A 49,291-nucleotide genomic window follows, 5' to 3' on the forward strand; every position below is an offset into this window, starting at 1 on the left:
CATCGAGTACTACAACACAAAACGCATCAAGGTGAAACTAAAAGGCCTGACTCCGATGGAATATCGAAATCAGGCCTTACAAGCCGCTTAACAGAAATGTCCAACTTTAAGGGGTCACTTCAACTTCTGTAATAGGTTTTTTTGTTTTTAGCCAAGCCAGTGTCTGCGAAAACGATACATTACTTTTTGCGTTTATCCGGTTTTTTGCGCTTTGAAAGCTCAACAACACACAAAAAATCTTCATGGAAGAAAGGGTTACCCAATAGCGCCTGAGGCACTGCGAGGCGAATAGCACTGCCAGCCAACACCATCGCTTTGCCGGGCATTTGCGCAATTTCACCCTGCTTAAGGGTTACTTCATATTCTAATATTGGGTTCAGCTTTTTGTTGAGCCCTTTTACTACAGGAAACCCAAATAGCGTCAATGGCTCTCCCATTACAGTGACGGTTTCGGTAAACAAACAGGTTACCCAGTAGAGTTGGCTATTTAACTGTTCGCTAAGCGCATTGACTTTGTCTTCCACCGAGGCTGAAAACACCCACTCCCCCAACACGGGCTCCCACTTGCCACCTAACTGCAAAAACCGTTTTTGTGCACGAAGGTTATATTGACCCGATGCGCGCATAGTACAGATGTCGATCGATCCTTGCTGCGCAAAGGGTAATGTCAGACGAAAAATGCCTTCGCGAGAGTGGTGGGTATATCGGTCACTCACCTCTTCAACATGCAAACGATGTCGGCCAATCGGCATGCTTTGACTAAATTCGTCCACCACAATTTTGCAATGCATCCCTTTCTTTCGGGCAAGGAAATAGTCTGAGTGCTTTTCTATAACATCAAAATCTTGCATCGGCGTTATCGCATCTCAGTCAAAGTACGTTGGCTCATTTGCTTTGCGCTTTTCGAAGCTGCTCAATACGCTCCAAACGCTCGCCCAAGCTACCACTTGGTCGATAGCCTTGCTCAGCCAGAGAATCGATTTTTCTATCGAGATCGGTCGGTTCGATTTTTGCCACCACCGAGTGATTGTTTTGCTCTTGATGATCCAAAATAGTATCGAAGTCATGCAGTAAAACTTCTTCAAATGCTTCTAAGTAGAGCGTCTTAAACTCTTTGGCAATATGCATGTCAGACAAGGTGCGTAGCTTGGCCGATTTTCTATCAATAATGTATTTTTCAACCCGACTCTTTGGGTTTTTCAACGTCAAAATATTGGTTCTAGCTTCCAGTATCTCGCGATCGGTTGGCGTATCTTTTAGCGCTTCAAGTGCCGCCACCGTTGGAGGCCACTCTTGCCCTTTTTTTAATCGTTCGTCGAGATTGTCTTTGAGGCGCTGATAGCTTTGTTCATTAAGCGCTGCGGCAAACTTCATCACATGGCGATCGGGCTCATCCCCAAATTCATAACGGAACTTGCTGCCAAAACTGATGGTCATTTCATACCAAAACTTAAGGATTTTCTTTTGCTCGACACCACTAAATTGCTCTAACAACAACTGCGTTTTTGCTGAGAACAGCTTTTGCTCACTAACAGCAGCCGCGACCTCGTTGCCACTGTCTGATTTGCTTGGCAATTTTGATTGGTCGTAAACAGGCAAAGAGACGCTGCCTTGTTGGCTCTTTGGTGCCGAAGCTTTTACAGATTTGCTCGTTGGTGACGAATGGCGCGCCTTTTTAAGATAAGAATCAAATGTATCGCCCATTGGAGTCGGTTTGCTCATCTCAATCGGTCCCTTACTCGTCGTTAAACTTAAAATTGGAAATCTTTTCTTCTAACTCATCCACCGCAGAACGTCTTGGCGCTTTTTGGTATTGGCCTTTTTGATAGTTCGAGGATTTACGCGTGCTTTGATACGGCGTCTTCTCTGAATGAAGGTGAGAGTGTAATCGACTGGTCATTTCGTCCATGTTAAACAGTGCTTGAGGTGTCAGCCTTAGCTTTTCGATAAAACTGGCCCACACCGCAGTTTGACCAGCAAAGCCACTTTTGAACATGATCAGTTCAGCCCAATCTTCAATAACATTGGGTGACAGTTCTTTCGCATTGATCATTTTGTTATTGCCGCTTGGCTGGATTGGCGACACTTGCGAGCGGTGAAAACTCGACATCTTGCTGCGCTTTTGAAACGCTTGCTCAAACTGCGCTGGCTGTTCGTTGGCTTGTTGCTGTGAAGCCCCATGGTCGACATAGGTATCGACATTCAACTTACCTTTGATGTTACCGCCATCGCGATAAGAGTTGCCTCGTTTATTAAGACCAATAATGTGGTGGTTAAGGCTAAGTTTGGACAGTAAGTTCTCGAGCGCACTTTCTGAACCACTGGTCATTTGCGACAGCTCTTGCATACTAGTAATAAACGCACCATGACGATCCGCAAGCTCGGCAAGAGCGAGTAGAAGCAGTTTTTCTTCCATGGTAACCGTTTTATGGCTCCAAACTTTTTCGAGATATTTTGACGACATGGGTACGGCTTAGGTATGAACTTTAGTGAAAGGAAACTCTTTACACTATAGCTTATAGACGCAGTTTTTAGTATCGAATTATTGTTGGCAAAAGAGCACCTAAGTCAAAAAAAAGAGGCGCTAGCGCCTCTTTTACTTTGTTCATTTGCAGGTACTTAGTCGTGCAATTCAGCCCAAACTTGAGCGCATTTCACAGCACGCTGCCAACCAACGTAACGCTGTTCACGCTTACCGTCATCTTGGCTAGGTTCAAAACGCTTATCGACAATCTCTTTATCGGCAAGTTCATCAATAGACGACCAAAACCCGACCGCTAAACCAGCCAAGTACGCGGCACCAAGGGCCGTGACTTCGGTGACTTTAGGCCGGATTACATCCGCATTGAGAACATCGCACTGGAACTGCATAAGAAAGTTGTTCGCCACTGCGCCACCATCAACACTGAGTGACAAGATGTCATTGCCCGAGTCCACTTTCATTGCATCCATCACGTCACGGGATTGATAGGCAATCGACTCCAGTGTTGCACGAACAATATGATTTGAGTTTGAGCCACGAGTTAAGCCAACAATTGTGCCTCGTGCATAAGGATCCCAGTAAGGTGCGCCTAATCCCGTGAAGGCCGGAACCACATAAACCCCATTCGATGAGTCGACTTTGGTTGCGAAATACTCTGAATCGTTGGCGTCGGTGATCAGCTTCATTTCGTCACGCAGCCACTGAATGGACGCGCCGCCCATAAATACCGCACCTTCTAGTGCATAATTCGGCTCACCGTTCGGGCCGCATGCAATTGTCGTGAGCAACCCACTGTTTGAGGTGACCTTTTCGTTGCCCGTGTTCATCAACAAAAAGCACCCAGTACCATAGGTATTTTTTACTTGGCCTGGTTGGACGCAGCGGTGGCCAAACAGCGCGGCTTGCTGATCACCAGCGATACCTGCAATAGGAATTCGAACCCCACCTTTACCTCCAAGGTTTGCTTGGGCGTAAACTTCTGAAGAGCTTTTCACCTCTGGCATCATTGAACGAGGAATACCAAATTTCTCAAGCAAGGTGTCATCCCACTGCATGCTATTGATATTAAACAACATGGTTCGCGAGGCATTAGTGTAATCGGTCACATGGACACGGCCTTGAGTCATTTTCCAGACCAACCAAGTATCGACCGTTCCAAACAACAACTCCCCTGCTTCAGCTTGCTCTCTAGCCCCGTCCACATTGTCGAGTATCCACTTTACTTTCGTCCCTGAAAAATACGGGTCAAGCACCAACCCAGTGGCGTCTTTTACGTATTCCTCGAGTCCTTCGGCTTTAAGCTGGTCGCACATTTCGGCAGTACGGCGGCATTGCCATACAATGGCGTTATAAACAGGTTTACCGGTATTTTTATTCCAGACAATGGTTGTTTCGCGTTGGTTTGTGATACCAATAGCGGCAATTTGCGCCGACGCGATCCCGGCTTTGCTCAGTACTTCCACTAATGTGGCACTTTGCGTGGCAAAAATTTCCATTGGGTCGTGCTCTACCCAACCTGCCTGAGGATAAATCTGTTCAAACTCCCGTTGAGCAACGCTCACTATATTGGTGTCATGATCCAGTATCACAGCACGTGAACTGGTGGTCCCTTGGTCCAAGGCAACAATATAGGGGGCGTCTTGGTGTACATTGAGGGTCATATCCATCTCCCACGGATCATCTTATTTTATTTTGAACGCAATAGTGCTCGTAAATGTTCGTTCGAGCAACATCAATGCTACAATTGAAACAAGAATTGTTAACTTAATCAAGAAATCACTCTCATTCTCGTCAGCATTTCAAAAAAAAAGCTCGTCTAACCTTAACCATTGCCCCCTAGACTGATAAATTAGCCACTGCAACCTCGCTTATATATAGGGACTTACGTGAAATCTAGTTTGCGCCACAGCCAAATTGTTAAATGGGTAAACGACAAAGGGTTTGTAGAAACCGATGAGTTAGTTGACCATTTTGGTGTTAGTCCACAAACGATTCGTCGTGATCTTAATGAACTCGCAAAGCAAAATTTACTCAAACGAAACCATGGCGGAGCAACGGTATTTTCTAGCTCAGAGAATACCGCATACGATCAGCGTAAAGTACTCGCTCTGCAAGAAAAAGATCTCATCGCCCAAGCATTAGTTAAGCATATACCTAATGGCGCAACGCTGTTCATAGACATTGGTACAACGCCTGAGTCTATTGCGAGAGCGCTGCTCAACTCTCACCAGCAGCTCAATATCGTGACTAACAATATTCATGTAGCTACCTTGCTTATGACCAAGAGTGACTTTAAGGTCATTATTGCCGGTGGTGAGGTACGCAGCGTCGATGGTGGCGTTACCGGGGAAGCGACATTAGATCTTATTTCGCAGTTTCGCTTAGACTTTGGCATTCTGGGGATCAGCGGAATCGATGACGATGGCTCTCTTCTCGACTTTGACTATCACGAAGTTCGCGTCAAACGAGCCATCATTGAGAATAGCCGTCAAGTGTACCTAGGAGTAGACCATACAAAATTTGGCCGCAGTGCGATGGTTAAACTAGGCAACATTAGTGAAATCGACCGTATGATTACCGACCAGCTACCCTCGAAGACTATCCAAGAAATTGCCAAGCTCAATGACGTCGTCATCGAGATTGCGACGCCCTAAGAGTATATTTTGCTCTGTTTAACACAGAGCGCTACCGTTATCCCTCACAAACAAAGCCGTTTCAGCGACAGACAACCTCTTTCGCTGCAACGGCTTTTTTATAATGTTTACAAAATGTAAAGTTTAATGCACTAAACCCCTAGTTTTTTGCTCAAATTTTCGTACAATACACAAAACGAGCATAAACGCGCACAAACGAAAGGTTTAGTAATGAGCGAACAAGTAATGGATATTATCGTCGTCGGCGGCGGTATCAATGGTGCTGGAATAGCAGCAGACGCCTCAGGCCGAGGGCTTAGCGTCGGTTTATACGAAGCGAAAGACTTTGCAAGCGCGACCTCCTCTGCCAGTTCAAAGCTGATTCACGGCGGGCTACGTTATCTAGAACATTATGAGTTTCGTTTAGTGTCCGAAGCATTAAGCGAACGTGAAGTTATTCTAAAAAAAGCGCCTCATATTGCCAAACCCATGCGTTTTCGTTTGCCCCATCGTCCATTTTTGCGCCCAGCTTGGATGATTCGTGCTGGTCTGTTTCTTTACGATAACCTCGGAAAACGCTCCACGCTCAAAGGCAGCCACAATGTGGACCTGACCAAAGACGGTATCTTCAAATCAGAGATTAAACGCGGTTTTGAGTATTCAGATTGCTGGGTTGATGATGCGCGACTTGTCATTCTTAATGCCATACAAGCCAAAGAAAATGGCGCAGAAGTGAAAAACTACACTACGGTGACCAAAGCAACCCGCGTGAATGATTTATGGGAAGTGGAGTTGCGCAACCAAGTAACTGGTGAGTCGTTCACTCGTTATAGTCACGCTTTGGTCAACGCAACCGGACCTTGGGTAAAAAGCTTTTTGACGGAAAACCTCTCTCAACCCTCTCCTTACGGTATTCGACTGATTAAAGGCTCGCACTTTGTCGTGCCAAGATTGCACGACGGTGAGCACGCGTATATTTTGCAAAATGACGACCAACGAATCGTGTTTGTTATCCCCTACTTAGACAAGTTCTCGATTGTTGGGACCACCGACGTCGAGTACAAGGGTGACCCAAGAGAGGTCGCACTAGATAACACCGAACGCGATTACCTGCTCGAGGTGTTGAATAAGCACTTCACACAGCAACTCTCGGTGGACGACATTGTTTGGACATTCAGTGGCGTAAGACCTTTGTGTGATGATGAATCCGATTCACCGCAGGCCATCACTCGCGACTACACGCTTTCGTTAAACCAAGAAGAAGAACAAGCTCCATTGCTATCGGTATTTGGTGGCAAACTCACAACATACCGAAAGCTTGGTGAATCAGCGATGAAACAACTCAAACCCTTTCTTTCTAATATGGGCGAGAGTTGGACTAGCGAATCGCCCCTTCCTGGTGGCGAAAACTTCAATAGAACGGAAATCCACAACAGCCTGAAGACCCAGTGTGCGTGGCTAACTGACGCCACTATTTCGCGCCTAATTCAACAATATGGGTCGCGCTGTCTGACTCTTTTTAGCAACATCAACACAGAAGAAGAATGTGGTGAGCATTTTGGCGATCAGGTATACCAAGTTGAGATTGATTACCTTCGTGAGCATGAATTTGCACAAACATTTGAAGACATAGCGTGGCGCCGCACTAAGCTAGGGCTGTTATGCTCAAAACAGACACAGCAAAACATCAGCGACTTTATCTCGTCAAATCAGATAATTAACGAACCAGTTACTGCATAGTAATAAATACTATCTACCTCGACACTGAACAACATTCACGTTCAGTGTCGAGTTTCTTTACAGTTTCGTGACAACGACTATTCATCTTCAGTAACTACGATTAATCAACCAGTTATCCTCAACCCTTTCTTTTCCGCTACAAATTTCAGTCAACTCTAAGTCATGCTAGCGTCAAATTTGTTTACATAAAAGAAACATTTAGTGAATTAATAAGATTGCCGTCACTTTAACCTATTGATAAGAAAACTCTTTCATTTACTGGCATGCGTTATGCAAATTGTGAATAGTATGTGACCAGGGTGGTTGCTAACACTGGAAATGCAGTGTTCCGAAAGGGGTTTATTATGTTAAAGACAACTTTAATTACAGCTTTAGGATGTATGTTCATTGCAGGACAAGCACAGGCGATCACATTCCAGTTTGATTGGAACGGTGGAGCTTACGACTACGTCGTACCTGACGGTGGTCATGCGGCTAACGGCACAGATTACAGCGGCACAACTTTGAAGTATGGCTATGGTGCAGGACAGTTCTTAACTATTGGTAGTAGCACCGAGGATACCGTTCAAGATATCAGACCAGTTGATGCTGGTATAGGTGCTGACGGTGGTGTCAATGGCGATAATACCGGAATCGGCGAGTGGCTATCGTTAGCGTTTTCATCTGACGTCACTGTCACGGCTATCTCTTTTAATGGTGGTAATTTAAACAGTGATGGGCATGACGATTATTGGAACGGCGATAACAATATTCGGTTTGATTTGCTCAATGGCGCTATTCTTGAGGATACTTTGACACACAACTTTAAAGACAGTCCTGATGGTGCTCTCGATGGATTAACCGGTGATATTCTTTCTACTGATCTTGCAAAAATAACTTCAGTAGACACACGCTTTTACCTCGAATCCATTACATTTGAAGAAAGCGAAATTGAAATCACAACCTTCGGTATCCCAGTGCCAGAGCCTGAAACTCTTGTTCTATTCAGTCTTGGCTTAATTGGCTTGGGTGCTTCACTAAGACATCGTCGTAGAACCAGCTATTCGTAATTGCAAACAATGCATTAAGCAAAAAGGGAGCTATGAGCTCCCTTTTGTTATTCTAGTAAGTCTACTATTCCCACTCGATGGTAGCCGGTGGCTTACCAGAAATATCGTAAACCACGCGAGAGATACCGTCGATCTCATTGATAATGCGATTGGATACTTTTCCTAGGAAATCGTATGGAAGGTGTGCCCAGTGCGCAGTCATAAAGTCAATAGTTTCAACGGCGCGTAACGACACAACCCAATCGTATTTGCGGCCATCGCCCATTACTCCTACAGAGCGAACTGGTAAGAATACCGTAAAGGCTTGAGACACTTTATTGTACAGATCCGCTGCATGCAGTTCTTCAATGAAGATAGCATCAGCGCGGCGTAATAGATCGCAGTACTCTTTCTTAACTTCACCCAATACGCGAACACCAAGACCTGGTCCTGGGAACGGATGGCGGTAAAGCATGTTGTATGGAAGGCCAAGCTCAAGGCCAATTTTACGGACTTCATCTTTAAACAGTTCGCGCAGCGGTTCCACTAACCCCATTTCCATATCGTCAGGCAAACCACCAACGTTATGGTGAGACTTAATGACGTGAGCTTTGCCTGTTTTTGAGGCGGCAGATTCGATGACATCTGGGTAGATCGTACCTTGTGCTAACCAACGGGCATTGGCTAGTTTCTTCGACTCTTCGTCAAACACATCGATGAACACATGGCCAATGGTTTTGCGTTTTTGCTCTGGATCCGATTGACCTTCAAGAGCATTCAAAAAGCGCTCTTCTGCGTCAACGTGAACAATGTTTAATCCAAAGTGGTCGCCAAACATTTCTAGGACTTGGTCAGCTTCGTTTAATCGGAGTAGCCCATTGTCAACAAACACACAAGTGAGTCGGTCGCCGATCGCTCGGTGAACCAGCATGGCCACTACCGAAGAGTCTACGCCACCAGACAAACCAAGAATCACTTCATCATCACCCACTTGCTCTTTAATGCGAGCAATCGCGTCGTCGATAATGCTTTGCGAAGTCCACAGTTTTTCACAACCACAAATATTTAGAGCAAAGTTCTCTAGCATACGTTGCCCTTGGCGAGTATGCGTCACCTCGGGGTGGAACTGAACACCATAGAAATTCTTCTCTTCATTGGCCATTGCGGCAAACGGACAAGTATCAGTTTGAGCAATTTTAGTGAAGTTCGATGGGATTTCGACAACCTTATCACCATGGCTCATCCACACATCTAGGAGTGCATTGCCGTCCTCTGCAATTGCATCTTCGATGTTTTTGAACAGTTCACAGTTTTCCACAACTTCAACTTGAGCATAACCAAATTCACGCTCATTTGAGCCCGAAACCTTACCACCAAGTTGCTCAGACATTGTCTGCATGCCGTAACAAACACCAAGAACTGGAACACCCGCTTCAAATACATATTGAGGAGCTCGCGGAGAGTCATTCTCTGTAACACTCTCTGGACCACCAGATAAAATAATGCCGTTAGGAGCAAACTCTTTGATGTCTTGTTCATCAACATCCCAGCTCCAAAGTTCACAGTAAACACCAATTTCTCGGATGCGACGTGCGATAAGCTGCGTGTATTGTGAACCGAAGTCCAAAATAAGGATACGTTGATCGTGGATATTCTTTGTCATTAGAAATAGTCTCAAATATTAGGTGGTCGGCTCCATTCCTTAGAACCAAAACTTTAAATAATTAGGGTAGTCAAAGTGAGCATCACTTTAACCGGAAACAGTGCGAGCACCGCCAAGTGCTCGCAAGTTATTCATTAGCCCAAACGGTAGTTTGGAGCTTCTTTGGTGATTTGCACGTCATGAACATGCGACTCTTTCATACCAGCACCAGAAATACGAACAAACTCAGCGGTTGTGCGCATCACTTCAATGGTTGCAGAGCCTGTCAGCCCCATGCTTGAGCGCAGGCCGCCCATTTGCTGGTGAACGATCTCTTTCAATTTGCCTTTATAGGCGATTCGACCTTCGATGCCTTCTGGAACCAATTTGTCTGCAGCATTATCGGTTTGGAAGTAACGGTCAGATGAACCTTGAGACATTGCGCCTAAAGAGCCCATTCCACGGTAAGACTTGTAAGAACGACCTTGATACAAAATGATCTCACCAGGTGCTTCTTCTGTGCCTGCGAACATTGAACCCACCATGACACAAGAAGCGCCAGCTACGATAGCTTTACAAATATCACCAGAGAAACGAATACCACCATCGGCAATCACTGGAATACCGTGTTTATCGGCAACTTCTACTGCATCACCAATAGCCGTAACTTGTGGAACACCAACACCGGTAACGATACGCGTTGTACAAATTGAACCTGGGCCAATACCGACTTTTACCGCACTGACACCTGCGTCAATCAACGCTTGTGCACCAGCGCCTGTCGCCACGTTACCACCAATGATGTCGAGATCAGGATGCGCTGCGCGAGTTTCACGGATACGTTGCAATACACCTTCGGAGTGACCATGTGATGAGTCAATCAGCAGTACATCAACACCCGCTTCAACGAGAGCAGCAACACGTTCTTCGTTACCAGCACCAGCACCAACTGCTGCACCAACGCGCAAGCGGCCACGTTCGTCTTTACATGCGTTAGGTTTACGTTCCGCTTTATGGAAGTCTTTTGCGGTGATCATGCCGCGCAGTTCGAATTGATCATTGACGACCAATACTTTTTCAACGCGAGCACTGTGCATTTTCTCTTCTACTTCTTCACGAGATGCACCTTCGGTCACTGACGCAAGCTTATCTTTAGGCGTCATTACCGCTTCAACTTTCTTCGACAAGTCTGTTACAAAGCGAACGTCACGACCAGTAATAATACCCACCAACAGGTTATTGTCGGTCACTACAGGGAAGCCACCAAAGCCGTGGATGCGGGTCAATTCCAGCACCTCAGCAATAGATTGTTCTGGTTTAACGGTCACTGGGTGTGACACGATGCCAGCCTCAAAAATCTTAACCTGGCGAACCATCTCGGCTTGTTGCTCGATAGACATGTTTTTATGGATGAAGCCGATACCACCTTCTTGGGCCAAAGCAATCGCAAGGCGAGCTTCAGTTACCGTATCCATAGAGGCGGAAATCATAGGAATATTCAACGTGATGTTCTTCGTCAATCGAGTACGAAGATCAGCCGTGTTTGGGAGAACAGTGGAGTGAGCTGGTACGAGTAGGACATCATCGAACGTCAGCGCTTCTTTGGCAATTCTTAGCATTTGCAATATCTCACAACAAGTGGTTTAAAAAACAGTAAATCCAAATCAATTAGCAGCGAAATTGCGGCGCCATAATCGGATTTGGATTTGATATTGCAGACGGATTATACGCACTACGCAAACGGTTGGCCACACATTTTTGTAATAAAAATTTGCCTTTCTACCCTTGATATGTATTATATTGCCGCTAATTCCTACACCCACGTCTTCGTGATTTGAGTCAGCCTTATCGTGCTTTCTACTAACAACCCCAATATTTATACTGTTTCTCGCCTCAACTCTGAGGTGCGTCTATTACTGGAAAATGAAATGGGTGTTATCTGGTTAGTGGGTGAAATTTCCAACTTTTCTGCCCCAGTGTCTGGGCATTGGTATTTCACGCTTAAAGACTCTCGCGCTCAAGTAAAGTGTGCGATGTTTCGCGGTAACAACCGACGCGTCAATTTTCGTCCAGAAAACGGTAAGCAAGTTTTAGTCAAAGCACGTCTTTCACTGTATGAACCTCGCGGTGACTATCAACTTATTGCTGACTCGATGCAGCCAGAAGGTGACGGACAACTGCAACAGCAGTTTGACGCTTTGAAGATGAAGTTAGCGGCTGAAGGACTCTTTTCTCAGCAAAGCAAGCTCCCAATACCTGAACATCCGAAAACAGTTGGTGTGATCACGTCAAAGACTGGGGCGGCTCTACACGATGTGCTCGATGTCCTAAAGCGACGCGATCCTAGTTTGAATGTCATTATTTACCCAACTATGGTGCAGGGTGAAGAAGCGTCACTATCTATTGCTCAGGCTATTGGCCGTGCAAACGATCGCCAAGAGTGCGACGTACTGATCGTTGGTCGTGGCGGAGGTTCGCTAGAAGACCTATGGTGTTTTAACAACGAAATAGTAGCGAGAACCGTTGCGGCGAGTCAGATCCCGATTATTAGTGCTGTTGGCCATGAAGTCGATGTCACCATTTGTGATTTTGTGGCCGACTTAAGAGCACCAACACCTTCCGCTGCCGCAGAGTTGGTCAGTCAAGATCAAAGTCATAAAGCCAGCCAAGTGCTGAATTTGGTTGCAGCGCTTAAACGCGCTATGAGCGGACAGTTAAGCAAGCAGCATCAAACATTCGTGCACTTACAGCACAAACTGGATAAAGCTCACCCTCAATATCGATTAGAGAGACAAGCTCAAAGATTAGATGATTATCAGTCTAGAATAGAGCAAGCGATGCGCCACTACTTCAATGCGCAGACAAAACACCTGATCCAGAGTGGCCATCAACTACATATGGCAAGCCCCAAAAGGCGGATTGATATCCAAAGCCAAAAAGTGTCTCATTTGAGTGATAAGCTAAACAACTTAGCCAAACGCACTCTGCTAGAAAAGCAGCATCAACTTGCCATGCAGATGGAAAAACTTGATACCGTCAGTCCTCTGTCTACTCTAAAACGCGGCTATTCTATAACTCATAAAAGCGATGGCTCAGTCGTCGTGGATAGTACCGTCGTCAAACAAGGCGATACATTAACTACTCGACTGTCGAGTGGAGAGATCACTTCAACGGTGATTGATAGCAAACCACTTTAACTGATTGGTTTGAACTCAAATCGAACCTTAGACTTCGATTGCAATTCATTGCAGCTATTGCAAAAGTAATTTGCTGCACCGCACGCTTGGAGCTTTTCTAGTTCTGACTCACACTTTGGGCAGTAGCCCACTTTTAGATACGCCGCATTGCAACTCTCACATTCGTAGCGACCATTCCAACTCAACTCTTTGTCACATTTAGGGCAGAGATTATCTGTCATACTATTTCCTAGAACCTTTTTAAGCGTTTACTGTTTGTACTATTAAAACAGATCTTTTGTTGCATAAGCATTGTTAAGGATCAACTTACTGATCTTAGGCTTATAGGCATCTGATCAGCGATCTACCCTAAAAAGAACATTTATATAACCACATACCGAAAGCATAAGTTACATATCCTGCATTTCGATTTCAGGTAGTATAAAAATCTATTAGGATTCTAATATTACATATTCACAGAATAAACCAAAACGATCTTATTGCGATCGCAGTGCGTTTCTCTGCTCATTGTCTATTTAGTGTATCAAAATTCTTTCGCCATTGACGATGTCATATGCCAACTTGAGCTCAATCTATAAGTCCTTATTTTCCTATGTGTTTGGCTGCATAAACCTCAAAAAAAAGCCTCGGTAAAATACCGAGGCTTAAGACATTCTTGGTCATTGAAGTGACTAGCGTTTGTTCTTTCCTTTGATCATTGTCATCAGTCGCTTGCGCTTGCGCTCCTGTGACAAGGTCATTTTATTGCTTTTACCCTCAAATGGGTTTTCGCTGTTTTGGAATTGAATGCGGATGGGTGTTCCCATAATTTCCAAACTACGACGATAGTAATTCATTAAGTAACGCTTGTACGACGCTGGCAGTTCATTCACTTGGTTACCGTGAATCACCACGATAGGTGGATTGTACCCACCTGCGTGTGCATATTTTAGCTTAACACGTCGTCCACGAACCAATGGCGGCTGGTGATCTTCTGTCGCCATTTTCATGATACGAGTCAGCACAGAAGTACCGACACGCGTCGTTGCAGATTTATACGCTTCTTGAACCGACTCAAACAAGTGACCAACACCTGTACCATGTAGGGCTGAAATAAAGTGAATGCGAGCAAAATCGACAAAGCCTAAACGTCGGTCTAGCTCTTTTTTTACGCCTTCTTTTACGTCAGTATCCAATCCGTCCCATTTATTGACGGCAATTACAATAGAACGCCCAGCATTTAGCGCAAAGCCAAGTAAGCTTAAATCTTGATCCGAAATATTTTCTCTTGCGTCAATAACAACCAACACTACGTTAGCGTCTTCTATTGCTTTAAGAGTTTTAACAACCGAAAACTTCTCAACAGTTTCGTTAATACGCTTACGACGGCGAACACCCGCTGTATCGATAAGCACATATTCACGCTCATCACGCTCCATCGGGATATAGATAGAGTCCCGCGTGGTTCCAGGCATGTCATACACAACCACACGCTCTTCACCTAAAATGCGATTGGTCAGCGTTGATTTACCCACGTTAGGGCGGCCAATGATCGCCAGTTTAATCGGCTGGTCTTGCAGGCGCTTGTACTCTGCTTCTGCTTCTTCTTCGGTGTACTCCAGCTTTTCCTCTTCTGGCGCTTCTTCACCAGTTAGGTCTTCAATTTGCTGGCTCTTTAGCTCTTCTGCAAATGGATTTAAAGCTTTATCAATCAATGATGCTACACCACGGCCATGAGCTGCTGCGATCTGATACATAGACTCCATCCCAAGCTGCCAAAACTCTGCACTGGCGGCGTCAGCATCAACACCATCAACTTTATTAACCACCAGCATAGCTGGCTTTTCTATGACTCGAAGGTGCTGGGCTATCGCTTCGTCAGCAACGGTGAGGCCAGCACGGCCATCAACCATAAACAGCACAACATCCGCTTCTTCAATCGCCGCTAGCGATTGCTCGGCCATTTTGGTTTCTACGCCCTCTTCAGTGCCGTCGATACCGCCTGTATCGATCACAATAAAATCGTGCTCACCCAGTTTTGCCTGACCGTACTTACGATCACGTGTTAAACCAGGGAAATCAGCAACCAACGCATCTCGAGTGCGAGTTAGGCGATTAAATAGGGTGGATTTACCCACATTAGGACGTCCAACTAAAGCAACTACAGGAACCATAATGACCTCAAAATTCAATAACTAAGTAAATGGCTTCGCCACTTACGTGTCGTCTTCTCGACGATATTGTTTCAGAAAACGCACCTACGAAGACACCACCAATCAACAACGTCCAATCGTTTAGGTCGGTAGTATTCAGCATAGACGCCATTTTTAGTGACTGCTATAAACAGCAAAACGGCTCCAACTGTCGCCAGCATGGAGCCGAATGTGAATTATATCACTCTTTTACGTGTAACTTAACCTATTCGTCGTTAAGCGAATACTTAATTACGCTGCCTTGTCGAGTCTGAATGACAAATCCGTCGTCTAACTCAACAGGGCCAACAGCAAAGCCACTTTCATCAACCAGTTGTTGTGAAACAAAATTACCGCTGCGACGATCTAACCAGTGCAAATAGCCTTCACTATCACCAACAACAACCATGTCATCGATCAGTTTTGGCGCGGTGAGCAGTCTATTTTCAAGTTGTAAATTGCTCCACAATTCTGTACCACTACGAGCATCAACAGCAACCACGTGGTCGCGGTCGGTAATCAAGTATAATGTGCGGCCATCACTGGTGATGTCCATCGCGGAAGAGTAGTTACGCTTCCAAGCGGGACTACCAGAACGAAGATCAATCGCCACTAGCTGACCATTAAATCCAACGGTATAGAGGTTTGTACCCAGAATTAGAGGGCTTGCATCCACATCCACTAGGCGATCAATTTCAGTCGCACCTTTTGGCGTCGCGATAGGTTGTTGCCAAATCAGCTGACCGCGATCGATAATTGCGGCTGCCAAACGACCGTTTGCCGTTCCCCAAAATACACCACCAGATGCGGTCACGGGAGAGCTGGTTCCGCGCAGCGTTAATGCAGGCACTTCAGTACTGATCGACCAGACCTCTTCTCCGGTTTCCTCTTTATGAGCAACTAAAATACCACGGCTAGTATGCGTCAATACTAAGTTAGAATCGGTTGCCGACTCAGATAGCACCTCACCTTGTACTGGTGCGCGCCATTTGATCTCACCAGACTCTACGTCCAAAGAGATCAGCTCGCCATTTTCTGAGCCGATAAAAAGCTGTCTGTAAGCTGCGTGGATACCACCAGACAGTCTTGCAGGCGTGTCTTGCTGAAGATTCTGAGACCAAATTTCTTTACCAGTTTCAGGCTCTAGTGCTCGCACCATACCGTCGCGACTGGCCACAAATAGGGTGTCGTACGCGTAGACCGGTGATAGTTCACTAAAAAAGTGCCCTACACCACCGCGTACGGTCGAGGTCCAGTTGGTCGCTGGTGTGAACTCACTTTGGACCACAGGTAGTGGCGCCATGATCACCGTGTCTTCTTCACTCGAACAAGCCGCTAAACCTGTTACAAGTGCTGCCGCCCACAATAATTTTGTTATTGGTTTACGCATTCAGCCGCCCTTATTGAGCCAAATCATCCAGTTTGAGTTGAATCAGCTGGCTAGCATCAACAGATTGCTGAGCTTCAAGGTACGCGGTTTTTGCCGCTTCTTTATTCCCCTGACGAAGAAGAATGTCTCCTTTAGCTTCGGCAACTCGGCCTTGCCAACCTGAAGATGTCACTGTTGCCAATTGCTCTAGCGCACCGTCAAACTGCTCAAGCTCTGCCATTACGCGCGCTTTACGAACGGTTAGCACGGTTTTAAGTGCTGCGTCTTTTGTCGATGATTGTGCAAGCTCCAATTGAGCTAAACCTTGCTCTAGTTCACCGGCTGCAACGTAGCTTTTCGCCAACTGCATTGATGCAAGAACGGCGTATTCTTCGCCTTTGTTGGCTTCGATAAACGCCAGTGCGTCTTCATTAGCTGATGCACTTTGCATCGCGAAAGCATCGCTGATGGTGTTGTATTGTTGTGACAGAGCTTCTTGCGCTTCAAGGACACTGTCTTGGTAATAGCGCCAGCCAAACAGGCCACCTAAACCAACAACTGCGCCCACAACGATCGCTTTACCATTTTCTTGCCACCAATTTTTAATGGCTTCTACTTGTTGCTCTTCATCGTCGTAAATTTCCACGATCGTAACCTCTTAAATTAAATCCTTGAGTGCATGTGCAACGTCTGCTGTTGCAATGCTGTGTTGTTCGCCACCTTTAAGGTCTTTGAGTACAACCGTGCCTTCCGCGACTTCATTTTCGCCAAGCACAAGTGCAACTACAGCACCTACTTTGTCAGCGCGTTTAAATTGCTTCTTAAAGCCACCGCCACCAAAGTGACTCATGATACGAATACCAGGCAAGGCTTCGCGCAATGACTCGGCAAGTTTCATACCCACCATTAGAGTTCCTTCGCCTGCGGTCACCATATACACGTCAACACTACGTCTTACTTCGGTAAGTTCAAGCGTTTCGAGCATAAGAACTAGACGCTCTAGCCCCATAGCAAAACCAACCGCTGGAGTAGGTTTTCCACCGAGCTGCTCAACCAAACCATCGTAGCGACCACCACCACATACAGTTCCTTGAGCACCTAAGCTATCGGTGATCCATTCGAAAACCGTTCGGTTGTAATAATCAAGCCCGCGCACTAGACGTTGGTTAACTTGATAGTCAATACCTGCGGCATCAAGCAACTCACACAATCCAGCAAAGTGCTCTTTTGAATCTTGGTCTAAATAGTCTGACAGTTGTGGGGCATCAACCAGTATCGCTTGAATGTCGCGATTTTTAGTGTCCAACACACGCAATGGGTTGGTATGCATACGTCGCTTACAATCGTCATCGAGGATATCGATGTGTTGCTCGAGAAACGTAACTAACGCTTCACGGTATTGCTGGCGAGCCTCTAATGAGCCGATCGAGTTCAACTCCAAACGGACATGATCAGCGATGCCTAGCTCACGCCACAATCTCGCCGTCAGCATAATCAGTTCGGCATCAACATCGGGACCATTAAGACCAAAGGCTTCAACACCACACTGATGGAACTGGCGGTAGCGACCTTTTTGAGGACGCTCGTGACGGAACATTGGACCCATATACCATAAACGCTGCTCTTGGTTATAAAGCAAACCGTTTTCAATTCCAGCGCGAACACACCCAGCTGTCCCTTCTGGACGAAGCGTTAGGCTATCGCCATTTCGATCTTCAAAGGTGTACATCTCTTTTTCGACCACGTCGGTGACTTCACCGATCGCACGACTAAACAGATGCGTTTGTTCCACTATCGGCATGCGCACTTCACTATAGCCGTAAGCACTTACCGTGTTTTTAACTGCATTTTCTACTTTTTGCCACAGTGGAGACTGTGTCGGGAGGCAGTCGTTCATGCCTCTAATTGCTTGTATAGTTTTAGCCACTTTACTGTCCAATTACTGTGTATCAACGAGATTAACGTCGATGCGATTACTCTCGTCCATTTGCGCAGCTTTTGCGCGAATTTTTGCTTCTAACTGATCAACTAAACTGTCATTGTCAAAGCGCTCTTTTTGACGCTTACCGTCTTCGTAAAATGCACTTTTGCGATGGCTTCCTGCTAATCCTAGGTGAGACACTTCCGCTTCACCTGGACCGTTGACCACACACCCTATTATGGACACGTCCAATGGTGTGATGATGTCTTCCAGACGCTCCTCAAGAGCATTCACAGTGCCGATCACATCGAACTCTTGTCGAGAACAGCTCGGGCACGCAATGAAGTTAATCCCGCGTGAGCGAATTCTAAGAGATTTTAGAATATCAAAACCAACTTTGATCTCTTCGACAGGGTCTGCGGCAAGAGAAATACGCAATGTGTCGCCAATCCCCTCTGCCAGCAACATACCTAGCCCAACCGACGATTTCACTGCACCTGCTCGAGCGCCACCGGCTTCGGTGATCCCCAAATGCAAAGGTTGGTCAATTTTTTGAGCCAATAAACGATACGAATCGACAGCAAGAAACACATCAGACGCTTTTACACTGATCTTAAACTGATCGAAGTTTAGCCTGTCTAAAATGTCGACATGGCGCATTGCAGACTCAACCAACGCTTCGGGAGTAGGCTCGCCATATTTAAGTTGAAGGTCTTTTTCTAACGATCCACCATTAACACCAATACGGATTGGGATGTTTTTATCACGAGCGCAATCTACAACCGAGCGTATGCGGGCTTCGTTACCGATGTTACCCGGATTAATACGTAGGCAATCTACGCCATACTCTGCCACTTTTAACGCAATGCGATAGTCAAAGTGGATATCGGCCACTAACGGGACAGCGACTTGCTGTTTGATCTGTCTGAATGCTTCGGCCGCTTCCATCGTTGGCACGGAGACACGAACAATGTCTGCTCCTACTTTCTCCAACGAGCGTATTTGAGCCACGGTTGCGTCTACATCCGTGGTGCGTGTATTTGTCATTGATTGAACGGCAATTGGAGCACCGTCACCAATAGGCACATCGCCCACGTAAATTCGAGTCGATGGGCGACGTTTTATAGGAGATTCGTATTGCATATCGTTAAGGTAATGTAAATCGGGCTACTTTACCGGCAGTATACCCAGAAAGGTCGACAGGTTCACTTGCTAATCGCATTTCCACACCTTCTGGAGCACCTAAAATAATGCTGTAAGGTTTTTCTCCATCTAATGAGAAACTGTTGCCTGCTTTTTTAACCCCGGTAGAGAGCACTTTACCTGTGGCATCTTTTACTTGGATCCAGCAGTCCGCCGTAAATGTCATAAAGAGCTCACTCGATGAGACTTCAACAGGCGCTTGTGGCTCTGGGCTCTCAGTTTGAGCAACAACGTCTTCAACGATCTCAACCGGTGCTTCTGCAACTTCTGCTTCTGGCTCTGATTGTTCGGTGACTGACTCTGGTTGAGTGTCTTGTTCAATGACGCTGGCTTCACGCTGCTGGGCATCACGGTCGATACTCGGTGAAGCGGGTTCATTAGAAGCTGGTGCTATAATTTCAACAACCGGTTCAGTCTCTAGAGCTGGGTCACTTTGTTCGTTGACAATTTCTTGCGGCGCGTCTATCTCTACACCGTTGTTTTGCTGGCTTTGCCACCACCACAGTGAAGATATACCAATTAAGATAATCACGATCACATAAGTCAATCGCATCAAGTTATTGTCGTGCTTTTCGTTCTTGGTTTTTCTGGAGAAGCTTTGCAAGGCGGAGTCGCCCGCAGCACTTGGATTGTGCTGTTCGTAAGCGGCAAGCACATCGTGCTCTTTGAGGCCGACAATTTTTGCATAAGAGCGTAAGTACCCTTTAACAAAGGTGTCGACTTGCCCGAGATCGAATTCATTTTTATCGATCGCGTCGATGGTGGTTTCACGTAATCTAAGTCTATCGGCAACCTGTTTTTGGCTCATGCCAAGCGCAAGACGTTGCTTTCGCAATAAATCACCCGCCAACTCAATCGGAGGAGTTTGAGACTGTTCTGTTTGCTGTTCTGCGTTATCGTGCAGTTGACTCTGTTCGTTCATGAATTATCTGTTTTGATATTACTGCGATACGGGTAGTTGTCGCTCGAGAAGGTGCTGATATTCATCCACCATACTCCAATTGTCAGCTTGTTTTTCTAGTTCTATCAACAATGTAATGCTATTAACGTGGTACCCGTACCTTTGATGAAACCTATGTAATCGAAGCCTAGCATTAGCTCGATCACCCTGTGCTATTTCCAGTTTCGCTAACTGCAACGTGGCTTGAAAGCGCAGCGGTTGATGTTCAGTCGCACGCTGGAAAAACTCGAATGCTTGTTGTTTATCTTCTGCTTGTAATGCGCATAACCCGGCGTTTTCATAACTGGCCGCTGTCTGATAGTAATCAGGCTGGGCAATTGCTTGCTCAAAATAGTGCAGCGCTTGCTCGTATTCTCTCTGCGAGCAGAGAAATGCTCCATAATTATTGTATAAATCACCCCGTTGCTGAACCGTTGCAATACCTCGCAGATAGGCTGCATGCGTTTTGTTCAGCTCGCCGACGCTTTGATAATAGTAGGCAATGGCCAAATGGCTAGCGGCTAACTCGGGAGCAACTCGCATAGCTTTGGTAAAATTTTGCTTAGCTTTTGCACTATCACCAGATTCTAAGTAGTTGAAACCTAGTTCAATTCTTGAAATCGCAGCTTTTTTATTATCGACCTCAGCGACAGGCTCTGTCACTGTAACACAGCCTATCGAAGTACTGACAATAAAAATGGTTATCAATCTACTAAACATTGAGCTTACCTACGTAAAATTGGACGCAGAGCTCATTTTTAGGAATCTCTCAGAGTTTAGAGAGACTTAACTTCAATTGGTTCCGCGCTTTTCAACTGTTTTGTTCGCTTAGTGCGGTCGATCACATCACCAACCAGTTGACCACAGGCTGCATCGATGTCATCCCCACGAGTTTTACGAACCGTTACCGTAAAATCGTACTGCATCAATGTTTTCATAAAACGGTCGATGCGCGAATTACTTGGCTTCTTATAAGGTGAACCAGGATAAGGGTTAAATGGAATCAAATTGACTTTGGCTGGGGTATCTTTTAGCAAGTCTGCGAGCTGCCTTGCATGTTCCATGTCGTCATTGACATGATCCAACAAGATATATTCGACCGTGACCTTGCCTCGGTTTGCATTAGACGATTCAATATATCGACGTACCGAGCCTAAAAAGTCTTGAATGTTCCAACGGTCGTTAATTGGCATGATTTCACTGCGCAACTCATCTGTTGGAGCGTGCAAAGAAATGGCTAACGCAACATCAATGGTGCCAGTCATCTGATCCAAACCAGACACAACACCCGATGTGGATACTGTTACTCGACGCTTTGACAACCCAAAACCCAAGTCATCTAGCATAAGCTCTAGCGCGGGGATGAGGTTTTTCATGTTGAGCAGGGGCTCGCCCATGCCCATCATGACGACATTGGTGATTGGGCGTCGGCCAGTGTCTTTTTGCAGACCTATCTCTCTTGCCGCGCGCCATACTTGTCCAATAATTTCAGACACTCGAAGGTTACGATTAAACCCTTGCTGAGCGGTAGAGCAAAACTTGCACTCAAGAGCACAGCCAACTTGCGACGACACACACAATGTCGCTCGGTCTTCATCAGGAATGTACACGGTCTCGACGTCTTGGTCTCCGACACGCATTGCCCATTTGATGGTACCGTCCGATGAATGCTGGGCTTCTGACACGACAGGTGCTTTTACCTCTGCCACACGCTTTAGCTTTTCGCGTAGCTTCTTATTGAGGTTGGTCATTTCGTCGAAGTTATCAATACCGTAGTGGTATATCCACTTCATCACCTGTTCGGCACGAAAGGCTTTTTCACCGAGATCTTCGGTAAAGTATTGACGAAGTCCATTACGGTCAAGATCCATCAAATTCACTTTCGCTTGAGTCATGTTGCCTCTTTCATTCTCGAGATTGGTTGAGTCTGCTGTCATCGCAGTCTCAGTCTAAATAGGGCGCGAATTGTACAGGGTTTGGTCACCGACAACAAGGGTGAGAATACCCACATAAAAAGGCCGGTCACCTAAGTGACTGACCTTTAAGTATAGCGCTCATTTTTCTAGAAATTAACGTGGGCAGATTTCTGATGGAGCAAAGAAAAACTCAATTTCACGAGCTGCAGATTCAGGGCTGTCCGAGCCGTGTACTGAGTTATGACGCATACTCAGTGCAAAGTCAGCACGAATCGTTCCACACGCGGCTTCTTCTGGGTTGGTTTTACCCATCAACTCACGGTAACGAGTAATTGCATTTTCACCTTCCAGAACCTGAACCATTATTGGGCCAGACGTCATAAACGCTTTCAAGTCCTCAAAGAAGGGTTTGCCATCATGCTCAGCGTAAAATCCACTTGCTTGCTCTTCAGTAAGGTGAACCATCTTAGAGGCAACAATCTGCAGACCCGCTTTCTCAAAACGGTTGTAGATTTCTCCAATGAGGTTACGTTTTACCGCGTCAGGCTTCACTATAGAAAAAGTTTTTTCAATCGCCATTTCAATTCCTTTTTATAATTTGTTGGCATTTCTAGATAACCACAATTACCTAGTGTGTTCAGTCTCAATGTAGCGATTGTTGATCTGTTAAGCACGACAGCTCACCAATCGCATAGGGATCATCAAGAATAAAAGCTATTGAGCTTTAGTTTGCAAAATATTGGCTAACGTACGGATGCCGACACCCGTTGCACCGGCAGACCATTTATCGGTCGAAGACTTACGGTACGTGGCCGCGCAGTCAACATGCATCCAATTGTTTTTATAGTCGTCGACAAAGTAAGACAAAAACGCTGCTGCGGTACTTGCACCCGGTGAGTAATCACCGCTGCCGATGTTGGACAAATCGGCAAAGTTTGAAGGCAACATACCACGATGGAAGTCGGCCAATGGCAGACGCCACATACCTTCTTTTTCATCATTGGCACTCTTTAGTGCCACTTCAGCAAGCGCATCGTCGAAAGACATAAGCGCATGATAATCGTTACCCAGAGCGTTTTTAGCTGCACCTGTTAGGGTCGCACAATCAACAATAAACTCAGGGTCTTGAGCAGAAGCGTACATTAGGCCATCGGCCAATACTAAGCGACCTTCGGCATCGGTATTCATGATCTCGACTGTTTTACCGTTTTTATAGGTGATCACATCACCCAGCTTCAAAGCACGTCCAGAAACCATGTTCTCTGCACAACATAGGATCAGTTTTACGCGTTTATTTAAACCACGCATGATAGACAACGCCATACCACCGGTCGCCGTTGCGGCTCCGCCCATATCGGCTTTCATCGACGTCATAAAGTTAGAAGGTTTTAAACTGTAACCGCCTGAATCAAAAGTGATCCCTTTACCTACTAGACAGGCAAATACCGGTGCGTTTTCGTCACCAGTAGGGTTGTAATCCAGTTGCAGCATTGCCGACGTTCTGTCTGAACCTCGACCGACTGCATAAATCCCTTCCCAGCCTTCGGTAAGAAGATCTTTGTCTTTGACAATTTTGTACTTAACATGCTCTGGTGATAACGACTTAATAAATTCCGCCGCCATAGTTGCTAACTGGCGTGGTGCAACCTCTTCACCTGTTTTATTGATGATATCTCGAGTCCAGTCTGATGCTTTAATTCGAGCTTCAAGCTCTGCTTGCGCATCATCAGATAGAGTGTCCCAAGAAACTTTGCCGTGTTTTTTTGGATTACGATAGCCTTGATAAAACGCCCATACTTCTTCTAGATCCCAACTTTCACCTTGTAAATGAAGCTCGCGGATACCTTGCCCATCCAGTTTTCGGGCAGCTTTTTGAATCGCACCTAAGTCGTGAGAGTCATTAAGGTGAATTGATGCACCTTGATCATTGAACGAAAGTATCGCGTTATCGCCCCATTGTGGGCCCGCGCTTTGATTAGTCAGTGTAATGTTCATCAGTGATGACATGGAGTCTCCTTGTTAGCGCTCTTGCATCGGCGCTTTATTCAGATGTATTTAGCCAAATTAGGTCGGCTATTATGCCTAGATATGGTGTCAGAAATATAAAAAGCGAGGCCTGCGCCTCGCTTTTTCTTGATTTTTGTTAACTAAGTTACATTATTTAACGCTAGTCTCGTTCATCTAACCAGCACATAACAATGGCTTCTAGTATTTTTTCATTAGAATGGTTGGGATCATCATCAAACTCCTCCAACTCCATTACCCATTGGTGCAAGTCAGTAAAACGAACCGTGGTTGGCTCTAAGTCCGGAAACTTATCCACCAACTCAATCGCAATATCGCGGGTATCTATCCACTTTAAACTCATGGTCGCTCCTCAATATAGTCCATTAATCTTGAAACGCTCTTGCTACAGAGTGCTCATGATACTCTGAAGCATTAATGATCTTCTGACGCGTGGTTAAGCGTGTACTTTGGAATTTCTACTACAAGATCCTCGTCGGTCACCTTAGCTTGACAGCCAAGTCGCGACTCAGGTTCAAGGCCCCAAGCTTTATCCAGCATGTCATCTTCCAACTCATCGCTTTCATCCAATGAGTCAAACCCTTCACGAACCACAATATGGCACGTTGTACACGCGCATGATTTTTCACATGCGTGCTCAATGCCAATGCCATTTTTTAAGGCTACGTCGAGGACGGTTTCGCCACTATTGGCTTCTAGTACTGCACCTTCTGGGCACAAATCATCATGAGGTAAAACTATAATCTTCGGCATGTTAAAACGTTCCCTAAAACTTAAATATCTTCGACTTTCTGGCCCGCTAAGGCCTGACGAATCGATTTGTCCATTCGGCGTGATGCAAACTCTTGGCTGGCTTTATCGGTTTGCTTGATGCCTGTTTCGATGGCGCTAGTATCCTGACCGTTACGCAGTTCAATAAGCGCCTCAATGGACTTAATTAACGTGTCGCGCTCTTCGTCGGTAAGCAGTTCATCCCCATCTTGCGACATGGCCGCAAGTAGGTCTTCAATAACACGGTCAGCTTCTACGCGCTGCTCAGCCAGAGCTCTGGCTTGCATGTCTTGTTGTGCGTGACTCATTGACTCTTTAAGCATTCGAGCCACTTCGTCATCGCTGAGTCCGTATGACGGTTTCACTTGAATCTCAGCTTGCACTCCGGTGCTCTTTTCCATAGCCGTCACCGACAGTAAGCCGTCGGCATCCACTTGATAAGTTACGCGAATATGCGCCGCGCCTGCGGCCATTGGAGGAATACCTTTGAGGGCAAATTTGGCCAATGAGCGACAATCGTCAACCATCTCGCGCTCACCTTGCACAGTGTGCACCGTCATCGCGGTTTGTCCATGCTTAAAGGTGGTGAATTCTTGCGCTCTAGCCACTGGGATAGTGGTGTTTCTTGGAATAATTTTCTCTACCAAGCCACCCATAGTTTCAATGCCCAATGACAGAGGCAATACGTCGAGCAGTAGCATTTCTGAGTCGGGTTTGTTGCCAGCGAGAATGTCTGCCTGAATTGCCGCACCAATGGCGACAACTTCATCTGGGTTAATGCTGGTTAACGGCTGTTTATCAAAAAACTCACCCACCATAGACCGAACAAGAGGAGTACGAGTTGACCCACCCACCATGACCACTTGCATAACGTCGTCGCCATCCACCTGTGCATCACGAAGAGTTTTACGACTGGCAAGCAACGTCTTTTTAATTAGTGGGCGAATGATATCGTCAAACTGCTCGCGAGAAATTTGGCCTTCCCAGCCCAACACCGAGATAGAAGCAACCTCATTATTCGACAAATCTATTTTTGCTTGTGTCGCAGCGTGAGTCACTGCGCGGCGTTCATGAGCATTCAAGCTAAGCTTACCCATTTGCTGCTGAATGTGCTCAACTAATAGATGGTCAAAGTCGTCACCACCTAAGGCTGAATCACCTCCAGTCGCTAACACTTCAAACACCCCTTTAGATAGGCGAAGAATAGAGATATCGAAGGTACCACCGCCAAGATCATAAACAGCAATAATGCCCTCTTGACCTGAATCTAGCCCATAGGCGATAGCGGCTGCAGTTGGTTCATTCAACAAGCGTAAAACCGTTAGACCAGCTAATTTGGCAGCATCTTTTGTCCCCGCACGTTGAGCATCATCGAAGTAAGCCGGCACGGTAATAACGACTCCCGTCAACTCCCCCTCTAAAGCTGTCTCAGCGCGATTGGCTAATGCTTTAAGAATATCAGCAGAGACTTGAATCGGGTTTTTGTCACCCGCCGACGTTTGCAATACCGGCAAACCGTTATCACTTGCGACCATTGAATAAGGCAGATTTGGATAACGCTCGCTTACGTCGCTCAAAGAGCGCCCCATTAAACGCTTCACCGATACGACCGTGTTTTGAGGATCGGTTTCGGAATGAGCCAATGCATCAAATCCAAGCTCCACGCTTGTCGGAGTATAATGGACTACCGATGGTAATGTGGCACGGCCTTGACTGTCTAAAAGTGGCTTAGCTTCGCCACTGCGTACGGTGGCAACCAATGAATTTGTGGTTCCGAGGTCAATACCAGCGGCAAGCTTATGTTGGTGTGGCGCCGAGCTTTGTCCTGGTTCGGCAATTTGAAGTAAAGGCATGACTATCCTAGTGTTAAATACCGAAATGGAGGTCGTTAATCGAGTAGACTCTCTTCGACGCGTTCCACTTCATTTGCTAATTTTTCGATAAACTTAAGCTTGCGAACACCATCGGCAGCCTCATCCCAAGCAGATTGCTCAAGTAGGTCTTGCACGGTGTTTAACGCGCTTTTATGCATTTTCCGCACCTTGGCGTCAAAGTCAAATAAGCCGTCTTCTGGCTCGGGTCCTTCTGCAATAGATTCTAGCTCTTCTCGTAGTTCCATTTGCTCCATCAAGAACATCGGGTCTTGCAAAGTTTGCTGCTCCCCACGAATATCCACACCGTGCAACGAGAGCATATATTCTGCGCGTAAAATCGGGGATTTTAGTATCCGGTAAGCATCGTTAATTTGCGATGCTTTTTGCACGGCCTTTAACTGCTCACTATCACCTTGAGACGCAAAGTTATCTGGGTGAAATTGGCGCTGCAAGTCACGGAAGCTAGAAGAAAGAAGGCTACCATCCAGTTGAAACTGAAGCGGTAGCCCAAAGAGTTCAAAATGATTCATCGATACAACAACATCCAAAGTTAGATCGAGGTGGTCAAGCCAACCTAAACGTTAAAGCTTTCGCCACAACCGCATTCGCTTTTCGCATTGGGGTTGTTAAATTCGAAACCTTCATTGAGTCCTTCTTTCACATAATCCAGCTCTGTTCCGTCTAAGTACACTAGGCTTTTAGCGTCAATGATTACGCGAATACCTTGGTCTTCAAAAACGGAGTCTTCTTCATTGAGATCATCAACAAATTCCAGAACGTAAGCCATCCCCGAGCAACCTGTGGTTTTAACGCCAAGACGCAATCCTACGCCTTTACCGCGGTTTTCTAAAAAGGCTTTGACGCGAGTTGCTGCTGCTTGTGAAAGTGTAATGGCCATACTTCAACCTGTATTATGTTTCTAAAAGGTGCTACCTCACTATGAGGTAGCCACTTGGATTGATTAATCGTGTTTCTTTTTGTAATCCGCAACAGCGGCTTTAATAGCGTCTTCTGCAAGAATTGAACAGTGAACTTTTACCGGAGGAAGCTCAAGTTCTTCTGCAATTTCAGCATTCTTAATTGCGGCAGCTTCGTCTACGGACTTGCCTTTCACCCACTCAGTGACTAGAGAGCTCGATGCGATAGCAGAACCACAACCATAGGTCTTAAATTTTGCATCTTCAATGATGCCTTCTGGTGTCACTTTAATTTGCAGCTTCATTACGTCGCCACAAGCGGGTGCACCCACCATGCCACTGCCCACATTTGGGTCTTCCTTATCGAATGAACCAACGTTGCGTGGGTTTTCGTAGTGGTCTAAAACTTTTTCACTATATGCCATGATTAATTCCTCACTTCCTCTATCTGGTTAATCTACGTGATTGGATTAGTGGTGCGCCCACTCAACCGTATCGAGATCAACTCCCTCTTGATACATATCCCATAGAGGTGACATGTCGCGTAATTTGTTAACAGCTGTTTTGATTTGTTCAACAGCGTAATCTATTTCTTCTTCCGTGGTGAAACGACCAAATGAGAAGCGAACTGAACTGTGTGCCAATTCGTCGTTTAAACCTAGAGCACGTAATACATACGACGGCTCAAGACTGGCAGATGTACAGGCAGAGCCAGACGATACCGCGAGATCTTTTAGTGACATAAGCAGTGACTCGCCTTCAACAAACGCAAAGCTTACGTTTAAGTTGTGCGGGACTCGCTGATCAAAATCACCGTTCACCGTTACCGCTTCCATCTCGTTGACGCCTTTCCACAAACGGTTACGCAATGCTAGCGCATGGTCGTAATCTTTTTGCATGTCTTCTTTTGCGATACGGAATGCTTCACCCATGCCCACAATTTGGTGGGTTGGAAGTGTACCAGAACGGAAACCGCGCTCGTGACCACCGCCGTGCATTTGTGCTTCTAGGCGAATACGAGGCTTGCGTCGTACGTAAAGTGCGCCAATGCCTTTCGGGCCGTAAATTTTATGAGCAGAGAATGAAATCAAGTCGACTTTCATTTCTTGGACATCAATCGGCAATTTACCTGCAGATTGAGCAGCATCAACATGAAAAATGATCTTGCGGTCACGACACACTTCGCCCATAGCAGCAATGTCTTGAACCACACCAATTTCGTTATTCACATGCATGATTGACACTAAGATCGTATCTTCACGCATCGCGTCTTGTAGTTTTTGCAGATCGATCAAGCCGTTTGTTTCAGGCTCTAAATACGTAACTTCGTATCCTTCACGCTCAAGCTGACGACATGGGTCAAGCACGGCTTTATGCTCAGTTTTGCTGGTAATGACATGCTTACCTTTTTTACCGTAAAAGTGTGCAGCACCCTTAATGGCCAAGTTATCGGATTCAGTAGCACCAGACGTAAACACAATCTCGCGTGGATCGGCATTAATAAGATCGGCAATCTGCTCACGAGCGGTATCAACCGCTTCTTCCGCCTGCCAACCATATCGGTGAGAGCGTGACGCAGGGTTACCAAAGGTGCCGTCCATAGTCATGAACTGAACCATTTTTTCAGCAACACGAGGATCAACTGGGCAAGTCGCTGAATAATCTAAATAAATCGGCAGTTTCATTTAATACTCCGTCAAAAACTGTTTCGTTACGAACGCATGTTTACGCCAATGGTCGCGGCAGACGCCTTTTGACCAAGTCCGTGGTTTACCGCCAAGTCTACATCTTGTCGGTCTGAAAGTTCTAATACTTCGTTATCCACCATTAGCTCACCAAGCGTAATGTTGTCTAAGAAGTCGCTGATGCGCGAGCTTAAGTCTCTCCACAATGTGTGAGTTAAGCAACGAACACCGCCTTGGCAATCACCTTTGCCTTGACATTTGGTCGCATCGACAGATTCGTCGACGGCACCAATAATCGTGCCGATAGAAATGGCTGTTGGCTCTAAGCCAAGTCTGTAGCCACCACCTGGTCCACGAATACTCGAGACCAATCCGGCTTTTCTTAATTTAGAAAAAAGCTGCTCTAAATAGGAGAGCGATATTCCTTGTCGCTCCGAGATATCAGCCAGCGGCACTGGATTCGTCTGCGCATGCAGAGCGACATCAAGCATCGCGGTTACTGCATATCTACCTTTTGAAGTCAGTCTCATTGTCGGTTCCCTCTTTACTACATAAGGGAAGTGTTCCATACCTGACTAAAAGGGTCAAGTATTTATTTGACTAAAACAGTCAGGTATTTAGCCCCACATTTTAAGTGGTTAAATTTCAATCACTATTTTGCGGCTTTTTCTTTTCAATCGAGGTCAAAATGCCTCGTAAAATATTCAATTCTTGTAACTCTGGGCGCGCTCGATTAAACAATCGGCGTAATTTATTCATTACCAAAGTCGGCTGTTTCTGAGATAGAAATTGGGTATCGATGAGGACTTTTTCAAGGTGTTCATAAAACATTTCTAGCTCTTTGTGTCGAGGGTACTCTTGTACCTGCTCTTTATATGCAGAACGCTGATGTTCTAGAAACGCCATGCGAATTTCATACGATACCGTTTGTACTGCCATTGCTAAGTTCAACGAGCTGTATTCAGGGTTAGCAGGAATACCTAAATGATACTGACACAATTGCAGTTCTTCGTTGGTTAGACCGGTTCTTTCTCGTCCAAAAACAACCGCAACATTTCCGGTTAACGCTTGCTCAATCGCTTTTTGGCCACATTCGCGTGGTTCAACAAATGGCCAGTTTAAATTGCGAGAGCGAGCGCTGGTACCAAAGACCAACTCACAGTCTGCAACGGCTTCTTCTAGCGTGGCAACAATCTTAGCGTTGGTAGCGACATCACCCGCCCCTGAAGCCAGCGCCAAAGTTTGTTCGTCAACTTCGCATTGTGGATCCACTAAAACCAGTTGCTCAAGCCCCATGACTTTCATTGCCCTGGCTGCGGAGCCAATATTACCTGAATGAGAGGTACCAACTAATACAACTCGTACTTTGTTCAACATAAGCTATCTTTTCTTAGTGAGTGTGTGGATCGGCGCCGATCCTAGCAAATTTGGACCATGAACTACAGTAGCAACTTTTCTATACTCCCCATAGGTAGAATCGATGACACAGACCTTGATGACTAAAAAATAAGCACTTCCTTTTTGGATGAAACTTGGTATACTGCGCGCCGCTTTAGTTCTTTAACATCTGTTGGGTATTTTGATATGCATCCTATGCTGAATATCGCTATTCGCGCTGCGCGAAAAGCAGGCAATCACATTGCTAAATCTCTAGAAAACGCTGATAAGATTGAATCTACTCTTAAAGGCAACAACGACTTCGTGACAAACGTCGATAAAGAAGCCGAGTCTCTAATTATCGAAACCATCAAAGCCTCTTATCCTGAACACAGTGTTGTGGCAGAAGAAAGTGGACTTCAAGAAGGTAAAGATAGCGATGTACAATGGATCATTGACCCACTGGATGGCACTAATAACTTCGTAAAAGGTATCCCACACTTCTCAGTCTCTATCGCCGTTCGTATGAAAGGCCGAACTGAAGTTGCGTGTGTTTACGATCCAATGACCAACGAACTGTTCACCGCCACTCGTGGTGCTGGTGCACAACTCAATAACTCCCGTATCCGTGTAAAACAAGCAAAAGACCTTCAAGGCGCAATCATTGCCACAGGTTTCCCATTCAAGCAGAAGCAACATTCTGAGTCATACTTTAAAGTCATGAGCTCGATGTTTACTGAAGTTGCGGATTTCCGTCGCCAAGGTTCAGCTGCACTGGATCTATGCTACCTAGCCGCTGGTCGTGTTGACGGATTTTTTGAACTAGGCCTTAAGCCTTGGGATATTGCTGCCGGCGATCTAATTGCTCGTGAAGCAGGCGCCATCATCACAGATTTTTCAGGCCGTACTGAATACATGAAGTCTGGCAACATTGTTGCTTCGTCTCCACGTGGTGTTAAAGCGATGCTTAAACATGTACGTGAGAACGCTAACGAAGGTATGTTGAAGTAATTTTTTGACAGCATGAATATCAATAACGGGAGATGGGCTAACAAGCCCGTCTCCCGTTTTTTTATTTCACGCAATGAACTTTGATTAATGGCGGCTGAGGATGCGCCGTGTTAATGCTATAAATCACACCACAGCGTTGAGTATTTTGCTTAACAATCCACACAGTCAGAAAACCTTGCGGCATGACAACATTGGGCGTCTCAATACGCCACTGTTGATCCAACTTATTTAGCAGTAGACTCAACCCATCTTCTGATGGCTCAGGGTAGCCATAAATCAGTTTGATCGATCCATTGTCATAAAGCTCTGCTTGTCTCTGGCCTTCGAGGCTATGCTGAGTCGCTATCACATTCACCTGTTGGGTGTATTGCTCTAGCATTGACCGTATGGGACTGTACTCCGAAATCTCGCCCTTATCGCACCCTGTAAGGCCTAATAACGCAATGCCCAATAAAAAAAGGAGCGCCGATGCGCCCCTTATTTGATAGCCAGCAATCATTAGCTCGCCGCTTTCACTGCGTCTGCAATAGTTTGTGCACAGCGCAACACTTGCGCACCGTCTTCGCCCTCGACCATAACTCGAATCAAAGGCTCGGTACCTGATTTGCGCAGTAATACGCGCCCCTTATCGGCTAACTCAGCTTCAGCATCTGACACCGCTGCAAGTACGCTTGCCGCGTTCATTGGATCGCTGTCACCTTCAAAACGAACATTGATCAACTCTTGGGGGTAAAGTGTCATTCCCTGAGAAAGCTCACTAAGTGACATTTCGCTTCCTACCACGGAGGCAAGGACTTGCAAGCTAGCAACGATCGCATCGCCTGTCGTCACTTTATCCAGAAGGATCACATGCCCTGAGTTCTCTGCGCCAATTAGCCAGTCACGCTCAAGCAGCTTCTCCATGACGTATCGATCGCCAACCGAGGCACGTACAAACGGAATGCCTAGCTGTTTTAGACCATTCTCCATACCTAGGTTGGTCATAAGCGTACCGACTACACCACCTTTAAGTTCACCACGTCGTAGGGCATCACGTGCAATGATGTAGGCAATTTGGTCGCCATCTATCTTGTTGCCAAGATGGTCAACCATGATAATACGGTCACCATCACCATCAAAGGCTAAGCCAAGGTCAGCCTGTTCTTCTACAACGCGTGCTTGTAGCGCTTTGACGTCCGTAGCACCAACTTCATGGTTAATGTTGGTCCCGTTGGGTTCAATACCCATAGCGATGATCTCTGCACCCAGCTCTTTAAAAACACTTGGCGCAATGTGATACGTTGCGCCATGTGCACAATCGATCACTATTTTTAGCTTAGCGAGGCTTAGCTCTTTAGGGAATGTACTTTTACAAAACTCGATGTAGCGGCCGGCAGCATCATCCAATCGAGTCGCTTTACCTAATAGCGCAGAATCGACACATTCAATATCTTTGTCCAGCTCAGCTTCGATAGCAAGCTCTATATCATCCGGCAACTTTGTCCCTTCTGACGAAAAGAACTTAATGCCATTATCGTAATAGGGATTGTGAGAGGCCGAAATAACAATACCAGCTTCCGCACGAAAAGTTTGCGTTAAATACGCTACCGCTGGAGTCGGCATGGGTCCGGTAAACGTTGCTTTCAAGCCAGCGGCTGCGAGTCCAGCTTCTAATGCGGATTCCAACATATAACCCGAAATACGAGTATCTTTACCAATTATTACTTTTTTTGTGCCTTGCTTGGCGAGAACACGTCCTGCAGCCCAGCCCAACTTTAATACGAAGTCTGGAGTGATCGGATATTGCCCTACTTTTCCGCGAATACCATCTGTACCGAAATAGCGTCTGCTAGCCATAAATTAACCTTTATTATTGATATTAACTAATTGTAATTGTTGTACGATTTTAAGCGCATCGACTGTTTCTGCAACGTCGTGCACTCTTATTATTTGTGCGCCTTTTTGAGCCGCAATAGTCGCGGCTGCAACACTAGCCGCAACACATTGGTTAGGTGCTTTATCGAGAAGTTTAAACAACATCGATTTACGCGACATGCCTGCCAAAATAGGCACCCCTAGTGAGTGAAACTCACCTAAAGCACTCAATAATTGATAGTTGTGCTCGAGAGATTTTCCAAAGCCAAATCCTGGGTCTAAGATCAGCCGCTCTCGTTGAATACCAACACGATCGCAATCAATCATTCGCTGTCTCAGAAACGCCGCAACATCACTAACAACATCATTATAAGTCGGATTGTGCTGCATAGAGCGAGGTTGACCTTGCATATGCATCAAACAGATAGGTGCGTCACACTCTGCAGCAGCCTCTAAAGCCCCAGGCTCTTGCAATGCTCTCACATCGTTAATTATATCAGCGCCTGCCTCAATGGCCTCTCTCATGACCTGAGCCTTGCTGGTGTCGATGGATATCCAAACATCAGATTCTGCTCTAAGCGCTCTAATCACCGGAATGGTTCGCTGTAGCTCTTCTTCTAGTGCCACTTCTGGTGCGCCGGGCCGTGTTGATTCTCCACCAATATCTATGATGGTCGCACCGTGCTCAATCATTAGCTTTGCATGAGCTAAAGCATCCGTTATTGCGTTGTGCTGTCCACCATCAGAGAAAGAGTCAGGTGTTGTGTTGAGTATCCCCATCACTTGAGGCGTCGATAAGTCTAAAGCTTTGTGCTTGTGGTTAAGTTGCATAACATTATTAATATTGAATTGTGCCACTCGATAAGTTTCCTTACCCCATGAATAGCAGAAAACCCCGAGCAAGCTCGGGGTTTATGTTTAATTACGATACTTACTCTGCGTCTTTAGACTGCGTTGCATCATCGGTTGGCGCATCTTGCTTAGGTTCAGCGCTACTATCGGCTTTACCTTCGGCTTTAGTTGGCTCTTCCTGTTTTGCGTTGGCGTCGTCTGACTTGTCGTGTCGAGATTTGTTTGACTCTTCAGTCGCTCGAGATTGATCGCCCCACCCAGCAGGTTCACGGATCTCTTCTTTACGCTCCATAAGGTCGTCAATCTGACCCGCATCAATGGTTTCATATTTCATCAATGCGTCTTTCATGGAGTGCATGATATCCATGTTTTCTTCTAGGATTTGCTGTGCACGAGCGTAGTTGCGGTCGATGATTTGACGAATTTCGTCATCAATCAATTTCGCGGTATCGTCTGACATGTGTTTAGTCTGCGTTACACTACGACCCAAGAACACCTCACCCTCTTCTTCTGCATAAAGAAGTGGACCTAGTTTCTCAGAGAAGCCCCATTGGGTGACCATCTTACGAGCAATGTCTGTCGCACGTTCGATATCGTTTGACGCGCCCGTAGACACTTTATCTGCACCGTAGATAAGCTCTTCAGCCAAGCGTCCACCATACAAGCTAGAAATCATTGACTCTAGGTGTTGGCGAGACATGCTCACACGATCTTGCTCAGGCAAGTACATGGTTACACCTAATGCACGACCACGAGGAATGATAGATACCTTGTACACAGGATCGTGCTCAGGAACCAATCGACCAACAATGGCGTGGCCCGCTTCGTGATAAGCCGTGGACTCTTTAATGTCTTCAGACATCACCATAGAGCGGCGTTCTGCGCCCATCATGATTTTATCTTTAGCCAGTTCGAACTCAACCATCGATACGTTACGCTTGTTACCGCGAGCAGCAAAAAGTGCGGCTTCGTTTACAAGGTTAGCAAGATCTGCACCGGAGAATCCTGGAGTACCACGTGCAATCAGTGACGGTTCTACGTCCCCTGCCAGCGGTACTTTACGCATATGCACTTTAAGAATTTGCTCACGGCCACGCACATCAGGAAGACCTACAACCACTTGACGGTCAAATCGACCAGGACGTAGCAGTGCAGGGTCCAATACGTCAGGACGGTTGGTCGCAGCGATAACGATAATACCTTCGTTACCCTCAAAGCCATCCATTTCAACCAGCATTTGGTTTAGTGTTTGTTCACGTTCATCGTGACCACCACCAACACCTGCGCCACGTTGACGACCTACAGCATCGATTTCATCGATAAAGATAATACAAGGCGCTGCTTTTTTGGCTTGCTCAAACATGTCACGGACACGAGACGCACCCACACCGACAAACATTTCAACAAAATCAGAACCTGAAATGGTAAAGAACGGCACTTTCGCTTCACCTGCGATTGCTTTTGCAAGCAAGGTTTTACCTGTACCAGGAGGACCTACCATCAGTACGCCCGTCGGGATCTTGCCGCCCAGTTTTTGGAAGCGGCTAGGGTCGCGCAAGTAGTCTACCAGCTCTTTAACGTCTTCTTTCGCTTCGTCACAGCCTGCAACATCAGCGAACGTCGTTTTAATTTGTTCTTCGCTCATCATGCGAGCTTTACTCTTACCGAACGACATGGCGCCTTTGCCACCGCCGCCTTGCATTTGACGCATGAAGAATATCCATACACCAATCAGTAAGATCATTGGGAACCATGAGATGAAGATCGTGCCTAGAAGGCTCTGCTCTTCTGGTGGTGTACCCGTTACTTTCACTTTTTGGTTGATCAAATCGTCAAGTAACTTGGTATCGTAGACCGGCATATAAGTCACATATCGTGAGCTGTCATTACGATAAAAGATGATCTCTTTATCGTTAATCTGTGCTTCACGGACTTGTCCTTGACCCACTTCCTGTATAAACGTGGTGTAATCCACGGTACGACCGTTGCCGTCGCTTGGTCCAAAGCTTTGGAAAACCGACATCAACACTACTGCAATAACGAGCCACAGTATTAGATTTTTTGCCATGTCACTCAAGGTGTCAGCCCCTAGTTAACTAGTTGTAATAAAAAGTAGATTACTACAGAACGAACTCTGTAGCCACGCGAAATAGTATAAATGTAATAGTAAATGATAATCGCTCGCTTACCTAGCGCACTCCCTTCATTTACAGGGTTTTTACTTAAAAACGTTAACCTTTGTAACCCATTGCAACAATTTAGACATTACTAGAGCGTGCGAGAAAAGGGTCAGGCATACGAATCTTTGTTGATATGAACACTCTACGAAAGCTTTAAACATAGTGATCAAAACGTTCGCCCTATAACACTTTTACCACGAGCGCTCAGTAACTGCTAACTCTTGACCAGACAATCCAACATCCGTTGCACTAGACTCACGGAACTTTCTTGGACCTAAGCAATGTTGCTTACCTTTTTGCAGACTTAATGGTCAAAGGTGCTCAACAAAGCTGGTGCATCGTAAAAGTGATAACTAGACTATTCATGGTAAAAGTATAGTCTTGAGTTGTATATGCAGTTACACTATCGACTTTTCAACCCTATTAACAAAGATTTTTGGCCGCACTATGAAATTAAGCACCAAACAAAAGCAGCATCTAAAAGGCTTAGCACACCACCTTAAACCTGTGGTATTGCTTGGCGCAAACGGATTGACAGAAGCTGTACTAGCGGAAATCGAGATCGCACTGGATCACCACGAGTTGATCAAAGTGAAGGTCGCTTCTGAAGATCGCGAAACAAAAGGCCTGATCATTGACGCCATTATTCGCGAAACAGAAGCCGAAAAAGTACAAACCATTGGTAAAGTACTCGTGATCTATCGCCCTAGCGAAGAGCGCAAAATCGAACTGCCTCGCAAATAGAGTCAGTAAAACGAGAAAAGGCTGCCAATGGCAGCCTTTTTTAATGCGTAAGACATCGGGTCTTAGATGTATTCGACTTTATCGATTTCAAAGTCTTTCGCGCCACCAGGAGTTTGGATAGACACTTCATCACCTTCTAGCTTACCAATAAGGCCACGAGCGATTGGTGAGCTCACTGAGATTTTACGCGCCTTAATGTCCGCTTCGTCATCGCCGACAATTTGATAGGTAAACTCTTCATCAGTGTCGACGTCAATGACCGTAACCGTAGTGCCAAAGATTACTTTGCCTGTATTTTCCATATTGGCAACGTCGATCACCTGCGCAACAGACAGTTTGTATTCAATATCGCGGATCTGTGCTTCGCAAATACCTTGCTCTTCACGTGCGGCATGATACTCGGCATTCTCTTTTAAATCGCCTAGCTCACGAGCTTCGGCAATCGCTTGAGATATTTGTGGGCGCAGTTTTAATAGACGCTCTAATTCTGTTTTAAGTAACTGCTCGCCTTGAGCAGTCATAGGTACTTTTTCCATTTTATTCCTCAATCTCTAAACGACTCGGCTTCTGATTTATCGTACCGAGCAAACTTTAGAGCAACAAAAGCCCACTCAGTGAAAACTAAGTTAGGCAGATTAATTGGATGTTTGAATCAGTTTACCCAAAATACACCGATAGATCATCACTCTTTGGTTTTTGCACTTCAACAATTGCGATTAAACGCATTTGAACGCCTAGAAAAAACTGACTAACTCACATCTGGAAAACATAAGTCAATATAGCGTAACGGCAAGCGGCTTTTTAAAAACACCTTCACGTTACACCTTACTAACATAGCCTAAAACAGATTATGGGGGACATATTGTTTCTTTAACAAATGAACATGACGCTTGAATGAATACGCTTAAAAACCTTGTGCACTGACTCACGAATCCACTCAAAACTCACCGCAAAAACGGCACCTAAATCAAAAAACAGATAAAAAATTATTATTTCGCACTTCCAGCAAGACAATCAAAAAAAAACATCAATAGCAACAAAAACAATTAGTTACCACTAAAAGTCAGCCACTCCATCTTTATAAATTTGATATTTTGACATCATTTTACTAACCCAAGGGGAACAAATTAAGCAGACTGACATCGAGCGCTATTTGTACTGCTTAACAAGTACACTCGATTATATCGTGAATAAACAAGCGCATTGATGGACAAACTAAACTAGGAAAAACCCAAGATGAACAAGAAGTTGATTGCACTAGCTATCGCTGGTGCCACTATGGCAACAACTGCACACGCAGCAGAACTTTACAACAACGGCGACTCTACTTTTTCTGTAGGTGGTCACCTTTCTCTTTCTGTAGCTGGTTCTGACGAAGGCGATGTAGGCGTAACAAGCAACTCTCCGCGTATCAACATGGAAGCGACTCACAACTTGGGTGCTGGTTACACGATGGACGTTAAAGGTGAGTGGGCAACTAACCTTCTAAACGGTGGTGAGCAAGCGTTCACAACTCGTCTAGGTTACATGGGCATTACTCACGACGTATACGGTCGCGCAGTAGCAGGTACTCAGTGGGCACCTTACTACGACGTTGCTGGCGTTGCTGATATGCCAATCGCATTTGCTAACGACTTCATCTACGAAAACCACGGTAACCTAGGTACTGGTCGTGCAGAAGCGATGCTTTCTTACCGCAACAGCTTTGACTTTGGTGATGCAGGTGCATTCAACCTAGGTCTTGCTCTTCAAGGTCGCAACGACGACACGTCAAAGGGTGGCGAATTTAACGATGCTGGCGACTACGTAGAAACAACTTCTGGCGCTAAATACGGTAACCGTGCTCAAATCGCACTTGGCTACGACATCATGGACTTTGGTCTAGGTTACGCCTACAACACCGGTGACTTTACTGAAGCTGGTTCAAGCACGTCTAAAACTGCTGAGTCTCACGTATTGTCAGCGAAATACGGCTCTTACGGCAACGGTCTATACGTTGCAGGTGTTTACGCGAAAAACGAAAACATGCAAGAGTACACTAACTACAGCCGTGGCGGTTTCCCAACAGTTGCTGATGGTACAATCGAAGACGCAAACTCTTACGAATTCCTAGTAGCTTACGCCCTATCTAACAGCCTAAACCTATCTGTTAACTACGAAGGTGTAGAAGATGCTGCAGCAAGCAAGACGGTATACAGCCAGTCTGCAATCCAAGCTGAGTACAACTTCACTCCGAAGTTTGTTGGCTTCGCTGGTTACCAAATCGACCTTGGTAACGACTACGATAGCGAAAAAGACAACAAGTGGAACATCGGTGCACGTTACTACCTATAATGCGTAACGTCTAATCTCGAAGCCCTGCCACTGGCAGGGCTTTTTGTTTTTGTTATACTGCGCAACAACTGTCGTTGAAGTTGCCACTCATGTTCAAGATTTTCTTAACCTTTTTTGCCCTTTTGTTTTCGTCCTCGGCGTGGACTGCTCCCTTCGAGGGTATCGAGTATCTACCTGCTGGTAGTCGTGCTGCTATCTATGTCGCATCAGAGCAAGGCGCTGATATTGTTTATAATAGTGAACAACTTCTTCCACCGGCCAGCACACTTAAAATTCTCACCGCTCTTACCGCAAAAATCGAGCTTGGTGACGACTTTCAATTTGTCACTCAACTACAAAAAAGCGACCGCGATCTATTCTTAAGCTTTTCTGGTGACCCTAGATTAGCCCGCTCCGACATAAAAAAGCTTCTCCAAGAATACAAAACTCAACACGGAAACATCATCCCTGGCAATCTTTACATTGATGACCGTCAGTTTACTGGGTACGAGAAAGCCCCTGGTTGGCCATGGGATAACTTAGGCGTGTGTTATAGCGCTCCATCGAGTGTTGTTACTCTTGATGACAACTGTATTCAAGGATCAATATCTAGTTTGGCGACCGGTCAAACTCGTGTCTACGTGCCACCTCATCAGCCTATTGAAGTCTCAACGGATGCGATAACCCTAACCAAAGACCAACAGAAAATTCAGCATTGCGATCTTGAATTAACCACTTTTGGTAATACCTACCGACTCGCGGGATGCATGGCAGAAAGAAGCAAACCACTACCGTTAAAGTTTGCAATACAAGATACCCGCAGCTACGTATCGGCAACCTTGAGAGGATTGCTCTCAGAACTCAATATTTCGTTGCAAGGTGTGATTATTACCCGTGCAAAACGAGACACACCAGATGAGCTCACCTTAGTCGCTGAGCATCGTTCTGCGCCGTTGACTGATTTGCTCAAGATTATGCTTCAAGAGTCGGATAACCTAATCGCCGATAACGTACTAAAAGCTGTAGGTCGTTCTTACTACCAAGCACCTGGAAGCTTCTCAAACGGTGCTGCAGCGATGAAAGCGATACTGGAATACCACACTAAAACGAACTTAGATTATGCTCAGTTTTTCGATGGCTCAGGGCTGTCACGCAATAACAAAATCACGGCCAGTCAATTAGCCGCAGTTTTGGAATACGTTCAACTTAATGACCACACACTGAATTTTATTGAACTGCTACCAAAAGCTGGCGTGGATGGTACCTTAAAGTATCGCAGCAGCATGCGCGGTGATGATATTAAAGGCCAATTAGCAGCGAAAAGTGGTTCACTGTTTGGAAGCATCAATATGGCAGGGTTCTCATTTGACGCGCAAGGCGAGCCAAGCAAATGGTTTGTACAGTTGATTGCCGACTATCATCCACCGCAAAGTGAAACGCCTGCGACACCGGTAGAAGCACCTTACACATCGTTTGAGAAGGCGTTCTACCGACAGTTACTTGCCGATTAACAAGCTAAGATAGCCCGAGGTACCAGTTTACTGTTGTGAAATAGATCCAGACACCTGAAATGTCCACCAGCGATGCGAGTATAGGGCTCACCATAACAGCAGGATCCATCTTCATTTTGTGAGCAATCAAGGGCATAATTCCTCCAAGTAACGTGGATAACATAATTTGCACACTCAATGCTATTGCGATTGCGATGGCGATGAGCTCTATATCAAACCCACCGGTACTGTTGCTATCTCCAACAAAAATAATTCGTCCGACCATCACAGCTGAAACAATCACCGCAATCCAAACCGCAATTCGACTCTCCTTTCTTAACACTCTAAACCACTGCTTTGGCGAAATATTACCTAACGCCAAGCCCCGAGTGATCAAGGTTGCAGCTTGGGTTCCGGTGTTACCACCTGCGGCCGCAATGACTGGCATGTAAACCGCCAATAGCAGTAACTGACTTAAAGTATCTTCGTACGAAGCGATGATTAAACCCGATACAATGCCAAACAACGCTAAAAGGACAATCCAAGGAGCGCGTTGCTTGACGTGAGTAAATGTTGAAAGCTCGAAGTAGTCGCTCTGCTTAGAAAGGTCAAAAGAAACCCCTAATAAGCTAGAGAGTTGGCGAGCTTTATCTGAAAACCCTTGATGTTGCAATTCGAGCAATAGTTCTTGCACATGACCGACGGCGCATAGCTTCAACGTACTAAGCACATCATTCAGCTCACTCTCTTTTATCCAAAGAATTTGATCGGCTTGGCACAGAGACGAAAAGGTAGAAAGGTCCAATGCATGGCACTGAACAGACGCAGATGAGATCTGCGTTTTATAAGATACGGCTGACATAAATGCCCCTTATTTCACATATGACTAAGGCTAAATGTGGGAAAGGCAAGTCAACCGCTATGCAAGGCAGAGCGTCAGTTGTTACCAATCCCGTTTAGACTGGGAGGAAAATCAACGTTTTGCATTTTTTGTATGACAAATGAGGCTGCCCATTGCAGCGGCTGGATAATACCACTGGCGTTAAACGTGGTTAAATGATCGTTTGGATATATTGTAAAGATTTGTTGCGCCTGGCCGATATAAGTCTGTCCCACCTAATGTTAACGTTTACATGAATTAGCTATTGTTAATTTTCACCGCCCGCATACAATACGTCGAACGGTATAATCCCTAGGAAGCAGAAATGTCGATTACCAGAAGTCTCAACATAAGACAGAAAATTCAATTGCTGGCCGCGGTTGCCATATTGGGGTTTGGTCTTTTCCTTTATCAAGAAATTCAAGTTCAAAAGAGCACAGAAGCCTCTATTACTCAGATTCAACATGAGTATTTTCCTGCTCTCTCTGCTGCCATTAACGCAAAGAATGCTCTAAAAAACCTAGACGCAAATTTGCAAGCGGCTGTCACCACTGGGGACGAAGAAGTACTTGAGCTAGCGCAAGATGAGCTCAACACTTTGACGCAAAGTCTCGCCGCGTTCTCTACGGCATCCCCCGGCTCTACCGCCGCTATCCGTGAACTCGAAAAGCAATTAAACACCTATCAACAAGGTGCATTCGCAATGGCAAGTGAACTTATTGATGGCAGCGCAGACTTTGCCACCTTGCCAGCGCGTGCCCAAAAGTCCGCAGCAATTTTAGACTCTCTAAACACGTCGCTAGATACAATTGAAACTCAGAGTAATCAAGCATTTAACCAAACAATCACCTCCACCATTGAAGATGCAAACGATGCGGTAATGTTTGGGATTGGGCTGGGTATCGCAACCATGTCGATTCTTATCGCCACGACTTTTTTCATCCAGCGAAGCATTGTTAAATCACTCAATACCGTCACAACTTCACTACGCTCAATCGTGACTGGAGAAGGCGATTTAACCCTACGTGTTAACTACGATGGTAAAGACGAAATTGCCGATTTGGTGCATTGGTTCAATCAGTTTATCGTCAAAATGCAAAAGAGCATTTCGGATACGTCAGCGACCATCAGTGCTCTGCAAGATGTATCGGAACGCCTAAAGAACACCAGTGAGATAACCACAGAAAATGTGCACGCACAAAGCGCATCCGTTACTGAGGTGAGCGAAGCTATCCAATTGATGAGCGAGAGTGTGGACTCAATTGCTGCTAATGCCTCACAGGCGTCTGGCGTGGCGGAAGAAGCGAATAAAACCGCCATTGACGGCAGTGACGTCGTCGAAGGTGCAATTACCTCAATCAATCAACTGGCTCACGAAGTTAACGAAACCTCGACCATGGTTAATCAACTTGAAACCCACACTGACAAAGCGGGTCTCATCATTAATACCATTCGCGATATTGCCGAGCAAACTAACTTGTTAGCACTCAATGCGGCGATTGAAGCCGCGCGAGCCGGTGAACAAGGTCGTGGATTTGCGGTAGTTGCGGACGAAGTTCGCACCTTAGCCTCGCGAACTCAGGATTCAACACAAGAGATCCAGCAAGTGCTAAGCGCTATTCAAGACGGCGCTTCTCAAGTTGTGGTTGCAATGGACAAAGGCACCAACAGTGCAGATCACAGTGTAAGCCAATCAGGCAAATCTGGTGATTCCTTACACCTCATTACCGATAAGGTGAAGAGCATAATGGATCTTAACCAACAAATCGCTGTTGCCACCGAAGAGCAAAGCCTCTCTTCACAGCGCATTTCTAGCAGCATCCACGAAATTGAAAAGATCTCTCAGTCTGTCTCCTCAAGCTCAGTAGAGCTGGACAAAGTGAGTGATGATATTCAAAACGTAACCCGCCAACTTGGCGACGTTATCCGACAATACAAAGTGTAACCATACTAACAATATAAAAGTAGGAGTTCCCATGAACACAGGGACGAAATTAATTTTGCCAATCGCTTTATTGGCAAGCGGTACCGTATTCTCTCAAGAAACTGATGGTCGTATTCAAGCCCTTGAAAATGAAGTTGCCATTCTAAAGAGTGCCAACCAAAACAGCGCACTGGATCGTCTAAAATTTAACGGTTTTTATAGCGTTGGTGTTACCCGCGCAAGCAATGACGCAGGATATGCCGACGCAAAAGATAGTTACAGCTTTGATGAGCTCACGATGATTGGCCTGCAAGGCGAATTTGCTCTAGGTGACAGCACCAGCGTAGTGGCTCAAATTCTTGCAAAGGGTATCGATAGCTTCGATATGACAATGGAGTGGGCTTACATCAAGCACACGTTTGATAACGACCTTACGGTACGTGGCGGTAAACTGCGTGTACCACTGTTTATGTACTCAGATTATATGGACGTCGGTTTTGCACAGCCATGGGTTCGCCCACCGCAAGAAGTGTATGGTCAGATCCCATTCCAAAGCTATGTAGGTGGTGATGTAGCCTATGATATTGAATTTAGTGAGTCTGTAATTTCGCTGCAGGCGTTTGGTGGTAATTCTCGAGTCGATTCACCAGCGAATGTAAATGCCATTTCTGGTGGCATGATCCCAATCGATGCTGATATTAACTACGAAAGTAATTTCGATTACATGTGGGGCACCAGCATCGCGTGGAATTACGATGACGTTCTCACCTTGCGTGGTGTATACGGAACAGCCGTCGCTTCATCAACCAATCCGATTTACGATGCCATTCTAGTCGATGGTGGTTCACGTGCGGACTTCTACGGTGCAGGATTGCAATACGATGATGGTGATTTACTGGTTATTTCTGAATATACAAAAACTGAAATCGAGGGGGACTACCCAGATATCGATGGTTATTACGCTACAGTAGGTTACCGTTTTGGTGATTGGATGCCTTACGTAAATTACGGTAATGCGAAATCTACCGACGATTCTGATCGTTCAGCAGGTTTCGAAGCTTTAAACGGTCAACGTACTTCATACGCACTAGGACTTCGTTACGAGTTACTATCGAATCTAGCAATAAAAGCTGATTACACCTATGTCACTGACCTTGGCGATACTACAGGTTTCATGTCGAGCAATACTCATGAAAACACAGCAGTTTATTCACTTCGTCTAGACGGCGTATTCTAAGGAGCAATCATGAAAAAAGTACTACTTAGTTTAGCCTTGGGTCTGTTTGCCGCGAATGCGATGGCTGCACCTGTGATCATTGCTAACCCAGCAGCCAGTGAAGCACTTAGCGATGCTGAAGCTAAAAAGCTGTTTTTGGGTAAACTTAAAAAACTGCCAAATGGCACCAAACCCGTCGTTGTTGAATACAACGACGGTACTGACATCCGTTCAGAGTTTCATGGTGTCGTTACCGGTAAGTCAGACTCGCAACTTCAAGCCTACTGGTCAAAACTAGTCTTTACTGGCAAAGCTAACCCACCCAAAACGATGGGCTCAAGCGCAGCGGTATTAGCGGAAGTATCGTCAAACCCTGCAGCGGTTGGATACGTTGACGAATCTGAAGTAACAGGTTCGGTTGTTGTTATCTACACGCCGTAATGTCTACGAACACAGTTTATAAGACATAAAAATAGCGCCTTTTAGGCGCTATTTTGTTATTGAGGCAGTGTCACTAAAGCCAAAGGCTCACGCTTGAGCTACTTAATGGTAATTCTTGCGAACTTACGCTTGCCCACTTGATAAACGGATGTACCCACTTCTGGCACGAGTTTGTTATCGGTCACTTTTTCGCCGTCAATTTTAACCGCGCCAGCTTTGATCATTCGCATTGCATCTGAAGACGATGAACATAATTCAGCTTCACGCAGCAAATTGCTGATTGGGCGGCCATGGTCGTATTCAAACTCAGGCATTTCATCTGGGATTTGGTTTTTAGCAAAGCGATTGATAAACGCTTGCTCGGCAGCATCAGCATCAGCATCGCTGTGGAAACGTGCAATGATCTCTTTCGCCAGTAGTACCTTAACATCGCGTGGGTTACTGCCTGCTTCAACATCCGCTTTAAATTGAGCAATCTCTTCCAGTGGACGGAACGAAAGTAGCTCGTAGTAGCTCCACATTAGGTCATCAGAGATAGACATGATTTTACCAAACATCTCATCAGGTGCTTCACTTACGCCAATGTAGTTATGCGCAGATTTTGACATTTTCTTGGTGCCGTCTAAACCCACTAGCAATGGCATAGTCAAAACAACTTGCTGAGGCTGGCCGTGTGCTTTTTGCAGCTCACGCCCCATTAGCAAGTTAAACTTCTGGTCGGTACCACCAAGCTCTACATCAGTATCCATCGCAACGGAGTCATAGCCTTGCAGTAATGGGTACATGAACTCATGGATAGCGATCGGTTGTTCATTAGAGTAACGCTTTTTGAAGTCATCACGCTCTAGCATACGAGCAACGGTCTGATTTGATGCAAGACGAATCATACCTGCAGCGCCCAACTCGTTTAGCCACTCAGAGTTAAAGCGAATTTTGGTTTTAGCAGGATCTAAAATTTTAAAGACTTGCTCTTTGTACGTTTCTGCATTGCGCAGCACGTCTTCACGAGTTAGTGGTGGGCGTGTGGTATTTTTACCTGAAGGGTCTCCCACCATACCGGTGAAATCGCCGATTAGAAACGTCACATCATGGCCGAGCTCTTGAAAAGCGCGCAATTTATTTAGGATCACTGTGTGGCCTAAATGAATGTCCGGAGCGGTTGGATCCGCACCCAACTTAATACGCAATGGACGGTTCTGTTTTAATTTTTCAATTAACTCTTTTTCAGGGATTAGCTCGTCAACACCGCGCTTAATCTCTGCCAGTGCCGCTTCGAAATTGGCCATTTTGGTCTGCTCCCACAGATTTGGAAATTTAAGTAATACCGCAGTGTACTTGAATAGCACTCGGTTTTGAAACAGGTTAAACTAGTGAATTGTCTTTTTTTCAAGTTTTTGGCCTCATAACGGAATATGCTGTCTATTTTCCAACGTTTACCCCTACTGCATCGCGCTCTGATTGCTTTTTTTACTGCAATTGTGGTGTTTGCACTTTTTTTTCTGCCAGATGCTCATGAACTGCACGAAGACGATGATAGATTAGAGATCGGCCGACACTATCCTTTAACTATAAACACTCAAGCACTTAACCCAACACAGCGGATTGACCCTATCGTTGCTTTGGATTGGCAGTCTATAACAGTAGGCAATGGCGAAAGTGCGGCGATTTTATTTCAGCGCATCGGGCTCTCCGCTCGCCTTTTGCATCAGCTTGTCCACACTAATAACGATATAGAGAAACAGCTGACTCGCTTACGGCCAGGCGACACCCTGAAGTTCGGCTTTGATAACGAGCGCAAACTCATTCAGATGCAAAGGCAACTCAGTGAGTTTGAAACCTTTGTTATCACACGTGATAGTAACGATAACTTCGTCTCAAGCCTCGATAAAAAAGAGATCAACACCCGCCTAAATTATGCTGAAGCCAGTATAACCAGTAGCTTCTGGAATGCAGGCATCGCTGCGGGGCTTACCGCTAACCAGATCATGGAACTGGCCGGAATTTTTGGTTGGGACATCGATTTTGCCCTAGACATCCGAGAAGACGACGCCTTTCAAGTTCTCTATGAAGAACGATACGTCGAAGGTGAAATGGTAGGTCGAGGCAAGATAATGGCCGCGATATTTAGCAATCAGGGCGACACCTTTACCGCCATTCGTGACAGTAAAACAGACAACTTCTACGACGATGAAGGCCGCGCTATGAAAAAAGCCTTCTTGCGCTCACCATTGGATTTCCGACGGGTAACCTCCAGCTTTAACCCTAACCGACGTCACCCGGTGACGGGCAAAGTCACCGCTCACCGAGGAACGGATTACGCGGCTCCTGTGGGTACCCCTATCTGGGCAGCAGGTGACGGTACAGTTTTGCAATCTGGCTACAATCAATTTAACGGTAACTACGTATTCATCAAACACAGTAATACTTACATCACTAAGTACCTGCACTTAAAATCGCGTAAAGTGAAGAAAGGTCAACGAGTGAAGCAAGGTCAAACCATCGGAACTTTAGGTGGCACAGGCCGAGTCACAGGTCCGCATCTACACTATGAGTTCTTGGTTAACGGTGTTCACAAGAATTCGCGCACAGTCAAACTGCCTCAATCTAAATCGCTAACCGGCGATCATAAGACGCAGTTCTTGGCAGAAGCATCACAACGTCTTGGTGAGCTAGAGCGTTACCAACACCTGCTTATTGGTGAATAATCGAATTAAAAATGGGCACAGCCAATCCTCTTGGTTATGCCCGTTTTTTGTACACCTTAGACATACTTGCACTGCTATAGGGCGCACTTATCGAAATCGCCACAATTAATCTCTTTATTATCAACTAGATATCAACGGCACAATGCTTGCTCTGGTTACTCCTTTCAGTACAAGGAGTGTCATCATGAAACGCGAACAAGTTGTTGAAGCAATAGTTGCTACCAAAATCGAACGAGGGTTAAGTTGGGAAGCCATCGCTGCAGAGTTAGAACTAGGCACCGTTTGGGTAACCTCTGCTTGTCTTGGCATGAACAGCATGCCAGAAAAGCCCGCAAAAGCGCTGTGCCAGTTGCTTGATCTTCCCGAGGGTAGTCAGCGGATATTAATGTCTTACCCAACCAAATCTTGGGATCAGGCGGTACCACAAGACCCTTTGATTTACCGCCTGTATGAAGTCGTTGGCGTGTATGGCGACACACTGAAAGAAGTGATTCAAGAACAGTTTGGCGATGGCATCATGAGTGCGATCGATTTTTCGATGGATGTCGATAAACAGGTAGATCCTAAAGGCGATCGTGTGGTGATCACCATGAATGGTAAGTTCCTTCCTTATAAAACCTGGTAAAGGTACACCCTAGTCGAAAAGCACAGATGTAAAAAACCGGCGTTTGAAGTGACCCCTTAAAGTTGGACATTTCTGTTAAGCGGCTTGTAAGGCCTGATTTCGATATTCCATCGGAGTCAGGCCTTTTAGTTTCACCTTGATGCGTTTTGTGTTGTAGTACTCGAT

The 49,291-nt window shown here is 45.8% G+C and carries 48 protein-coding genes; 14 read left to right on the plus strand and 34 right to left on the minus strand.

What is annotated here, in order from left to right; translation table 11 throughout:
- Positions 1-91: IS3 family transposase (locus JQC93_RS19495; RefSeq protein WP_205158803.1), on the plus strand; the 91-nt coding region annotated here is incomplete at its 5' end.
- Positions 92-179: 88 nt separating this feature from the next.
- On the opposite strand, the gene JQC93_RS19500 is transcribed toward JQC93_RS19495, so the two are convergent.
- The 4 genes from JQC93_RS19500 to glpK all read right to left on the minus strand — a co-directional run bounded on the left by JQC93_RS19500 (position 180) and on the right by glpK (position 4,143).
- Positions 180-851 (minus strand): hypothetical protein, encoded by a 672-nt coding sequence (locus JQC93_RS19500; protein WP_205160005.1) that lies wholly within the window; start codon positions 849-851, stop codon positions 180-182.
- Positions 852-885: 34 nt separating this feature from the next.
- A complete protein-coding gene (locus tag JQC93_RS19505; RefSeq protein ID WP_205160006.1) occupies positions 886-1,722 on the minus strand; it encodes a hypothetical protein in 837 nt (278 codons plus the stop codon).
- 13 nt (positions 1,723-1,735) lie between these two features.
- Positions 1,736-2,464 carry a hypothetical protein gene (locus JQC93_RS19510; protein ID WP_205160007.1) on the minus strand — a complete coding sequence of 243 codons (729 nt, stop codon included), beginning with the start codon at positions 2,462-2,464 and terminating at the stop codon, positions 1,736-1,738.
- 155 nt (positions 2,465-2,619) lie between these two features.
- A complete protein-coding gene (glpK, locus tag JQC93_RS19515; protein ID WP_205160008.1) occupies positions 2,620-4,143 on the minus strand; it encodes a glycerol kinase GlpK in 1,524 nt (507 codons plus the stop codon).
- Between the two features lie 225 nt (positions 4,144-4,368).
- Between glpK and JQC93_RS19520 the strand changes: the two genes are divergently transcribed.
- The 3 genes from JQC93_RS19520 to JQC93_RS19530 all read left to right on the plus strand — a co-directional run bounded on the left by JQC93_RS19520 (position 4,369) and on the right by JQC93_RS19530 (position 7,904).
- Positions 4,369-5,136 carry a DeoR/GlpR family transcriptional regulator gene (locus JQC93_RS19520; protein WP_084888379.1) on the plus strand — a complete coding sequence of 256 codons (768 nt, stop codon included), beginning with the start codon at positions 4,369-4,371 and terminating at the stop codon, positions 5,134-5,136.
- A 210-nt stretch (positions 5,137-5,346) separates the two neighbouring features.
- On the plus strand, positions 5,347-6,855 hold the full coding sequence (glpD, locus tag JQC93_RS19525; protein ID WP_205160009.1) for a glycerol-3-phosphate dehydrogenase: 1,509 nt from the start codon (positions 5,347-5,349) through the stop codon (positions 6,853-6,855).
- A gap of 344 nt (positions 6,856-7,199) precedes the next feature.
- A complete protein-coding gene (locus tag JQC93_RS19530; protein WP_205160010.1) occupies positions 7,200-7,904 on the plus strand; it encodes a PEP-CTERM sorting domain-containing protein in 705 nt (234 codons plus the stop codon).
- Positions 7,905-7,968: 64 nt separating this feature from the next.
- On the opposite strand, the gene guaA is transcribed toward JQC93_RS19530, so the two are convergent.
- Positions 7,969-9,546 carry a glutamine-hydrolyzing GMP synthase gene (gene guaA / locus JQC93_RS19535; RefSeq protein WP_205160011.1) on the minus strand — a complete coding sequence of 526 codons (1,578 nt, stop codon included), beginning with the start codon at positions 9,544-9,546 and terminating at the stop codon, positions 7,969-7,971.
- A 134-nt stretch (positions 9,547-9,680) separates the two neighbouring features.
- Positions 9,681-11,144 carry an IMP dehydrogenase gene (gene guaB, locus JQC93_RS19540; RefSeq protein ID WP_205160012.1) on the minus strand — a complete coding sequence of 488 codons (1,464 nt, stop codon included), beginning with the start codon at positions 11,142-11,144 and terminating at the stop codon, positions 9,681-9,683.
- 231 nt (positions 11,145-11,375) lie between these two features.
- Here guaB and xseA point away from each other — a divergent pair, with 231 nt between their 5' ends.
- Positions 11,376-12,722, plus strand: a complete 1,347-nt coding sequence (gene xseA / locus JQC93_RS19545; RefSeq protein WP_205160013.1) for an exodeoxyribonuclease VII large subunit — start codon at positions 11,376-11,378, stop codon at positions 12,720-12,722.
- Here the strand turns inward: xseA and JQC93_RS19550 are convergent.
- From JQC93_RS19550 to trmJ, 20 genes are all read right to left on the minus strand, one after another.
- Entirely contained in the window at positions 12,719-12,943 is a 225-nt protein-coding gene (locus JQC93_RS19550; protein WP_205160014.1) for a zinc ribbon domain-containing protein, read from the minus strand. The two genes, xseA and JQC93_RS19550, sit on opposite strands and share 4 nt — an antisense overlap.
- A gap of 450 nt (positions 12,944-13,393) precedes the next feature.
- A complete protein-coding gene (der, locus tag JQC93_RS19555; protein WP_084888365.1) occupies positions 13,394-14,875 on the minus strand; it encodes a ribosome biogenesis GTPase Der in 1,482 nt (493 codons plus the stop codon).
- Positions 14,876-15,119: 244 nt separating this feature from the next.
- Positions 15,120-16,283 carry an outer membrane protein assembly factor BamB gene (gene bamB, locus JQC93_RS19560; protein ID WP_205160015.1) on the minus strand — a complete coding sequence of 388 codons (1,164 nt, stop codon included), beginning with the start codon at positions 16,281-16,283 and terminating at the stop codon, positions 15,120-15,122.
- Between the two features lie 10 nt (positions 16,284-16,293).
- The gene (locus JQC93_RS19565) at positions 16,294-16,908 is read right to left on the minus strand and encodes a YfgM family protein (RefSeq protein ID WP_205160016.1); all 615 of its coding nucleotides are present in this window, start codon (positions 16,906-16,908) and stop codon (positions 16,294-16,296) included.
- A gap of 12 nt (positions 16,909-16,920) precedes the next feature.
- Positions 16,921-18,189 (minus strand): histidine--tRNA ligase, encoded by a 1,269-nt coding sequence (gene hisS, locus JQC93_RS19570; protein ID WP_205160017.1) that lies wholly within the window; start codon positions 18,187-18,189, stop codon positions 16,921-16,923.
- Positions 18,190-18,201: 12 nt separating this feature from the next.
- On the minus strand, positions 18,202-19,326 hold the full coding sequence (gene ispG / locus JQC93_RS19575; protein WP_205160018.1) for a flavodoxin-dependent (E)-4-hydroxy-3-methylbut-2-enyl-diphosphate synthase: 1,125 nt from the start codon (positions 19,324-19,326) through the stop codon (positions 18,202-18,204).
- Between the two features lie 4 nt (positions 19,327-19,330).
- The gene (gene rodZ, locus JQC93_RS19580; RefSeq protein WP_205160019.1) at positions 19,331-20,308 is read right to left on the minus strand and encodes a cytoskeleton protein RodZ; all 978 of its coding nucleotides are present in this window, start codon (positions 20,306-20,308) and stop codon (positions 19,331-19,333) included.
- Positions 20,309-20,326: 18 nt separating this feature from the next.
- Entirely contained in the window at positions 20,327-21,046 is a 720-nt protein-coding gene (gene pilW, locus JQC93_RS19585; protein ID WP_205160020.1) for a type IV pilus biogenesis/stability protein PilW, read from the minus strand.
- 56 nt (positions 21,047-21,102) lie between these two features.
- On the minus strand, positions 21,103-22,221 hold the full coding sequence (locus JQC93_RS19590) for a bifunctional tRNA (adenosine(37)-C2)-methyltransferase TrmG/ribosomal RNA large subunit methyltransferase RlmN (RefSeq protein WP_205160043.1): 1,119 nt from the start codon (positions 22,219-22,221) through the stop codon (positions 21,103-21,105).
- A 174-nt stretch (positions 22,222-22,395) separates the two neighbouring features.
- A complete protein-coding gene (gene ndk / locus JQC93_RS19595) occupies positions 22,396-22,821 on the minus strand; it encodes a nucleoside-diphosphate kinase (protein WP_205160021.1) in 426 nt (141 codons plus the stop codon).
- A gap of 135 nt (positions 22,822-22,956) precedes the next feature.
- Entirely contained in the window at positions 22,957-24,249 is a 1,293-nt protein-coding gene (gene pepB, locus JQC93_RS19600; protein ID WP_205160022.1) for an aminopeptidase PepB, read from the minus strand.
- Positions 24,250-24,409: 160 nt separating this feature from the next.
- On the minus strand, positions 24,410-24,610 hold the full coding sequence (iscX, locus tag JQC93_RS19605; protein ID WP_205160023.1) for a Fe-S cluster assembly protein IscX: 201 nt from the start codon (positions 24,608-24,610) through the stop codon (positions 24,410-24,412).
- 71 nt (positions 24,611-24,681) lie between these two features.
- Positions 24,682-25,020: an ISC system 2Fe-2S type ferredoxin gene (gene fdx, locus JQC93_RS19610; RefSeq protein ID WP_205160024.1), complete on the minus strand. Its 339-nt coding sequence runs from the start codon at positions 25,018-25,020 to the stop codon at positions 24,682-24,684.
- A 20-nt stretch (positions 25,021-25,040) separates the two neighbouring features.
- Positions 25,041-26,891, minus strand: a complete 1,851-nt coding sequence (hscA, locus tag JQC93_RS19615; protein ID WP_205160025.1) for a Fe-S protein assembly chaperone HscA — start codon at positions 26,889-26,891, stop codon at positions 25,041-25,043.
- A 35-nt stretch (positions 26,892-26,926) separates the two neighbouring features.
- Positions 26,927-27,442, minus strand: coding sequence for a co-chaperone HscB (hscB, locus tag JQC93_RS19620; protein WP_205160026.1), 516 nt, complete (start codon positions 27,440-27,442; stop codon positions 26,927-26,929).
- A gap of 44 nt (positions 27,443-27,486) precedes the next feature.
- Positions 27,487-27,810 (minus strand): iron-sulfur cluster assembly protein IscA, encoded by a 324-nt coding sequence (iscA, locus tag JQC93_RS19625; protein ID WP_084888338.1) that lies wholly within the window; start codon positions 27,808-27,810, stop codon positions 27,487-27,489.
- Between the two features lie 63 nt (positions 27,811-27,873).
- Positions 27,874-28,254 (minus strand): Fe-S cluster assembly scaffold IscU, encoded by a 381-nt coding sequence (iscU, locus tag JQC93_RS19630; RefSeq protein ID WP_084888336.1) that lies wholly within the window; start codon positions 28,252-28,254, stop codon positions 27,874-27,876.
- Positions 28,255-28,299: 45 nt separating this feature from the next.
- Positions 28,300-29,514: an IscS subfamily cysteine desulfurase gene (locus JQC93_RS19635; protein WP_205160027.1), complete on the minus strand. Its 1,215-nt coding sequence runs from the start codon at positions 29,512-29,514 to the stop codon at positions 28,300-28,302.
- A 26-nt stretch (positions 29,515-29,540) separates the two neighbouring features.
- On the minus strand, positions 29,541-30,044 hold the full coding sequence (iscR, locus tag JQC93_RS19640) for a Fe-S cluster assembly transcriptional regulator IscR (RefSeq protein ID WP_084888332.1): 504 nt from the start codon (positions 30,042-30,044) through the stop codon (positions 29,541-29,543).
- A 115-nt stretch (positions 30,045-30,159) separates the two neighbouring features.
- Positions 30,160-30,891 (minus strand): tRNA (cytosine(32)/uridine(32)-2'-O)-methyltransferase TrmJ, encoded by a 732-nt coding sequence (gene trmJ, locus JQC93_RS19645; protein ID WP_205160028.1) that lies wholly within the window; start codon positions 30,889-30,891, stop codon positions 30,160-30,162.
- Positions 30,892-31,098: 207 nt separating this feature from the next.
- On the opposite strand from trmJ, the gene suhB reads away from it, so the two are divergent.
- Entirely contained in the window at positions 31,099-31,902 is an 804-nt protein-coding gene (gene suhB, locus JQC93_RS19650) for an inositol-1-monophosphatase (protein WP_205160029.1), read from the plus strand.
- Positions 31,903-31,963: 61 nt separating this feature from the next.
- On the opposite strand, the gene JQC93_RS19655 is transcribed toward suhB, so the two are convergent.
- From JQC93_RS19655 to ftsH, 4 genes are all read right to left on the minus strand, one after another.
- Complete coding sequence (locus tag JQC93_RS19655) at positions 31,964-32,401, minus strand: hypothetical protein (RefSeq protein WP_205160030.1); 438 nt, start codon at positions 32,399-32,401, stop codon at positions 31,964-31,966.
- The gene (gene glmM, locus JQC93_RS19660; protein ID WP_205160031.1) at positions 32,401-33,738 is read right to left on the minus strand and encodes a phosphoglucosamine mutase; all 1,338 of its coding nucleotides are present in this window, start codon (positions 33,736-33,738) and stop codon (positions 32,401-32,403) included. The genes JQC93_RS19655 and glmM overlap by 1 nt, the downstream gene beginning before the upstream one ends.
- 3 nt (positions 33,739-33,741) lie before the next feature.
- Positions 33,742-34,587: a dihydropteroate synthase gene (gene folP / locus JQC93_RS19665; protein WP_205160044.1), complete on the minus strand. Its 846-nt coding sequence runs from the start codon at positions 34,585-34,587 to the stop codon at positions 33,742-33,744.
- Between the two features lie 100 nt (positions 34,588-34,687).
- The gene (ftsH, locus tag JQC93_RS19670) at positions 34,688-36,676 is read right to left on the minus strand and encodes an ATP-dependent zinc metalloprotease FtsH (RefSeq protein WP_205160032.1); all 1,989 of its coding nucleotides are present in this window, start codon (positions 36,674-36,676) and stop codon (positions 34,688-34,690) included.
- 559 nt (positions 36,677-37,235) lie between these two features.
- On the opposite strand from ftsH, the gene yhbY reads away from it, so the two are divergent.
- Positions 37,236-37,532, plus strand: a complete 297-nt coding sequence (gene yhbY / locus JQC93_RS19675; protein ID WP_205160033.1) for a ribosome assembly RNA-binding protein YhbY — start codon at positions 37,236-37,238, stop codon at positions 37,530-37,532.
- Positions 37,533-37,594: 62 nt separating this feature from the next.
- Here yhbY and greA read toward each other — a convergent pair whose 3' ends face one another.
- Positions 37,595-38,068, minus strand: a complete 474-nt coding sequence (gene greA, locus JQC93_RS19680) for a transcription elongation factor GreA (protein WP_205160034.1) — start codon at positions 38,066-38,068, stop codon at positions 37,595-37,597.
- A 700-nt stretch (positions 38,069-38,768) separates the two neighbouring features.
- Here greA and JQC93_RS19685 point away from each other — a divergent pair.
- Positions 38,769-39,866 (plus strand): porin, encoded by a 1,098-nt coding sequence (locus JQC93_RS19685; protein ID WP_205160035.1) that lies wholly within the window; start codon positions 38,769-38,771, stop codon positions 39,864-39,866.
- An 89-nt stretch (positions 39,867-39,955) separates the two neighbouring features.
- Positions 39,956-41,356 (plus strand): D-alanyl-D-alanine carboxypeptidase/D-alanyl-D-alanine endopeptidase, encoded by a 1,401-nt coding sequence (gene dacB, locus JQC93_RS19690; protein WP_205160036.1) that lies wholly within the window; start codon positions 39,956-39,958, stop codon positions 41,354-41,356.
- 4 nt (positions 41,357-41,360) lie between these two features.
- Here the strand turns inward: dacB and JQC93_RS19695 are convergent, their stop codons facing one another.
- Positions 41,361-42,197 carry a magnesium transporter gene (locus tag JQC93_RS19695; protein WP_205160037.1) on the minus strand — a complete coding sequence of 279 codons (837 nt, stop codon included), beginning with the start codon at positions 42,195-42,197 and terminating at the stop codon, positions 41,361-41,363.
- A gap of 343 nt (positions 42,198-42,540) precedes the next feature.
- On the opposite strand from JQC93_RS19695, the gene JQC93_RS19700 reads away from it, so the two are divergent.
- Genes JQC93_RS19700 through JQC93_RS19710 form a run of 3 tightly spaced genes read left to right on the plus strand, consistent with a single transcriptional unit; the run spans position 42,541 to position 45,796 of the window.
- Positions 42,541-44,160, plus strand: coding sequence for a methyl-accepting chemotaxis protein (locus JQC93_RS19700; protein WP_205160038.1), 1,620 nt, complete (start codon positions 42,541-42,543; stop codon positions 44,158-44,160).
- A gap of 31 nt (positions 44,161-44,191) precedes the next feature.
- Positions 44,192-45,376: a porin family protein gene (locus JQC93_RS19705; protein ID WP_205160039.1), complete on the plus strand. Its 1,185-nt coding sequence runs from the start codon at positions 44,192-44,194 to the stop codon at positions 45,374-45,376.
- Positions 45,377-45,385: 9 nt separating this feature from the next.
- Positions 45,386-45,796 carry a type 2 periplasmic-binding domain-containing protein gene (locus JQC93_RS19710; RefSeq protein WP_236009687.1) on the plus strand — a complete coding sequence of 137 codons (411 nt, stop codon included), beginning with the start codon at positions 45,386-45,388 and terminating at the stop codon, positions 45,794-45,796.
- Between the two features lie 98 nt (positions 45,797-45,894).
- Here JQC93_RS19710 and tyrS read toward each other — a convergent pair whose 3' ends face one another.
- Positions 45,895-47,082 carry a tyrosine--tRNA ligase gene (gene tyrS, locus JQC93_RS19715; protein ID WP_205160040.1) on the minus strand — a complete coding sequence of 396 codons (1,188 nt, stop codon included), beginning with the start codon at positions 47,080-47,082 and terminating at the stop codon, positions 45,895-45,897.
- A 126-nt stretch (positions 47,083-47,208) separates the two neighbouring features.
- Here tyrS and JQC93_RS19720 point away from each other — a divergent pair, with 126 nt between their 5' ends.
- A complete protein-coding gene (locus JQC93_RS19720; protein ID WP_205160041.1) occupies positions 47,209-48,501 on the plus strand; it encodes a peptidoglycan DD-metalloendopeptidase family protein in 1,293 nt (430 codons plus the stop codon).
- A 184-nt stretch (positions 48,502-48,685) separates the two neighbouring features.
- Positions 48,686-49,126, plus strand: a complete 441-nt coding sequence (gene cynS, locus JQC93_RS19725) for a cyanase (RefSeq protein ID WP_236009688.1) — start codon at positions 48,686-48,688, stop codon at positions 49,124-49,126.
- 75 nt (positions 49,127-49,201) lie between these two features.
- On the opposite strand, the gene JQC93_RS19730 is transcribed toward cynS, so the two are convergent.
- A partial coding sequence (locus JQC93_RS19730) for an IS3 family transposase (protein WP_205158803.1) occupies positions 49,202-49,291 on the minus strand: 90 nt, incomplete at its 5' end.

This window comes from Vibrio ulleungensis, from assembly GCF_016900875.1.
GTDB lineage: Bacteria > Pseudomonadota > Gammaproteobacteria > Enterobacterales > Vibrionaceae > Vibrio > Vibrio ulleungensis.

What these genes read in the sequence shown, in the direction of transcription:
- JQC93_RS19500 (WP_205160005.1), bottom strand. Translation starts at nt 851, where the DNA reads ATGCAAGATTTTGATGTTATAGAAAAGCACTCAGACTATTTCCTTGCC.
- JQC93_RS19505 (WP_205160006.1), bottom strand. Translation starts at nt 1,722, where the DNA reads ATGAGCAAACCGACTCCAATGGGCGATACATTTGATTCTTATCTTAAA.
- JQC93_RS19510 (WP_205160007.1), bottom strand. Translation starts at nt 2,464, where the DNA reads ATGTCGTCAAAATATCTCGAAAAAGTTTGGAGCCATAAAACGGTTACC.
- glpK (WP_205160008.1), bottom strand. Translation starts at nt 4,143, where the DNA reads ATGACCCTCAATGTACACCAAGACGCCCCCTATATTGTTGCCTTGGAC.
- glpD (WP_205160009.1), top strand. Translation starts at nt 5,347, where the DNA reads ATGAGCGAACAAGTAATGGATATTATCGTCGTCGGCGGCGGTATCAAT.
- JQC93_RS19530 (WP_205160010.1), top strand. Translation starts at nt 7,200, where the DNA reads ATGTTAAAGACAACTTTAATTACAGCTTTAGGATGTATGTTCATTGCA.
- guaA (WP_205160011.1), bottom strand. Translation starts at nt 9,546, where the DNA reads ATGACAAAGAATATCCACGATCAACGTATCCTTATTTTGGACTTCGGT.
- guaB (WP_205160012.1), bottom strand. Translation starts at nt 11,144, where the DNA reads ATGCTAAGAATTGCCAAAGAAGCGCTGACGTTCGATGATGTCCTACTC.
- JQC93_RS19550 (WP_205160014.1), bottom strand. Translation starts at nt 12,943, where the DNA reads ATGACAGATAATCTCTGCCCTAAATGTGACAAAGAGTTGAGTTGGAAT.
- der (WP_084888365.1), bottom strand. Translation starts at nt 14,875, where the DNA reads ATGGTTCCTGTAGTTGCTTTAGTTGGACGTCCTAATGTGGGTAAATCC.
- bamB (WP_205160015.1), bottom strand. Translation starts at nt 16,283, where the DNA reads ATGCGTAAACCAATAACAAAATTATTGTGGGCGGCAGCACTTGTAACA.
- ispG (WP_205160018.1), bottom strand. Translation starts at nt 19,326, where the DNA reads ATGCAATACGAATCTCCTATAAAACGTCGCCCATCGACTCGAATTTAC.
- rodZ (WP_205160019.1), bottom strand. Translation starts at nt 20,308, where the DNA reads ATGAACGAACAGAGTCAACTGCACGATAACGCAGAACAGCAAACAGAA.
- pilW (WP_205160020.1), bottom strand. Translation starts at nt 21,046, where the DNA reads ATGTTTAGTAGATTGATAACCATTTTTATTGTCAGTACTTCGATAGGC.
- JQC93_RS19590 (WP_205160043.1), bottom strand. Translation starts at nt 22,221, where the DNA reads ATGACTCAAGCGAAAGTGAATTTGATGGATCTTGACCGTAATGGACTT.
- ndk (WP_205160021.1), bottom strand. Translation starts at nt 22,821, where the DNA reads ATGGCGATTGAAAAAACTTTTTCTATAGTGAAGCCTGACGCGGTAAAA.
- pepB (WP_205160022.1), bottom strand. Translation starts at nt 24,249, where the DNA reads ATGTCATCACTGATGAACATTACACTGACTAATCAAAGCGCGGGCCCA.
- iscX (WP_205160023.1), bottom strand. Translation starts at nt 24,610, where the DNA reads ATGAGTTTAAAGTGGATAGATACCCGCGATATTGCGATTGAGTTGGTG.
- fdx (WP_205160024.1), bottom strand. Translation starts at nt 25,020, where the DNA reads ATGCCGAAGATTATAGTTTTACCTCATGATGATTTGTGCCCAGAAGGT.
- hscA (WP_205160025.1), bottom strand. Translation starts at nt 26,891, where the DNA reads ATGCCTTTACTTCAAATTGCCGAACCAGGACAAAGCTCGGCGCCACAC.
- hscB (WP_205160026.1), bottom strand. Translation starts at nt 27,442, where the DNA reads ATGAATCATTTTGAACTCTTTGGGCTACCGCTTCAGTTTCAACTGGAT.
- iscA (WP_084888338.1), bottom strand. Translation starts at nt 27,810, where the DNA reads ATGGCCATTACACTTTCACAAGCAGCAGCAACTCGCGTCAAAGCCTTT.
- iscU (WP_084888336.1), bottom strand. Translation starts at nt 28,254, where the DNA reads ATGGCATATAGTGAAAAAGTTTTAGACCACTACGAAAACCCACGCAAC.
- JQC93_RS19635 (WP_205160027.1), bottom strand. Translation starts at nt 29,514, where the DNA reads ATGAAACTGCCGATTTATTTAGATTATTCAGCGACTTGCCCAGTTGAT.
- iscR (WP_084888332.1), bottom strand. Translation starts at nt 30,044, where the DNA reads ATGAGACTGACTTCAAAAGGTAGATATGCAGTAACCGCGATGCTTGAT.
- trmJ (WP_205160028.1), bottom strand. Translation starts at nt 30,891, where the DNA reads ATGTTGAACAAAGTACGAGTTGTATTAGTTGGTACCTCTCATTCAGGT.
- suhB (WP_205160029.1), top strand. Translation starts at nt 31,099, where the DNA reads ATGCATCCTATGCTGAATATCGCTATTCGCGCTGCGCGAAAAGCAGGC.
- JQC93_RS19655 (WP_205160030.1), bottom strand. Translation starts at nt 32,401, where the DNA reads ATGATTGCTGGCTATCAAATAAGGGGCGCATCGGCGCTCCTTTTTTTA.
- glmM (WP_205160031.1), bottom strand. Translation starts at nt 33,738, where the DNA reads ATGGCTAGCAGACGCTATTTCGGTACAGATGGTATTCGCGGAAAAGTA.
- folP (WP_205160044.1), bottom strand. Translation starts at nt 34,587, where the DNA reads ATGCAACTTAACCACAAGCACAAAGCTTTAGACTTATCGACGCCTCAA.
- ftsH (WP_205160032.1), bottom strand. Translation starts at nt 36,676, where the DNA reads ATGGCAAAAAATCTAATACTGTGGCTCGTTATTGCAGTAGTGTTGATG.
- yhbY (WP_205160033.1), top strand. Translation starts at nt 37,236, where the DNA reads ATGAAATTAAGCACCAAACAAAAGCAGCATCTAAAAGGCTTAGCACAC.
- greA (WP_205160034.1), bottom strand. Translation starts at nt 38,068, where the DNA reads ATGGAAAAAGTACCTATGACTGCTCAAGGCGAGCAGTTACTTAAAACA.
- JQC93_RS19685 (WP_205160035.1), top strand. Translation starts at nt 38,769, where the DNA reads ATGAACAAGAAGTTGATTGCACTAGCTATCGCTGGTGCCACTATGGCA.
- dacB (WP_205160036.1), top strand. Translation starts at nt 39,956, where the DNA reads ATGTTCAAGATTTTCTTAACCTTTTTTGCCCTTTTGTTTTCGTCCTCG.
- JQC93_RS19695 (WP_205160037.1), bottom strand. Translation starts at nt 42,197, where the DNA reads ATGTCAGCCGTATCTTATAAAACGCAGATCTCATCTGCGTCTGTTCAG.
- JQC93_RS19700 (WP_205160038.1), top strand. Translation starts at nt 42,541, where the DNA reads ATGTCGATTACCAGAAGTCTCAACATAAGACAGAAAATTCAATTGCTG.
- JQC93_RS19705 (WP_205160039.1), top strand. Translation starts at nt 44,192, where the DNA reads ATGAACACAGGGACGAAATTAATTTTGCCAATCGCTTTATTGGCAAGC.
- JQC93_RS19710 (WP_236009687.1), top strand. Translation starts at nt 45,386, where the DNA reads ATGAAAAAAGTACTACTTAGTTTAGCCTTGGGTCTGTTTGCCGCGAAT.
- tyrS (WP_205160040.1), bottom strand. Translation starts at nt 47,082, where the DNA reads ATGGCCAATTTCGAAGCGGCACTGGCAGAGATTAAGCGCGGTGTTGAC.
- JQC93_RS19720 (WP_205160041.1), top strand. Translation starts at nt 47,209, where the DNA reads ATGCTGTCTATTTTCCAACGTTTACCCCTACTGCATCGCGCTCTGATT.
- cynS (WP_236009688.1), top strand. Translation starts at nt 48,686, where the DNA reads ATGAAACGCGAACAAGTTGTTGAAGCAATAGTTGCTACCAAAATCGAA.